Below are 57671 nucleotides of genomic sequence, written 5' to 3'. Positions count from 1 at the left end.
ATTGTTCCACGCATGAGTGACAGCCTTCCCTATAACCAGGAGTTGACGGAAGAGATGCTGGCTTCCTTTCAGCAAAATGGTGTAAAACGCATTTTGTTTGAAGGTGATTCAGTCAAAGGCTTTACTGATAATGAGAAAGAGCATAGCTTAGCGGCATTTGCTAAATTGCTGAACAAATACGATATTGGCCTAGCTGCTATTGAAAACTTAAAAAAACCGCAGGCAGGCTTCAATAAGCTCGCTTACGATATCCATTATAATGTTGTGCGTCTCTACTCATTGAGTGATAAAGATGCAACACTCGATGTGGAAACGTTGGCCGATCGTTTTGCACTGGCCACCAAGGATCGGAATATTCGCATGTTGTATCTGAATACCGCGCCTAGTCGTAGTGTTGCCGAGGCCAAGGTGAAAGACTCGGTTGACAACCTGATTCACAGCTTAGACAAACCGGGCAACGCTGTACAACGAATGGAGAAAAAAGGGTTTGAACTTGGACAAGCTGAACCGTTCCAAGTGGTCGATTCCTCCATTCAGCGCTATCTCAAAATGATCGTCGTACTGGGTGCACTAGCTTTCTTCTCCATAATGGTGTCCTATTTCGTTCCGGCATTGACTCTGCTTGCATTTGCACTGGGGTTGGTAGGCTCTGCTGGGCTTTATGTTTTGAACTCCAGTTTAATGGAACAAGGTTTGGCGCTGCTCGCAGCGATTAGCGGACCTACGGTTGCGATGATCATTGCAGTGCGTACGATCAGAATTAAACGTGAACAGGGGCCTGAACTTTCTGTAGGTCAACGTTTGAGTCAAACGCTTATACTATACGTACAGACAGCGATCTTGTCGCTGGCTGCAGTGCCTTTTGTTATTGCACTGTTGAACAGCATTGCCTACAGTCTGGTGCTAAACCAATTTAGAGGTGTAAGCTTGCTTCACATTCTGCCGATCTTCTTGGCTGCGATTTATATTTTCTTTTATCGTGGCGTTTCTATACGGGAGGAAATCTCCAAACTGTTACGTACGCCGATTACTGTATTGTGGGTTATCGCATTGGCTGTTATCGCAGCGGCAGGCTACTACTATTTGACTCGTACTGGAAACGCAGGTACGGTGTCGAACACAGAACTGGTTTTCCGTAATTTCCTTGAGAATGCGTTTGGTGTACGCCCGCGTAATAAGGAATTTTTAATGGCTCACCCACTGTTTATTGCAGGGATATTCTTGGCTTTGAAATATCGCAAAGCAATCTATTTGCTGATCATAGCTGCTATTGGTCAAGCCTCGATGGTGGATACCTTCGCTCACATTCACTCTCCAGCTGCACTCTCGCTTAGTCGCGGGCTGTTGGGATTGGGATTGGGTCTGGTGCTGGGAATCATCGCAATTGTCGTGTGGCAAGTGCTGGAAGGATGTTGGAAGAAATGGTCACCACAGCTAAAACGATAATAATCTCGGGTTATTACGGGTTTCGCAATAGTGGGGATGAAGCGGTGCTCAAGTCGATTCTGACTGCTTTAGAAGAGGAGAGTCGTCAGGCGGGGCTTACGGTCAAGCCTGTTGTTCTATCTTCTGACCCTGCTTGGACACAGAAAATGTACGGAGTAGAAGCTGTTCCGCGTATGAGCCTAGGAGAAGTGCGGAGAGCGATTAAAAACAGCGATGGGCTAATTAGTGGCGGCGGGAGTCTGCTCCAGGATGCTACAAGCCCTAAAAGCATTCCTTATTATCTAGCGATTCTGAAACTGGCTCAATGGGCTGGAAAGCCTACGTTTGTATACGCTCAGGGCATGGGCCCGGTACAGCGGAAGATATTTTATCCTATGATCCGATCTGTGTTTCAACACTGTGAATATGTTTCCGTCAGAGATGAGCAATCTGCTGCTTTGCTGGGTACCATGAAACTGAAACGCCCGGTTGTTCATGTTGTTCCTGACCCTGTAATGGGGCTTCCTTTGCCCTCTGGTTCCGAGCTACATAATGCAGCAACTGAGACTGATGAGGATAAACTCCCGGTTGTTGGTGTGTCTGTACGCTACTGGGATAAGGAACAACGCGATTTAACGGCTATTGCAGATGGCTTAAAAAGATTAGCCGCGGAACGCCGTGTTCACTTGCGTTTCTTGCCATTCCATTTACCTGACGACGTACAGGCTTCAAGGATGGTAATGGATTTGTTGGGGGATATTAGGGGGACGGGAAGCCTTGTCAGCATGTGTGAACAAGTTACCGATCCGCAACAGATGCTTTTGGAAGTCAGCAGATGTAGTTTGATGATCGGGATGAGGCTGCACAGCTTAATTTATGCAGCGTCCCATCAGGTGCCCCCGTTGGGGATTTCTTACGATCCCAAAATTGATCATTTCCTCAGCCGTGTTGGTAGCCAGCCTGTAGGTACTACAGATGCACTGGATGGGCAAAAGTTGGCTAATGAGTCCATACGACTGCTGGATCAGCGCAGTCAATGGATTGAGAGCCAGGGGGCAGCAATTGCTTTGTTAAAAAGTGAGGCTCGCTTACCAGCACAACATATCGTTAATTACTTGTGTCGCAAAGGATGATGGATACAGTGACAGTTGATAAGGTTACGAGTGTGCCTACCGTCCCGATTTTCGGTGTTCAGGTATCAAGGCTTAATATGAAAGATACATTAAATGTATTAATTCAGGCGGTGAAGTCTCGCCGCCCCCATCAAGTGATCACTGCCAATCCGATTATGGTAATGGCTGCATTGGAAGATCCAGTGTATATGAATGTGATGAAACAGGCAGAGTTGATTGTTCCGGATGGAACTGGTGTGGTCTGGGCTGCAAACTATGTTGGGCATCCTGTACCCGAGAGGGTGGCGGGTTTTGACTTGTTACATGAATTGCTCGCAGCTGGAGAAAACTATCATTGGAAAGTTTACTTACTTGGATCGACGCCTGAAGTGATTCAGGCGACCGCTCAGCGGGTACATGAGCTTTATCCTGGAATTACGGTTTGTGGCAAGCGCGATGGTTTTTTTGGTCCTAACGAGGACGAAGCAGTGATTGCGGCTATTCGTGAAGCGAACCCTGATTTGTTGTTTGTAGCACGTGGAGCGGACACGCAGGAACCTTGGATTGGTAAATACAAGGAGAAACTTGGTGTGCCGGTGATGATGGGGGTCGGCGGTAGTTTTGATGTTATATCAGGCAAAACAAAACGCGCACCTAAATTGTTTCAAAAGCTACGAGCCGAGTGGTTATATAGACTTCTAAAAGAGCCCACTCGTTACAAAAGAATGCTTGCGTTGCCGAAATTCGCAGTGAAAGTGATGCGTGAAAAAGAAAACGTCACAAAAGTGTGATAAATAGCTTGAATCTGCCTTTAAAACCCGCTAATTTGCCAGAATATGAGGCTTGGTATTTATTTTTGATCAGAGTATAATTCAATGCGGTTACATCTGAAAAGGCATTGCTTTAAAATTGGGGTTCGAATGATCAAATGTTATTGATCTATATTATTGGTTTCATCATGGCACTGGGACTTGCGCTGTTACTGACACCGCTCGTCAAGAGATTTGCTGTGAAGGTTGGAGCCGTCGATGTGCCGAATGCCCGAAAAGTACATACCCGAATTATGCCGCGTCTTGGCGGTCTGGGGATTTTCTTGGCATTTCTGTTGTCCTTATTGGCGATGTTACCTTTTGTGCCTGACGGAATGCTGTCCTCGCGGGATATTAACTTTATTGCAGCCTTTCTGATTGGCGGTACGTTGATTACATTGATCGGTGCTCTCGATGATCGTCTTGATCTTAATGCGAAATTGAAATTTTTGGCTCAAATTGCCGTGGCGTGTATGGTCGTGTTTGCTTTTGATATTCGTGTGGATTTTGTAAATGTACCTTTTCAAGATGCATACTCTTCTTTAGAAAGCTGGATTTCCATTCCGCTTACGATTTTTTGGATCGTAGGTGTGACCAATGCAATCAATTTGATTGACGGTCTGGATGGACTGGCTGCAGGTGTCTCAGGAATTGCGATTGGAACGATCGCTGTGATGTCACTACTAATGGGCAATTACATGGTAGCCATGCTTTGCCTTGTGCTGTTGGGCAGTATTATTGGATTTTTGTTTTTCAACTTTCATCCTGCAAAAATATTTATGGGTGATACAGGGTCCTTATTTTTAGGTTTCTCTCTGGCTATGCTTTCAATGCTTGGGTTCAAGCAAATTGCTATCGTATCATTTATTACGCCATTGATTATTATCGGTGTGCCTTTGTCAGATACATTCTTTGCTATTATTCGTCGCAAGTTGCAGAAAAAACCGATATTCTCACCGGATAAAGGTCATTTGCATCACTGCTTACGCGAACTAGGCTTCAGCCACAGACAGACGGTGTTGATTATCTACGGTATTGCTGTATTTTTCGGTATATTAGCCGTGATTCAATCGTCGGCTGCGCTTAATGAAGCCAACTGGGTCACCTTTGTCGTGATATGTATCATGATGTTCTTCCTACAGATCGGGGCAGAAGTTATTGGGCTCGTTGGCAAAACCAAACGTCCTGTTCTTAACACACTAATTCGGTTGTTGGCTAAGCCAGATTCCCAGACGCGATCGAAATTATAATTTTAATTTAAATGTAAGCCTTCAAGCTTAGCGGTATACCGCGGGTTTGAAGGCTTTTTTGATGTTTGCTGTAAAAAAACTCCCTCCTTTTTTGAGAATTTACTAATTTTTTGTATGTTTGCTACCGATAAAAAAAAGTAATGAATGATTACGTACCCCAAGGTGCGACAGAATCAAAGGAGGACAATGATTTGAAACGATTGCTATCCATGTTGCTGACGGTTGGTCTCATCATTGGCTTGGTGCCGGCGGCCCTGGTAGGTACGGCTCATGCTGCGACAGGAACTTATTTCATTTTTCCAAATGAAAAATATGATGCGGATTCGGCTAGAATGGTAAACACCGACCGTGTTACAGTTAACGGTACGATTAACGGAGTGAATGGAAGTACTATATCTTATAGTGTATTCCAACTCTCCAAAAATGGAACAAACCTTACAGTAGTTAATAAAAATGAGAGTCAAAAGGGCGGAATTACGGTCAATGGCTCTGCAATTCAAATTTCAGATATTAAACTGTTCCCTGGTTTGAACCGAATTACATTCCAAAGCAGTCAAAATTCGGCTGAAATGAAGGATTCCATTTACATTGAGTATCAGGATGGACCTAAGCTGTATGATCTGTCTGCTACGCTGAATGGCCAAACCCAGCAGTTGCTAGAGAATCAGACGGCGGTGCTGACAGATGCGAAAAATAGCGGCACAGATGACGTGAAGGTAGTCATTCAAGGTACAGCGCCTAATGCTGACAGTGTAACGCTCACTTCTACAAAAAGTAGTAACACGTATAATGTTTCCTCTTATACTAGCTATAAATTAACAGGTAGTGTTGTGCTCACTCCGGGTAAAAATATAGTGTCGATTAAAGTGAATAACGGAACTCAGGCTCTTACAGTTACGCGTGAAATTACGATATATACCGGTAAACCTGAATTTTCTGATTTGACCTTGAATAAGGACGGCAATGTGTCTGCTGATCTGACGACTTCGCCTGACTTTACCGTATCGTCTACAAGCGGTGTGGTTTTGAAAGGTAATGTTCTGGTTCCTTCCGGAGCAACTGATCCAGTAGTGAGCAAAATTAATGCCAGATTTACGGATGTAAGCAATAACGGTAGCGCCATTGGGGATACCAATGGAATTGATGCTACGATTGATACAGCGAATGTGGTTACATCTAGTGGTTACAAAGTATATCCGTTCCAGGTAACTGTGCCTGATGGTATCGTAACTGACCACTTGATTCGTGCATCCCTGAGTGTAGGGTTTGCAGATGGAACAAGCTCCAATGCATCTGCGGTTCAATTTACATTGCGCAGTAGTACTCAGCCTTATATTGACGACGTGAACTTTCTCCCTGATTTTAATAATCAGCTGTTAAGTAGAATTAATGGTAGCGGGTCTGATCAAGCTGCTGCCATAGATGAAGCTATGAAATTAACAGGAAGTTCTATGAAGAACAAGACTACAGATGCTCCATCTGTACCTGTAGGTATGGAGTTTATCATTGTTAATGGTACACCTAGTTCAATTAGCGAGCTTTCTGGTGTAACCGTCCATACCGTGGGCTCCCAAGATGTGATTCGGACAATCAATGGTAAGTCAACACAAGTGAAGAAAGTTGTTGCTTATGTAGATACTTTGCCTAAAGAAGGACAAAACGTCCTGAATTTCTACCTGAATGGTGACTCAAGCAAATTGATTAAGGCAACTGTAAACTTATTGCAGGGTCCATTCATGAAATACGATACGATTTATGATGGTCAACAAATTCCGTTGAATACATCGAGTGCAAACTTAAATACGTATAAACTGAATCAGTTGGGTTATTTTAAAGGTAAATTGCTGGATGTAAGTAATGCAGCTGATATTCACTACACTGGCAGTAACCGAAACGTATTTTTGTATGTGAACAACGTATTAGTTGACCTTGAAGGCTCAGGAGCGAACTTTAAGCTGGCTGCTTCTTCGTATGATGCGGCTGCCAACGCACTGGCAAACGGAAATAATGAAATCAAGTTTGTGTTCAAGCCAGGTATTGAGTATAGCAATACGGTAAAAGTAAACTTTACACAAACGAATATTCCAGTAATTCCTGTTCCAAACACACAAGGCATTATTCCTTTTACACCTGTTAGCGGCTTGAGCAATACGCCGAAATATAGCGAAATTGCGCCGAAAGCAAAAGATGCAAATTTCACTAAAGTAGATGACACTAACTACAATACATCGCTGAAAAATATCAATATCTTTGGTACTTTCAGTATTGCTGATTTGGGTAAAGCGGACCAGGTGAGTGGTTCTTTAAGTGATATTGCCAATAAAGATCAATACATTTTAGAAATTAAGGGATCAGACGACAGTGAGGTAAACTGGACGCTGAATAACGAGTTCTTCTCAGCAGAAGATGCCAAAACGGCATACAACTCTGGTGCTACTACGGATAAGTTTACAAGCAAAGATTTGAAAGACCTGCTCGTATACTACCATCCGGACAAAAAGTATTTCAGTTTTGTATTGAAAAACCAAACTATTTCGCAAGATGGAACGCCAGTAGCTTATAACATTACCTTGTACAATAGCGGCAAGAGCGGACCGTTTGCTACTTTCCGGCTGCAAGTATCCGGTCAATCCACATCTTTTGATATCTTGCGTCCGCTTCCTGAAAAACGGATCGTGAATCAAAACTTTGTACAAGTTGTTGTAAATGCAGGTAATGCAGATAGTGTTACAGTAGGTAAGGAAACAGCAGTTCAAGAAGGATTCGACTCTGATTATGATGGTACTGTTGATTACCCATCAACTTATAAAGCCATCGTTACAGGTCTAAAAGCCAACAAAGATAATAAAATTGATGTAGTGGTTACAGTGGGTAAGGAAAAATTAAAACAGACCATCACTGTTAAATATGTGCCTACTAATATTCCTGGCGAGCAGTACATGGAAGCGATGAAAACATCGCACAAAGTGTTTGATGGTAATCTTACACTTGCTTTCGCGAAGGGAACGAGCCTGATCCGTCGTGATTACGATCAACCACAGCAATTCAAAAATCAGGTTTTCTCTGGCCATACTTTGTACTTTGCGATTGCGAATAGCGAAGATGGCGTGGTAGATCGTCATGAATTTGAAACTGAAAAAGCATTGTCCGACATGCAGAGTCTGATTGCAGATGGAAGTAGATACTTCAACAGAGATTTCCCAAGTCGCTTTACCAAGTCCAGTCCAGTATTCTGGATTGACCCAGGTACAGCAGATGATATCAAAACAGATGCTTACGACCCAGTAACGTATGGTGCCGATCCATATCAATTGGCAAACAAATCGCAAAATGACAGTAGCAAGATTAAAAACTTCTACTGGCGTGACCCATCCAACGAGCTGGTACCTTCCAAGCGTGCTACATTGACGCTGACGTATGATAGCAGTATTGCTCAGGATGCAGGGAAGCAAATGACAGTGTTCTTTTTTGATCCTGATTTGAAGGATTGGCAGAACATTGGTGGTGTGGTGGATCCGAAGAAACATACCATTAAAGTACCGTTTGATCGTTTTGGCTATTATGTAGTTGCTAAGGTTGGAGAAACATATAGTGATGTCATTAAGCACAAGTACGCCAGAGATTACATCGAAGCGATCTTGGCTAAAGGTGTTATGAACCCAATGGATCCAATTAATAGCTTTGGACCTGACAGCTATATTAAAAGAGGCGAATTCACGTCGATGATTGTGAAAGGTCTGCAAATTCCGCTTAATTTCAGCGGAGCGAAGCATTTCGACGATGTGTCTATTCCAAACACGATATCCGCAGATGCGCTCTACGATTATCGTTATATTGAAACAGCTGCGCGTGCCGGTATTGTCAAAGGTTCGCAACCAAGAATCTTTATGCCGGAAGATGTAATCACACGTCAAGATGCAGCAGTCATTATCGCCAAGGCATTGAATTTGAAGCTGGAAACAGATCATGACAAGATCATGAAAAATCTGTCCAAGACCTTTAAAGATGCGGACAAGATCGATTACTATGCGCAAGCATCTGTATTGGCTATCGCCAAGAAAGGCTTTATCACAGGGTCTCCTGTAGATGCAAGTGATCCGAAAAAAGGTTATATGTTTAACCCTACATCCTTGACCTTGCGCGGAGATGCAGCGATTATTGTAGCCAAAGTTATGGCTGATAAAAAACTGCTTCCTAAAATCTAATCAATCAAAAACCTGTAATTATTAAACATCCCTCCATGCGAAATGGAAATTCCCTTTCATATACATGAGAGGGATGTTTTTTATAAATCAGCTATTTGACTGGAATTACGAGCCTGTGCCATAATATCAGTGAGATGAATACTTTGGATAAGCATTACGGCGTTTTTTTTATTTTTGATTTGCCTTAAACGACTGTAATTAATTGCTTTTTTTTAAGGATTTATCTCAAAATGTGTTTATTATTTTTATATATGTTTTTTTTGCGCATTTATCTGAAACTTTACGCCTATTTCATCGTAGTAGAGGATGTGTGTGCTTAAATATTACATAGAGAAGTGAGTGGGGAGTGATGAGATGTCTCAGTTTTCAATACGCCGTCCTGTAACAGTATTTATGTTAATTGTTGCTTTGTTAATCGGGGGCGGTATTTTTGCGTTAAGGCTTCCTGTCGAGTATATGCCGGATATGAAGCTGCCTTACGCTGCAGTGGTGACTAGTATTCCAAATGCAACGCCTACTGAGGTTGAGGAATTGGTTACTAAACCTATTGAAAAGAGTTTGGCTTCTATCGAGAACGTGGATACAATCACGTCCGAGTCTTCAGAAGGATCATCTATGGTCATGATTCAATTTAACTGGGGAGTAGATATGAACCAGGCAACCCTCGATATGAGGGATAAAGTTGATACGATTAGAGGTTCTCTTCCAGATGCGGCCAATTCGCCGCGTGTCCTTAAAGTGGATCTCAATGCAACGCCAGTTATTACTCTCGCTTTTACAGGAGACCAGGATATTAACAAGCTAAAGCCGATTGCTGAAGATATTATCGAGCCACGGCTTGAAAGAATTGCGGGAGTAGCTGCAGCCAACATGTCAGGTGGACAAGAACGGCTTGTGAAGATTACCGTAGATCAGGCCAAGCTTCAAAGCTATGGTATTACACTGGATCAAATTCGCCAAGCCCTGTCGGCTAATAATGTTGCTGGCTCTGCTGGTTCTGTATATCGTGGTAATACACAAATCCAACTTCGCGTTCAAGGTGAATATAAAGCTGTTTCAGAAATGGGCGAAACACCAATCCCTGTAGGCAAGGGAAGTGTAAAATTAAAGGATATCGCGACGGTTGAAGACTCCGTAGAAGAAGTCACTACTATCTCTACCTTTAATGGAAAGCCGAGTATCAATATATCTGTAACGAAAGCAACAGGAGGAAATACTCTTTCAATCGCCGATTCGGTGAAGGAAAGTTTAGAGGCAATACGGAAGGATCTGCCTCCGGGAACTCAACTGGAGATGGTAACTGATGCGTCCAAACCCATTAGCGATTCCGTACACTCACTAATAGAGCATGCTATATTAGGGCTTATTATCGCAGCCATTGTGTTGCTGTTATTTTTGAATAGTGTACGTTCCACTATTATCGCTACGATCGTTATCCCAATTTCTTTCGTAGCAACGTTTATGATGATGTATTTCACCGGACAAACTATTAATATTATATCACTGAGCGGTTTGCTTCTGGGACTAGGATCCTTTGTCGACTTTGCCGTTGTTATTATTGAAAATATATTTAGGCAACGACATGAAGGGAAAAGTATGCTACAAGGAGCTATTGATGGTTCCAAGCAAGTGGGCAATGCCGTTATGGCATCTGCACTTGCACAGATTGTAGTATTTTTACCAGTTGTTTTTGTTGACGGAATTGCAGGAGTTATGTTTAAGCCATTGGCATTAACTGTTATCTTTTCTCATATAGCAGCCTTGCTTGTATCCCTTATGATTGTGCCAATGCTCGGCTCACGTTGGATGCCTACCGTACCGGATGAGTCCATATATTCTTCAGGTACTTATAAAGGTATTAACCCTATTGTGTGGTTTAATATCGGATTTGAGAAATTTAAGGGTGGCTATCGACGTATACTGAAGTGGGGAATTAATCATAGAAAATCTGTTTTAATCATTACATTATTAATGTTTGTGGCAGCTGGGGCTCTGATTCCTATGGTTAAGGCTGAATTTATTCCAGAATCCGATACTGGGGAATTCTCAGTTACAGTGAAACTTCCTAACGGAACAATTCTGGAGGAAACTGAAAGTGTTGTTCAAGGTATAGAAAAAGAAATTCTGAAAGTACCTGATCTGGACAAAATGACAGTGACTGTTGGTTCTGGTGGTCTTTCTGGTTATTCAGGGGCTGCTCCATCCAATTCGGCACAACTAAGTGTAACGCTGAAGGATGGGCATCAGCCAACAGATACTGTAGTTGAGGGCCTTCGTAAGAAATTCGATAGTATTCCGGATGCAGAGATTACACTGGCGTCTGCAACGGGTCTTTCGAGTGGATCGGCTGTGAACATTAATCTGAAAGGTGACGATATGGACGTCCTGAGGGAACTCTCAGACAATCTCGTTGCTGACGTAAAGAATATACCGGGAACGGTCAATGTAAAAAGTTCTTTGAATGCGGTTCGCGAAGAATATGAGATTACCGTTAATCGAGAACTTGCTAGTCAGTATGGTTTATCTGCAACCCAAATTCTATCTGCTGTGAACACTTCCTTTAATGGATCTGTTGCAACAAGCTATCGCACAGGTGATGACCAAATCGATGTGAAAATATCTTTGCCAGAGCAGGATCGCCATGACTGGTCCTATTTGAATGCATTACGTATCACCACTTCACAAGGGATTGATGTACCTTTATCTTCGGTAGCAAGTATTGATAAACGTGCTGTACCGGATAGTGTCACCCGTGAAGATCAGACGCGTCAAGTACAGATTACAGCTGACATTGATGGATCAGGGGATATTTTAACTGTCAATCAAAAAATTGATGCTCTTTTGAAGAGCACCCACTTCCCAGAAGGCTATAGTGCAGATACGGGGGGCGGGCAAAATGAACAAATGATGGAGTCCTTTATAAACTTGGCCATAGCTATTCTGCTATCTGTAGTTCTGATTTATATGGTTATGGCAGGACAGTTTGAATCGTTGCTCACACCGTTTGTTATTATGTTTTCGATTCCGCCTACGTTAATTGGTGTACTTATCGGTCTAGTTGTAACGGGAGCAAGCCTCAGTGTTTCGGCTTTTACAGGTTATATCATGCTCGTCGGCTTGGTCGTCAACAATGCTATTGTTATGATTGATTTCATTATTCAGCTTCGAAAAGAAGGCGAAGATCGAGATGAAGCTATTATTCATGGAGCATCTGAGCGGTTGCGTCCGATTTTGATGACAACACTCGCTACCGTACTTGCTTTGATTCCTATGGCATTTGCTACAGGTGATGGTAATGAGACACAAGCCCCAATGGCAGTTGTTGTTGTGTTCGGGTTGTCTTTCGCAGCATTGATTACACTGATTCTTATTCCGGTTGTTTACGTAATACTGGATAATATTATCCAGAAACGCAAAGATCGTAAACTGAAAAGACAAGCAAAGAGACAACTGAAAAAAGAAGCGAAACTACAAAAAAGTGTTCATATATAAGGTGAGGTGGAGAAACATAATGAATAAAAAAAAGTGCTCTGGTTGTCACAACTTTGCTTTTATCAGTTGCATTAGCAGGCTGCGGTGGGGGGGAGGCCCCTGCTGCGCCAGCTTCAGTGCAGAAGGCAATCCCAGTCCAAGTGGCAAAAGTGACGAAAGGTAGTATTAAGGATTCAACAGGTATTATTGGAAGCTTTGCTCCCAAAGAGACGGCTCAAGTATCTCCAAAAATTAGTGGTAAGATTCAAAGTATTAACCTTACAGTGGGGCAAAAGGTAAGCAAAGGCGACACATTGTTTACTATAGATCAAAAGGATATACAGGACTCGATTAAGCAATCCCAGGAATCATATCAGGTTGCCTTGGCCAATTTAAAACAGGCTGAGTCAGGCGCAGAGCAATCTGTGCAACAGTCAGAGTCCAGTGTGGATCAAGCCAAAAGTGCGCTTGTACAGCAAGACAATTCCATTACTCAAGCTCAGACCAGTCTGGTTGATGCTCAAAATTCCGTACGTGATGCACAAAATACGCTTAATCGCAACCAACAGTTGTTTAGTGCGGGTGCTCTATCTCAATCCGAGTTAGAGCAGTCCCAAATAACGTATCGAAAGGCTCAAACTGCAGTGGAGAATGCACAGATCGCGCTGCACAATGCACAAACATCCAAGGAAAGTGCACAAACAACATATAATAATGCTCAAAAATCATTACGTCTTGCTCAACAGAAAACGGGCATAGACGTAGCGCGCGCTTCTGTAAATCAAGCCAAAGCGAATTTAGAAACAGCGCGTAGTCAACTGGTGGATGCTGTAGTCAAAGCTCCGATTTCCGGTACTATATCGGTAGTAACAGGAGTCCAAGGGCAAATGGTTAGTGCGCAATCTGCAGTTGTTACAATTGCGAATACCAATCCTATCATTGCTAAGGTCAACGTTTCTGAATCAGAGCTTCTAAAATTACAGGTAGGTTCATCTGTAACTGTAGGCGTGGACTCGCTAAATAAGCGCATTGATGCCAGAGTGTCGGCTGTCAATCCGGTAATGGATAATGATCTCAAGGCGTATCCTGTCGAGATTTCTGTTCCTAATGGCTCTGGCGAATTAAAATCAGGGATGGTTGTAACTGTATATATGAAGACAGAGGCTCCTAAAAACATTTTAGTATCGCAGGACGCCGTTACAGAGCAGGCAGGGAAGAAGTATGCATATGTAGTCGAGGGTACTGTTGCTAAGCGGGTAGAAGTGCAGACAGGCCAGGAAAGTGCCAAACAGGTTGAAATAACCAAGGGGCTTACTGAGGGACAAAATGTTGTCGTTAAGGGTGTAAGTTTGCTTTCTGATGGCGCGAAGATTAATGTAGTAAAATAATTTGTTTCGTTATATTTACGTTATATTCCTATCCTCCGTCATTTCTACTATTTAAAGTGTATGAGAGTATTAGATTTCTAAGGAATCATATTCTTTATGTACTTTATGTATTCTATGGATAATTCGCAACGAATATACTTCTTTAGAGACCTGATTAATGTGCAGGAATTACCCTTGTACATTTAAGGTTGAGAAGGTAAAAGTTGTAGGATGACGGAGGAACAGGTTCAATAGTATAATTATGACTGTGGAAAGCGGAATACATAATCAAAAAAAATAAAATTTTTTTTTTGAAACAGACGCAACTTTTTGAACCCATGCTACGTCTAATTGGGTGAGTATGAAACAAAGGGGTACAAAAGCGTAAAGACAAAATTCGCTAAAAAAAATCTTTACTGCATTGTTATCACATTGTATAATACTGGAGTACGTCATAAATGGACGCTTTCTTTCAACTAGATTCCAAGCTTCTGTGATATTGTCACAGATATCATTTTATAAGGGTTCTCATAAAGCTCGGAAAGGAGGTGTAACGACTGATGAGTGACAAGATCCGACAAAAAGACAAAAATAATATTTTTGGTTATATTCAAGGAGGAGAAAAAAAGGTTATGACAAAGTTTAACAAAAAAATGATCAACGTGCTGGCAACAGCAACATTGGTTGCTGGTGTTGCAGCTCCAATCGCAGCATTGACTGCACCAACTGCAATTCATGCAGCTTCTAGCTACACATCTTTGAACACTCCGTCAATCGGCTCTGGTGCTACTACTGAGCCTATCTCTCTGGGTAGAGCAAGAATTTCTATTAGCCAAGCTTCCCTGGCACAAGGCGCTTCTTTTACAGTAACATTGCCTAAAGGTTTCAACTTTGCTACTGCTCCAAAAGTTACTACATCCGCTTCTGATGCAACTTATGGTTTGGGTGTTAATCTTGATGCTGGTGATAACAAAAGTAAAGCAGAAACCCCATTCCCAGCAGAGCCAATTAAAGTTGAAAAGTTAACTGATAATTCTGCGAAAGTAACTTTCGATAGCGCTTATAACGATTCTAAAGATGGAACTGATATTTACCTGAACTTTGGTAAAATCAATGTAACTGGACCAAGCAACGGTCCTGTAAAAGCAACAATTGATGCTGCTTCTGCAAGTGGTTTGACTAGCGGCGAAATTACAATTGCTAACGTAGTATCTTCTGGTCAAGTATCCTTGTCTGTAGCTGATACGGTTTCCAATACAGACAAATTTACTGCTACATTGAAAGTGAAAGAACAAACAGCAGGTGCTTTGGCTAACAATAACATCAAATTGAAGTTGCCTAGCGGTTTCAAATGGAATGCTACAGGAGCAGCTACAATCCTCTTTGGTGACATCGCATCTGGTGATGTAGTTTCTAAAGTTGATGGTGACACTTTGACTGTGTCTCTGAGCAAAGTAAGTGGCAAAGAAACAACTTTCAACCTGCCATTGAACTTCTACGTTGACGATGAAACAAATGCTAAAGAAGGCGATGTTACAGCTAGCATCTCCGGTAACACAACTACTGATGTTAGTTCCCTTGTAGTAGGTAACTATGGTCAAATCGGTGGTGGAGTTTCCGTAGCTACTCCAACAACTATTCTTGCTGGTCACGACGAGCAAAAAATTGGTGACATCGTAATTAAAGAAAGTGTTGCAGGATCTTTTGTTAAGAACCGTACTGTAACATTGCGTTTGCCTGAAGGCGCTCGTTGGCAGTCTACTTTCGAAAGCAACAACCCAGGAAGCAACTTTACTGGATCTTTCGAAAACACTAACGGTTTGGGTGGAGCTGAAGTATCTTACACAGACTCCGACAAACGTACTTTGAGATTGACTTTCACAAACCCTAACAGCTCTAACGATCCTGGTACTTTGAAACTGAAAAACGTTGAAGTTGCTACGCAACCAGGTTTCTCTGGCGATCTGAACGTTGATGTTGCTGGTAGCCAAGGTCTGAGCGGTACTGTTAAGGTTGCAACTGTGAAACAAGCAGTTACTCTGGCTGCTGCTTCCAAACCAACCCTGACAATCGGTCTGGGCGATCAACAAGTTGGCGATATCACAATCACTGAAGCTGCTAAAGAAGCTTTCGTTAAGAAAGACGGTAGCCGTGAAGTAATCTTGGAATTGCCAACAGGCGTACGTTTTGCTTCTACTCCAGAAGTAAAAGTTACAGCTGGTGACGTTAAAGTGAAGAGCGTATCTACTGATACTTACGGCGAAAGCAACAAAGGCCGTCTGAGCTTCTACATCGACAGCGAATCTGCTACTCCAAGTACAATCACAATCTCCGCTCCTAAGCTGACTGTTGACCGTACTGTAGCACAAGGTGACATCGTTGCTAAGCTGAAAGGTAGCGCAGTTTCTTACACTGCATACAAAGGCGCAACTGACAACACTCAAAACTGGAAAGACAACAACACTGCAGCTGCTGAAGTAGCAATCGCAACTGTTGGAACTCCAGCTCCAGGTGCTACTAAAACTAAAGCTGTCTTCACACTGGGAAGCACTTCCTACACTGTGAACGGCGAAACTAAAACAGCTGATGTAGCTGCTTATGCTGAAAACGGACGCACTTACTTGCCAGTACGTTATGCAGCTGAAGCTTTGGGTGTATCCCCACAAAACATCCTGTTTGACAAAGCAACTTCCACAGTTACCCTGATTAAAGGTGACCGCGTTGCTCAAATCAAACTGAACACTAACCTGTTGACTGTTAACGGTTCTGTGATCCGTATGGACGTTAAAGCTGTAACTAACAAAAACCGTACTGTACTGCCTATCTTCTGGGTGAGCAGAGCTTTGGATGCATCCATCAACTATGATGCAACTGCTAAAACAGTAACTGTTGAAAACAACAACTAATTTAAGAGCAACTCTTTTGAGTTAACTGAATTAGATGAGAAGAGGGTTCCTTTTGGAGCCCTTTTCTTTTATTAGTCTTATTGACAAAGGAGAGAAATTATGAAACGTTTTGGAGTGGCATTACTATCCACATTGGTTCTTACTTCTGCGTTTGCTAATCTTGCAGGAGCTCAGTCAGGTGATATAAAGGTTATTATTAACGGTGTAACTCAGCAATATACACAGTCTCCGATAGTCAGTCAAAATACAACCTTGGTGCCTCTTCGTGGCGTTTTTGAAAGCTTGGGAGCGCAAGTAGAGTGGGACAGCAAAGCCAAAAAAGTAATAGCATCTAAAAATGATGATACATTAACTTTGAATATTGGTTCTAAACTTGCTTATAAAAACAGTAATCCTGTACAGCTCGATGCAGCAACTCAAATTCAAAAGGGTCAGGTGCTCGTTCCTTTACGTTTTGTGAGCCAATCATTAGGCGCCAAAGTAAATTGGGATCAAGCTACACGAACAGTGACCATTTCGAATCAAGCTAATGGTAGCGCCACTGACACTAATAGCTTGTCCAGTAAGCCACTTACAGCTCCTGTGACCAAAGTTACTTATGATACTTACTATAATGACTCCTTAGCCTATGATGATGCAGTAAAACTGGCTATAGCTGATAGTACTTCAGTTAAAACAGGAGAAGTGAGTATCGATCAAGCAGGGAAAATCATGAAAGAAACTGGCAAAAATATTGATTTTGTTCCTGCTGAAGCGGGAGATGAGGCTCAAGATAAAGCTTTTAAAGGCTATGCCCAAACGAACCTTAATTATGAGGCTGCCAAAAAGAATCTGGAAATGACCAAAGAAAGTATTGAATATAATGTGAAGGATCTTTATAACAAGCTCCTTCAAAAGCAAAATGCCGTCAAACTGGCAGCATTAAATATTGAAGATTCTGAGCGCAAGCTTAAAGTTGTACAAATCAAGAGAGATAATCAAATGTCGAGTGATTATGAGGTTACCCAAGCGACTAATCAGTTGACCCAAAATCAAGCAGCTTTGGATAAAGCTAAAAAAGATTTGGATAGTGCATATGTATCTCTGAATCAATTGATTGGCTACAAACCAGAGCAACGTTATGAATTGAAGGATAAGCCTGTCTATTCTGAATTTAAAGATAATGTAGAGACAAAAGTAAGCCAAGTACTCACTAGCAGTACTGCCATTTGGTTGAGTGAGCAAAAAGTTGATTTGGCTGAATTGAGCTTGAAGCTTTATAACTTTAGTACTCCTGGAAATACCCCATATGAAGCTGAACAACTTAATGTTGAAAAAGCTCAGTATGCTACAGAAGGTACAAAGAGACAGTTGGAAGAAGCTGTGAGAACAATTTATAACAATATCAAGGCATTGGAAAGCCAATACTCACAGATCCAAGCTGGTTTGGTGAGTGCAAGAAGTGCGGCTGATATGGCTAAAAAGCAATTTGATGTTGGACTGGCTACTGAGCTTCAGGTTTACGAGGCTAATTTGAAAGTGACTACTGCTGAACAACAAGCGGAAGATATTGTGTCAAGTATTGATACTTTGAAGCTGGCTTTCAATAAGCCATGGGCTATGCAAGGTTCCGCTGGAGCAAGTGCGCAATAATTTAAGCTTACCTATACTTGTTATAACTGCAGTAGGAGGTTTTCATGAAATCACGCTATAAAGTATCGTTGGCTGCTGTTTTACTTGGAGGAGGAATTGTGGCTGGCTCTTTGATGAACAGTTCAGTTAATGGAGCCTCCAGTTCTGGACAACCTGGAACAGCTGATGATCCAGTCGTAACCAAAAGCTATGTTGACCAAAAAATTGCTCAGGCCATCAAAGGTGGGGGAACTGCAAGCAGCACTAGTAGTAAAACAACTAACTCGACTGCTCCAGCAACAAACACCACTGCTTCTAATACAACGTCTTCAGGAACCTCTAATGCTGCTAAAAGTTCAACGGTGGAGCAGACAGAGGCTTTGAAGGTTGTTGATGTAAAGCCTGGTCAGAAACTGATTGCCAAAGCTGGGGCAGAATTTATTTTACGTAATGGAAATGCTGTTGTGTACAGCATGGATGCCAGTGGTGCTATTGATATTACTTCTGGAACTGAAATTGTTCATAACCAGGCTGTCGAAAAAAATCATTTATTATCGTTTCCTAGAGAAGGAAGAGGTATTCAAGTAAAAGAAGGGCAGAAGTTTGGCCTAGTCGTTATGGTACGAGGCGGTTATACTGTTCAATAACTGGTGTCTATCTCTGTTTAAGGTACTCTTTTTCTTAAATACTGCTTGGGATAGCAAATTGTTCTTGGCTAAGTTGACTTTAAACACTGCACACTAACTTCATGAAAAATAATTCATTGAGTGGAGGGTGCATACGATGGCGTCAAGAAGTCAAAGACGATTAATTCCCGAAAGCCGTGCGAGGTTAGATGATTTGAAGTATGAAATTGCTGCCGAGTTTGGGTTACCTGTTTATAATCCTCAATATGCACATATACATCCGAATGCTGACAGTGAATTTGCTGCAGAATTAGGGGATTTTACAAGGAATCAAAATGTAGAGTGGCGCGATTTAACTTCAAGACAAAATGGTTCCGTTGGTGGAGAAATTACTAAACGATTGATACAATCCGCTGAACGTAGCCTGTCTGAATTTGGTACATTATAAATTGTAATTATTGATATGGATTTTAAACAAATAGTAGGTATAAACTGGAGCTATTTACATGTGGATCATAATGGTTCGCATGTAAACTCACTTCATTTTCGAATTTTGTTATTTGGATGACATGAATTGACACCTTGTTTTAAATAGGATATCATGGCATTTGAGGCTTGTACGCAACCTTTTCCTACCGGAAAAGGTTCATTTTTTGTTAATCAGGTGTAAAAGATATCTTCCGTCATTTGTTGAGTTGAAGGTAACTGAATAATGCCATGCCATGTTAGGATTTATTAAAAATCCTCATGTATTTTAATTGTGGGAGGTTGAAATTCATGTCTGTAAAAGGTCGTCATTTGTTCACGTCCGAGTCTGTAACAGAAGGCCATCCGGATAAAATTTGTGATCAGATATCCGATGCTGTATTGGACGCCTTTTTGGCTAATGACCCTAATGCACGGGTAGCATGTGAAGTATCGGTAGCTACCGGTCTCGTTCTCGTCATTGGTGAAATCAGCTCCAAATCGGAATACGTGGATATTCCATCCATTGTTCGTAATACGATTAAGGAAATTGGTTATACACGTGCAAAATACGGTTTTGACTATAATACTTGCGCTGTATTGACTTCTTTGAATGAACAGTCGCCAGACATTGCTCAAGGGGTTAACGCTGCCCTGGAAAGCCGTGATCCTGCTGAAGTAGATAAGGAAACAGAAAACATTGGGGCTGGTGACCAAGGATTAATGTTCGGTTTTGCTACGAACGAAACACCTGAGCTAATGCCTCTTCCTATCGCTATGTCTCACCGTATTGCACGACGCTTGTCTGAAGTGCGTAAGGATGGAACGCTGAATTACCTTCGTCCAGATGGTAAAACTCAAGTAACGGTAGAATATGAAAATGGAAAACCTGTTCGTATTGATGCTATTGTGGTTTCTACGCAGCATGCAGAAGATACAACTTTGGAACAGATTCAAGCAGACATCAAGGAAAAGGTTATTTTGCCAGTTGTTCCTGCAGAATTGCTGGATGAGCAAACCAAGTACTACATTAATCCAACAGGGCGTTTCGTTATCGGTGGTCCTCAAGGAGATGCAGGTCTGACAGGCCGTAAAATTATTGTGGATACGTACGGTGGTTATGCACGTCATGGCGGGGGAGCATTTTCGGGTAAAGATCCAACAAAAGTAGACCGTTCTGCTGCTTATGCTGCTCGTTATGTAGCGAAAAACCTCGTGGCAGCTGGATTGGCTGACAAGGTGGAAATTCAGCTTGCTTATGCCATCGGTGTAGCTACGCCTGTTTCGATTAACGTCGATACATACGGCACAGGAAAAGTTAGTGATGAAAAACTCGTTGAACTGATCCGAAATAACTTCGATCTTCGCCCAGCAGGTATCATTCGCATGTTGGATCTGCGACGTCCAATTTACAAGCAAACAGCTGCTTATGGCCACTTTGGACGTACAGATCTGGATGTACCATGGGAGAGTGTAGATAAAGCGGAAATTCTGAGAGAGCAAGCGGGGTTATAATCCTCGTAAGTTATCAGAATAACGCATTAACCTAAAAAGACTGTTCATGCTATGCATGAGACAGTCTTTTTTTGATATGCTCTGCTATTAATTATGAACTTGCCATAGTGTACTTAATTTCACACCACTATTCGGATATCGGTGCGAGACCCAATAAATTTCTGAGTAAATGACACACCTTTTGTACTTCCTTATATTGCTCCAAATACGCAAAAAGAGCTTTTAAGAGACCTTTTTGAGGGTTCGATTTCAGAGCCTCTTCCTTTAATTGAGCGTAAATTTGCTGACACTCCTGTTTCTCCTCTGTGCTCCACGAAGAAAGCAGTATACTGTCTTCCAGGGAGTGGAGCAGGCCGTTAATTTGACGACCTTGGTCAAAGGGATTACTTAGTGCGCTCTCGGGTAACCAGCCCTTTTTGTTCCAGAACAAATGTGGAGCGGAATCAGCACTGCTCAGGCTGGTTGCCAAGGAACTGGATAAGAAGATGATAAACTGTGTTAGATGCTCAATCGTTTCATCATTCATCCGATCGGCAAAGAAGCGAATATATTCGAACACAATGCTTTTCAGTACAAAGGTTATATCCCATGCATGATCTTCAATGCCTGGTCCAAAAATATCAATTAGGCAGTCGTGAACCCATTTGTACAATTTGTATTCATGCTGTTCAAACGCACCATTGAGTTGTTCATTCTGAAAAATAAGCATGGAAGGCTCAGGAAGATCCATCATGAGATACACTTTGTTTTCAACGAGATTTTTCAAATAAAGTACAATAAAACCGTGCAGTTTATCGTGCTTAGAAAGATCAGGTTTACTGTAGAGAGCCCGGATGTCTTGTTCAATGTTATTCTCCAGAATGATACACATTTCCAAAGGCAGTTCTTCTTTCCCTTGAAAGTATTTATAGAAGGATGCCTTTGCCATCCCACTTTCTTTGGCGATTTCCTCAACAGATGTTGAATAATAGCCTTTTCTGGAGAACAGCCGAATGGCCGCCTGTAAAATATCATTTTTTTTACTTTCCATACATACTTCCCTCCAGGAACCAACTCGACAGCATGCGGATTTACCACTTCATACATTACAAAGGTTGGTGACGTGTAATAACTGTGTGCTGCTGTTTTTTGAGTTGTCGGTGCATCTTGTACTTGGCCATGATCATATACATGGACGGCACCACAAACAAAGTTAACAAGGTCGAAAATAACAAACCGAAAATAACGGTGAACGCTAGTGGCTTAAAGAGCAGGCTTCCCAATAGTGCTAAGGGAATCATGCCTACAATGGCAGCCAGGGAAGTCAATAAAATCGGTCTGAAACGAGCAGCGGCCGCTTGTATTACGGCTTCCTTTAATTCCATTCCTTCATGTCTTGCATCCTCGATAAATTCAATTAAGACAATCCCATTCCGCACAACAATACCCGCAAGTGCAATAATTCCCATGATGCTCATAAAACCGATGGGCATACCAGTCAGAAAAATACCAATTATCCCGCCGGCTGCTGCTAGGTACACGGTTGTCATAATAATAATAGGAATGGAGAGTGAATAAAACTGCATCGTGATCAAGAGTAGAATGAGTAAGACTACAACGATCGCCAGCTTCCCTAAATCCGCGAATACGGTAGACTGATCGGATGTTTCACCGCCTACCTCCCATTTATAGCCTTCAGGGAACTTCATTTGTGCCAGTTTGCCTTCCACATCTACCATGGCTTCGCTTGCAGTTCGTCCGTTCAAGTCGGCTTCGACTGTAATCGTCCGCTCCATATTGTAATGCTTGATTTGCTGAATAGCAAATGACGGCTTAATCTGTACTAGCTGGTTTAATGGAATTTGCTTTCCGGCTGCATTCACTACACTTAGTTGTTGGAAAAGCTTACTTGGCTCCTCGTTACTGTGATTCAAATACATTTTGATATCTACCAGACTGCTTCCAGTATCGAATTGACTGACTTGAGCTCCTTCTTTTAACAGAAGAAGGGTACGAGTCAAATCTGTGTAGCTTACTAAATATTGATCCATGGCTTGTTTGTTGACCTCAAGCACGAGGCATATCGTTCAATTCCTATGTCATCTACGATGCCCGTTGTGCCCTCTACTGTCGCGATCTGCTCCTTTGCTTTTTGGGCAAGGGTTTGCAGTTCATTCAAATCCTGACCTGAGATACGAATAGAAACGGGTTTACCTACTGGAATCCCAAGACGGGGAACATACATGGTAACCGTGACGCCAGGGTAGGATTTCTTAACATGTTGTTCCCAGGCATCAACTGTCGAATTGAGATCGAATACGTTCTCTTTTCCGACGACAGCAATCTGACCTACGGTTTCGTTATAAGTAATATTTCCACCCATGCTATTAATGTCACTAAACAGTTGGGGAGCAGTCCCTCCTGCACTGTAAACGACCTTGGAAGTTTCAGGTTGCTTCTTGATCCAGCCTGCAAGATCTTTAACGACCTGATCGGTTTCCGCAATGGAAGTGCCTACAGGCATTTTTACATTTAGTGCAACATGAGGGTCTTCCGATTCAGGGAAAAGCTCAACGGATGTAAAGGGAACTAATCCATAAGCAGCTGTTCCAAGCATGAGTCCAACCATAGCCGTCAGCAAGGGACGCTGAATGACTTTAGGCATCAGCTTTTGTGAATAAAGCTTGTTTAAAGAGTGAATCTGCTGACCGAGCAAGCCTACTGGTTTTGATTTCCCCTGGGGATGACGAGTCTGTCTGCGCTTTTCATACCATTCTCGAAAAATAGGGATGATCGTGAGGGACATGATCATAGAGGCTAACATGGTCAGAGAAACAATGGCGGGAATGGGTCTAATAAAGGCACCTACATTTCCGGGAAGAAACAACAGTGGAGCGAAAGCTGAGATGGTGGCCAATGTTGCAACCAAAATAGACAGCATGACCTCTTTGGTACCTTTTATAGCTGCAACGGAGGGTGATTCTCCTAATTCCGTAAGTCTGCGCTCAATATTATCGTTTACCACTACAGCATCATCCACGAGTATGCCGAGTACAATGATCAGACCGACAACGGAAATCTGATTTAAAGTAATGCCGAACATAGGTAGAAAGATAATGGCAATCGAAACCGAAATAGGGATTGCCAGCGCGACAAAAGCAGAGGTGAGCAAATTCAAGCCCAACATACAAACGAGAATAACAGCCGCAATTGCCAGAATCGTTTCACGCTTTAAGTCGTCAAAGATATGGTTTACCTGATCCTTTTGTGCAAAGAGAGTCTGTAAGTGAACACCTACGGGGAGTGTTTTCTCCAGCTCTTTGAGCTTGGTATTGACCTTTTCGCTCATAGAGGGGATGTCTGTGCCTGTTTCCGCTCCAATACTTAGCGTAATGGCCGGTTTACCCTCTACATAAGCGAAATATTCTGCCTCAGGATGTGCCAGCTCAGTTGTTCCAATATCTCTTAAATAAACAGGATTACCTTCCTTTGTACGTGTCAAAATGACCTGATTTAATTCGTCAGCTTTTTCGGTCTCACGAACAATGAGTTGATAGGTACGTCCGTTGTATTCAATATTACCGGTAGGAACTCGATCGATCTGAGATTGGATCGCTTGTGCCACTTGTCCCCACGACAACTGATATTGCTGGAGCTTCTGATTGTCGATATGGACACGCACTTCTTGGTCAGGCAGACCATTGAATTTGACACTGGATACGCCGGAAATCGTATTAAGTTGATCTTTCCAGGTGGTGGTCAAATCATTTAGTTTATACAGTGGTGCAGATGAGTCGGCGGTCAGAGCATAAGAGCCGATAAACGAGCTGGTCAGCTTGTCATTTACAACAGGCACCTCAGCACCTTGAGGAAGATCGGCTTGTGCATCTTGCACCTTTTTACGCATATTATCCCAAACTGTCTGAGGATCCACTCCATTTTTGGATTCGATTAGAATAGAGGAGAATCCGTTGCCAGAAGTCGAATTAATCGTTTTAACACCTTCAACCTCCTTGATGCGTTTCTCCAGCTCTTTAGTTACGGTTTGTTCTACCTTTTGTGGCGAAGCACCGGGGTAAACGGTTGTGACCATAGCATTCTGTATGGTCACGTCTGGCATTTCCTGCTGTGGTAACTGGAAAAAACCGAAAGCTCCAACTACAATCAGCATGACAAAAAACAGCAATGTTATTTTTCGCTTTTTTACGATGTACTCAATCATGGACGTCCGCCTTCCTCCGACTGAATCGCATTTCCATCAAACAGGGATTCTGCCCCTTTAATGACAATACGTTCTCCTTCACGAAGCCCGGATACAATTTGCAATTGATTATCTACAACCTGATTGCCAAGCTCCACAGGGGTTCTAACCGCTTTTCCTTGAATATCTTTGAAAATAAAAGGCTTGCTTCCCGTATTGATGACTGCTTCAGCAGGCACAAGAATACCATTCTTGTCTGTCACCTGATGCGCAGCTTTAATGACCTGGCCGGGTAACCAGTCTCGCTGTGGATTGGCAATGATAATCTCTACGTTAACCCGCCCCGTATCGGTGCTGGTTGAAGGATAGATGTTGGACACCATACCATGACGAGTCTCATCATAGAGTGCCACCTTCACCTGTTGTCCCTTTTTCCAATCCTTAATTTCACTGTCTGGTACGGGAAGGAGTACTTTAAGACGGTCGGTGGAGCCTATGCGATAGACGGCTTGGCCCGACGCGACCAAATCACCTGTATTCACGATTTTGTCTAAGATTACGCCGTTCACGGGAGAAGTTAAACGGGTGCGTGACAATGCCAGCTCCGCCTGGTCCTTGGCGACAAGGGCCTTTTCGTAGTTGGCACGTGCTTGTTTCTGGGAAGCCTCTGCTTGTTCGCTGGCTGCAAGAGCTTTAGTTTTACCTGCAATCGCATCCTGAAAGGAAGCTTGGACAGATTGATGCTCTTCGGCTGTGGCCCCTTCCAGCAAAAGAGATAAGGAAGCTTTTGCTTGCTCCAGATTTTGAAGAGCAGCAGTTGCATTCAGGCGGGCGTTCTCGTTATCCGACGCGGTAGCTGCACCTGCCTCAAACAGCTTTTGTGTCCGCTCGCTATCCGTCCTGGCCTTGTTATAGGCGCTTTGTGCCTTATCGACAGTGATTTGTGCTTGCTGTTTTTCCTGAGCGCGCGCACCCTTGTTGGCCTTGCTGACATTTGCACGAGCACTCGTAATACCTGCATCGGCGGATTGAATGGCAGAGGCAGCTGCCTGTAGGTTAGCCTGTGCGTTATCTATACCGGCTAAAGCTTCTTGGATAGAGGCCGTTGCCTGTGCAACCTGTAGCCTGTAGTCAGCATCATCTAGACGGGCAATGATTGCCCCTTTTTGGACTAGAGTGCCAGTAGTGACCTCTGCGCCGGCGACGATACCTCCATTTTGAAAGGCCAGTGTACGTTCTTCATAAGCCTGAAGGGTGCCTGACAAGTCATAGGCGGTATGGAGTGGTGTATTTTTGACGATTGTAGTGCGCACAACGGTCGGCTGTGCGGATGAACCTGAAGCAGCATCTTTTTTTTCGGTAGAACATCCGGCAATTGCGAGGCTCATTGATAAGGTGAGCATGATGATGGCCCGTTGTTTATTCATGATTATCCTTCCTTCCGATAGGGTCATAAAATCGAGTTTAAACTAATTGGTTTAAAATGAACTCATTAGTTCATGTGTATTATAGTGCGCCTATATTGCATTCGTCAATTCACTGTTTTGGATTTTATGAATTAGTTGGCGGAATTTCGGAACTTTTGCCTTTATAATAAGTCTATTAACATAAGAGGATTTTTTTGTTTATTGGTAGAGTACATGCGCGGATTAATCCGTTTGAATACAAAGAAGATGGGAGCTATTATCCAAATGTTTTTAAGTAATAGAAAACAGAGCAAAGTGAAAGTAGATGGCAAAGGAATTGCTAAAAGATGGGCTGTTTTAACGCTGGCAGGAGTATTATGGGTCGGTCCGGTTGCCGGAACTGGGGTTCTAGTCCCGTTAAATAATTGGATATCTGCGCCAATCGCGAGTGCTGCCTCCGGTTCAACGGTAAAATTGGGTGAGGAGATCATTACTTCGGGCGCAACATTATTGAAATATCGTTTTAAAGGGTCCAAGGGAACAGCGCTGGCTGATATCGTTCGAGTAGACCTGCAAAATCCGTACGTAAAGCTGGATGTCATGACTGGGAAGAACGGACAGTTTACGACCCGTCAGAGTACAGGCGGTATGGCAAAAGAGACCGGTGCGGTTGCTGGTGTGAACGGGGATTATTTTAATACCTCTAGCGAGGGAGCACCGATCGGTGGACAGGTGTCCAAAGGGGTGTTGATGTCTACTCCCTCTGATTTAACAGGGATGTATGCCTTTGCTGTAACGAAGGATGGCTCACCGATGGTTGAGCAATTTACTTTTGAAGGTACAGTAAAAGCTGGTGATGGGTCTTCCTTCTCTTTGGCAGGGATGAATAAGGCTTCATACTCGCCTGAGACGAGTGGGAGCAGCTATAGTCACTCCAATGCTATGTATATTTATACATCTGCTTGGAAAGCAATTGAGCGACCTAAAAACAGTTCGACAACGCCTACTGAAATATTGGTACAAAATGGCGTGGTTACGCAAGTCTCCGAAAATGCTACATTGAATATGACTGTTCCGCAGGATGGCTATATTTTGCGTACACACGGTAAAGCAGCGGATTATGCCAAAGCGCATCTGACTGTGGGACAGACTGTAGAAACGAACTATCACCTTCGCGTCAAATCGACAGGGAGTGAAGTAGATCCTTCCAACCTACAAATGATGATCGGTGGACATACCATATTAGTAAATGACGGACAGAAGACTTCGTTCTCCCGAAGTACGACAAGTATAGGCGGGACGCGTGCGCGTACGGCTTTGGGATATTCCCGTGACAAGCGATATGCCTATGTCATCGCCGTTGAGAAGAATGGGAACAGCGTTGGTGTATCCTTGAGCGAGCTGCAAACACTGATGAAAGATATTGGTGTCTGGAAGGGGATGAACCTCGATGGTGGCGGCTCTACCACCATGGTAACTCGTGATTTGGGAGATACGACAGCGGGGCTTACATTCAATACAGAATATGGTACAGAGCAACGTAGCATCGTAAATGGAGTGGGAGTATATACCACTGCTCCTAAAGGAACGCTCAAAGGCTTTACCATCAAGGGCAATAAAACGCTGCTGATTGGTCAGAGCGGAAGCTACTCCTTCAAAGGCTACGACAACTACTACAATCCATTTGATACCTCGAAAGTACAAGTGACGTGGAAGTCCAGTAACCCGGCTGTTGTGTCCGTGAGCGGCGGTGTTGTGAAGGGGGCCAAACCGGGAACAGCTACTTTAACCGCATCCAGTGGCTCAGCCAGTGCGACAACCAAGGTCACCGTGCTTGGAGCAGATGAAATTTCATCGCTTACTGCAGGAAGTGGGACAGGCTCGCTTACTGCAGGAGCTAAAATCGCAGTACCGATAACGGCCAAGACGAAAGATGGACAGAGTGTCAGCATTACATCAGATGCGCTCAAATGGGAGTTCGTCGGCTTTAAGGGAAACGTTAAGGACAATCAGCTTACGGTAAATACAGTGGATGCGGGTGTGAAAACAGGCTATGCCATTGGTCGCTACGATGGTTTCAGTGCGGTTGTCTTCCTGTCCGCTGGCGGGGCAAGTACAAATAACTGGGAAAACTTCGAAAATGTTTCGTATCCGGTTGATTTCACTTCAAATGTGGAAGGTGTTACCGGTACAGCGGCTGTTGTACAAGGGGATGGAGACCATGCCAATTCCAAAGTGCTGGAGCTAAGCTACGACATGACGAACGGCAGTGGTAAAATGTATGCTTACGCTCAATTGAACGGCACATCCGGGAAGACGCTGGAGCAGGCAGCTACATCCATCTCGATTGATGTCAAAGGGGATAAGAGTCTGAACTGGCTGCGTGCGGAACTGGAGGATGCTCAAGGCAAAACGGCATATATTGATCTTGCCAAAGTGATCGACTGGAACGGCTGGAAAACGATTAACGCAGATATGAGCGGTTTGAATATTTCTTATCCGGCGAAGCTGAAACGTCTCTATGTGGTCAATGTAGCCGAGGGTCAGGATGAGCGCGCTAAGACAGGTAAGGTTGCTTTTGATAATATCTCTTTTAATACACCGGGGACGGTCGGCACAGAAGGACTTAAAAAGGGAACAGCTCAGATGACGATCGGTCAAAAATCAATGACGGTAAATGGAACGCCAACAACGATTGATGCAGCTCCGATGACTCGCAATGGTTCGACGTATGTTCCAATCAAGTATGTGCTGGACGCATTTGGCGGGCAAGCCAAATGGAATGCGGGCGATCAGCGGATCACCATTATGCGCGGTGGTGTGCTGATGGATTTAACTGTAGGAAAAAAAGAAGTGATTCTAAACGGAAAGCGTCAGAGCACTGAAGTTGCACCTATTGTACTAGGAGGAAGGACTTTAGTCCCGTTAAGACTTGTGTCTGAACAGTTAGGAATGACTGTAAAATGGGAACAAGAAACGAAGACCATCACCCTCCAGTCATGATATGGTATGATATATACTTGAAATGCTAGGATTGGAGTAGAACATTTGTGGACTTTCAAGCCGATATCATAGACCGAGTCATTAAAAATGCCATCCAGGTGATGGAGAACAGCAAATATCAGATGTTCGAAATATTGGACACGGCCCGAACCGAGCTGGTCACGTTAAATCAAGAGCTTCAGAGCGTATTGAAGGAAACGGCAGAAACGATCGAAAAAGTGGACCAGCTGGAAATGAACTATCGGCGGTCCCGAATTCGGTTGACTGAGGTCAGTCGTGATTTCGTCCGTTACTCGGAAGAGGATATCAAGCAGGCATATGAGAAGGCGACACAGCTTCAACTCGATGTGATGATTTTTCGCGAGAAGGAAATGTATCTCAAAGCCAGAAGAGATGATCTTCAAAAGCGGGCCAAAAGTGTCGAGGCTTCTGTCGAGCGGGCCGAAACTATCGGTTCGCAGATGGGGGTCGTGCTGGAATATTTATCGGGTGAATTGGGACAAGTGACGCGGATCATTGAATCGGCCAAGAATCGGCAGTTTATTGGTCTGAAAATTATTTTGGCTCAGGAAGAGGAGCGTAAGCGCATATCCCGTGAAATTCACGATGGACCTGCGCAACTCCTTGCGCATCTAGTGCTTAGGACGGAAATTGTGGAAAGAATGATCGCCAAGCAGGAATTTAAGATGGTTCAGGACGAAATAGTAGACTTGAAGAAACAAGTTCGCTCCAGTCTTGAAGAAATGCGAAAGGTCATTTTTAACTTGCGTCCCATGGCCCTGGATGACCTGGGGCTTATTCCGACGCTCCGGAAATATGTGCAGGATTTTGAAGAAAAAACGAAGATTAGAGCGCTTTTTGAAACAAGGGGCAAGGAACACCGTCTCTCTTCCGCGATGGAAGCAGCCATTTACCGTCTGATCCAGGAAGCTTTGACTAACGCTGCCAAGCATGCTTACCCTACCTATGTGCTTGTGGAGATTACCTACCAGGCACAGCTTGTAAAAATTGTTGTGCAGGATAATGGTCTGGGCTTTAAGCCAGAGCTTTTTCAGCAAAAAAGCAAAGACCATGGGCATTTTGGTCTGATTGGTATGCGGGAAAGGGTTGAACTGCTCGAGGGGAGAATGGAGATCGAATCAGCTGAGAATCAAGGCACCAAGATAGTGATTCATATCCCAACCAACGTGGAAAAGGGAAAGGAGTAACAACATGGAAAATCAGGAAATGAGTAATGCACCCATTAAAGTTCTGTTAGCGGACGACCATCAGTTGTTCCGTGAAGGACTTAAACGTATTTTGAATATGGAGGACGACATTGAGGTCATCGGAGAATGTGGCGATGGCATTCAAGTGTTGGAATTCTGCAACGTAGAGAAACCGGATATTGTTCTGATGGACATTAATATGCCAATTGAAAATGGTGTAGAAGCAACTGAAAAACTACGTGAGATGTTCCCGGATGTCAAAGTGATCATTTTATCCATTCATGATGATGAAAGCTATGTATTCGAGACGTTGCGCAAGGGAGCCAATGGATATCTGTTAAAAGATATGGAAGCCGAGTCCCTCATTAATGCTATTCGTTCAGTACATGAAGGATATGCATTTATTCATCCGAAGGTAACGGGCAAGCTTATTCAGCAGCTTCGTCGGATGACTTACCTGAATGAAACAGGGGCTATGGCGGAAGGCCATACTAAGGAAGCAGGCGTGAAGTTTGTCGCAGGTGAAAATAATCCGCTGACTCGTCGTGAAGCAGAAGTGTTACGTCTGATGGCCGAAGGCAAGAGCAATAAGATGATTGGTGAATATTTATTCATTAGCGAGAAAACGGTCAAAAACCATGTCAGCAGTATTCTGCAAAAAATGGAAGTGGATGACCGTACACAAGCAGTTATTAACTCCATCAAATATGGATGGGTTACGCTGTAAAGTGTAGTCTTTTCATGTATTAGACGATGCAGCTGCCTAGATATGAATGCTGTACCGCCTCTCTTTTAGAGCGAGATATCCGCTCGTATGGAAGTCCAGTACATAACCGTGACACCTCTTCCTGTTATACGGCATATATTGTCGCTATAGGAGGAGGTGGAACCCTCGTGACGGCTCACTTGGTTTGGATATTGCTTATATACGGTGTGGGAGCTGCAGTCGTGCATCTCATGTATATACGACAGGCGGTTCAGGCTTATCACAATGGCGAAGATGCACACACGACATCGCTGAATCGTCGTGCGACTCGCTACATTGTGATTACATCCAATGATGGAGATCGTGTGGAATGGGTGATGCGTTCATTGAGTATCCTTGCCTGGCTACACCGGAGGCCGCTACATGTAACGGTACTGGATGATGAATCTATAGACGATACGCTACCGATTCTGACCCGGCTGGTGCGCTATAGTCATATGGATGTTTCAGTCATCTCATGTCGTTTTTCACCGGGGAACCCGGTTTTGCCGAAGTCAGGCGGTGAAAAACAGGTTGTTATTGATCTTAGAACAGCAAACCCGTTGGCGGGCGTCCCACTTGTTCCTTAGTGACAGGGATCTGTGGACATCGTGGTTAAAATCAGATATAAATATTTATAGACAGTTGCATATGCAAGACAATAGGGATTTCGTTGAAATCTGTTTGATGTGAAGCACACTTCAGGCTAATAGCCATGGAAGTGTGCTTTTTTGCTGTTCTCTAGGGTGATAAGAACTAGGAACAATGATGAATGAGAGGAGAGAACAAAGATGAAAATTGCAGTATATGCAGTCAGATATAAAGGGAATTGGAATCTTCGATTATCTGTGGATATTCGAGTAGATATGACATGGTGGTGGTGTCAAGATAAGCACCAGGAGAATGCTGTCGAAAGGTGGGTGTTATTAGAAGACGAGCTTCCCTTGTCTTGGGGAGTAAGCCTGTGTGGAGGATTTAGGGAGTTAGCAGAGATGGAGCGGTGGGGGGATCGACAATGGTGGGCCTATACTCTTGCACAGCTAAAGAATGAGTTGGTTCTTGAATCTTCTAATGGAGAACGGATCTTATCTGGAGGAGTAGACAATATATACATTTGGGACCGGCACCAAGGATGGGTTTCACGCACTCAACATGGGAATGAGGGACAAGAAACAATAGGAACTGTACGTTCTATTCAAAACCGGAAGCTCGCCACGGGAGTAAATGGATTGGATATGGAATGTTTAACACGACAAGCGAACGAGCTGACTCATTTGTTGGCAGGACGCCAGTTGCTTGTTCCTGAAGCTGAAGCATTGCTAGCAGAGGCAGCCCCGGATTTGGAGCATACTTGGCGTTCAGCTGCGCAACTTGCATATCTGCAAGGCCGACTCAGCTTTGCTGCTGGTCTCGCTCCAGCACCACGTGCGCGCTGGTCTGCCGCGCGTAGACAGGAACTCCGCTGCAACCGTTGTGGCAGCGGAAAGGTGCACCGCACAAGCTGCGCATCGTGCGGTCGTAAGGCGTGCGCCTACTGCGAGACATGTCTCACGCTTGGGCGTAGCCGTGAGTGCTCGCTGCTGCTGCGCGGTACAGCGAAACCTACCATACCGCGCACGGCAGAGGCAACCCCGGCGACGAATCTCGACCGCTGGGGGCTGAGCCCTGCGCAACGTGCCGCCGCCGAAGCAGCGCTGTGCTTTTTGGCCGCACCACCCGGAGGGGTGCGAAAATGCTCTCGCCCGGTAGGCCAATGGCAACGAGCGCGCGAATTATTCCGGCGTAGCATGCGTGCGCGCCAGGAATTAGGTGCTGCCGCTGCGCATGGCAGCACTCTTGCCCTCAACGAGCAGTCATCGCCCAAATCTGGCGAGCGTGCTTGGGAGATTGCTGGCCGGCAAGTACCCGATTCTGCGGCCGAACGATTTTTGCTCTGGGCCGTGACTGGCGCGGGCAAGACGGAAATGATGTTTCCGCTTTTACAGCATGTGTTGGAGCGCGGAGGGACAGCGCTCGTAGCAACACCGCGCCGTGATGTGGTATTGGAATTGGCACCTCGCTTGGCAGTTGCGTTTCCCCAGGTTAGCATGGTGACGCTTTATGGAGGGAGTGCAGAACGGTGGCAAAGGGGACAACTGACACTGGCAACAACACATCAGCTGTTGCGTTATCGCCAGGCTTTTGATTTGGTTGTAATTGACGAGATTGATGCATTTCCTTATCACAATGATCCAATGCTTGCCTTTGCTGCCCAAGCAGTATGTAAGCGGGAAGGAAAGTTTATTTATTTGTCTGCTACGCCACCGCGCCCCTTGCAGAAAGAGGCTGCACGTGGTCAACTGCCACATGCCAAGGTTCCCGTTCGTTTTCATCGTCATCCCCTACCTGTCCCAATTCGTTTGGGGACTCCTCCAGTGCATCAGTGGCTGCAAAAAGGTCAGCTTCCTGCTTCATTTGTTCAGCGGCTAAACGTATCCATTCAACGAGGGGCGCAGGTCTTTCTATTTGTGACACGAATCTCACATATTCAAGGCCTTGTGGAACTGTTGATTAGACAATTTCCTGATATACCTATCGCCGGCACCTCATCGCAGGATGAAGAACGAACCACTAAAGTGCGTTTATTTCGGGCTACTGAAATACGTGTGCTGGTTACAACCACTATTTTGGAGCGGGGAGTGACTGTTCCGCGGAGTGATGTGTATGTACTAGACGCGGACAGCAGTCTTTTTGATGAAGCATCCCTTGTCCAAATGGCTGGCCGCGCGGGAAGATCTAAGGATGACCCATGTGGTAGTGTTATTTTTATATCTCCTCAATGGACTAGTGGTCAAAAGAGAGCGATTAAACAGATTAAACGTATGAATGCACTGGCTCGGAAAAAAGGATATCTGAAATTGGTGAAGCACTAAATGCATTAAATAAAAAAAAGTTTTTTTGGAAATGTGAAACCTGAAACAATGTCGGTACGTAAACTACCAAGAAAGGTGCATTTTGGTATGGGGATGATTCCAAGAACCCGTTTGTTTTTGAATTGGTTATTCCATCGTCAGTCGCAAACATGTGTTGCTTGCGGTACTCTCACAGGTCATTTTTCCGAATTTACTGGGCTTTGTACTCATTGTTCGACCCAAATTCCTTGGGTTTACAACATTCGTTGTGCACATTGTGGACGTCCGACGTCTTGTCCAGATTGCGTCAGGCCCGACCGATTAGTACGTTATTATGTATGTAATCGGAGTGCAACCAGTTATACGCCGATGATGAAAGAATGGATAGGACAGTTTAAATACCGCGGCAATGAAAAGTTTGGCCCCCTGCTGGGCGAAATCATGAACCGTGCCTATCAGGCGATGAGACATGAGTTTGCAGGTCATAAATGTAATCGTTTCAAGCAATCTTTGTGGGATGTAGATATAGTGACCTGTGTCCCGGTAAGTGAAAAGAGGCTGACAGAGCGTGGCTTTAATCAGGCTGAAATTTTGGCAGAAGAGATTGCAAAGCGAAATAAGCTCCCCTTTCTACCTTTACTTGTTCGCCCGCAAGATACAGGCAAGCAAAGCTTTAAATCAAAAAATGAACGCATGAATACAATGAATAATGCATTTTCTGTTCACCCCAATATGATGAATTCGATGAAATCCTTTAGTTTAAAAGCTGAATCTCGACGTGCTACGGAGGAGTGCACGCACTCCGTTACAATTTTGCTTGTAGATGATATTTATACAACGGGGAGTACATTGCAGGCGTGTGCACGTGTTTTGAGAGAAAAGGCATTAGAACGAGGAGTACATTTGGCTATCTTTTGCCTGACTCTAGCAAGATCATGAGTCTAAATTTCTATTATATTCCATAATTTTATGCTTGAAACTATGAAAAAAAGGTTATAATTCTTTTGAAAGAAGGATTAAATGATAGAGTATAAGCCTTTTAATCCGTACAATCAGCAGAATTTGACAACAAGCTAGAGAGAGGTATATAATAAAAATATAGAGACGAACAAAAAAGTTAGGAAGTGAGGGATGAAATCAGAATATTTCAATTTAGAGGTTGATTTTTTTGGAAAAGAGGAGTACAATTTCTATCTGTTGATAGCTAACATGATTGGTAATAAGTGATCAGCTAACGACAAAAGAGCGGACATTGGGAGTGTCTCGCTCAGTAGTAAAGCAGTTAATTAAAATTTAAAGCTAAAAAGAGGAGAGAACAAAATCATGAAAAACGTAATGAAAAAAGTAGCAGTTTCTAGCATGTTGGCAGTTAGCTTAGGTGCAGTATCTTTGTTGAGTCCACTTGCTACAGGTCAAGTATTGGCGAGATCCAACTCAGACCAAAATAAAGATCAATTTGAAGAACAACTGATCATTCAACAGCAAGAAGCAGCACAAAAAGCATTCGAAGCAAAAGTTTACGGAACTGAAGCTACTGAAAATACAACTACAGCACCGACTCAAACAACAAGTGAGAACAACAACCAAACAACAACTACAAAACCAGCAACAACTACAACTGAAACACCAGCAACAACTGTAAAAACAATTACTGTTAATGTTCAAGACGGCGACACACTGGCTTCTATTGCTGAAAAATACGGTGTAACTGTTGAAGAACTGGTTAAAATCAACAATCTGGTAAAAGTTGGTCAAGAACTGCAAGTACCACAAACAAACACAAGTAAATAATAAACATTATAAACTGTTGTATAAAATGTATTTATTAAACCAAGCTTTTGACTATAGTATACGGGAAGGCCTCTATTAAAACAATGCTTTTTTGAATAATTATTTGTAAAATCATTTGTTTTTTTGGGCTGCAAATTTCCAATGGTACATCTAGCTTAATTTCAGATAGCTTATAAGTTGAAATGATGTTAGGTGTATGAGATTTATGAATACCCACACTCCATGTGCGGAGCATTCGTATGGACGCCGATCCCCCGGATTTATAGCATTTTCTTGATTGTGTTCGGGGCACAGGTGAACATGAATTCTTCTGAGGATTGTTTCGCCCGGTTTTTCCCTCATTTTATTTCTACATTTTAACCATATTCATATATAGCTGTTTAATGATAATGAAGCGCTATTCCCGAGAATAACTGGAATGGCGCTTATTTTATTTTTTCCTCTAAAGTACGGAGTAATGTTTGACGATAAATACTCATATGTAATAGGCTGGATTATAAGGACTTATTTGCCTCTGCATTTTATGTTGTTGCATATTAATGTACATAGAAATGGGAGGATTTTTGTCCGTTGAATCTTCCCCTATTATAACTTTTACTATGATAACGTACGAAATGTGGAGTTGTGTTAAATCTAAAAAACTTTTTTTTGAAATATTTGATAGACGGGGCTCTTCGCTATAAGGTAATGTAAGGATAAAAGCAATTAAAAGACCGGAAATTGGAAAGGGGCGCTACAGAGGATGAACTTGGATAACTGTCCTCGCTGTGGGAAACTGTTTATTATGAATGTTAGGGGAATCTGTCAAAACTGTATTAAAGAAATTGAGGTTGAATACGAGCATTGTGTCAAACATATACGTGAAAATAAAGGTATTCATATGCACGAGCTTTCGGAAGCTACAGGTGTCTCTGTTAAACAAATTACGACATTTATACGTGAGGGACGTATTTCCATTGCTAATGCGCCCAATATGACGTATCCTTGCGAGGTATGCGGGATACCGATTCGTGATGGGCATATGTGCGATTCTTGTCGAACACGTCTGACTAAAGACCTGAATCAGGCCATACGCGAAAGTAGTAATCAGGATCAAAGTAATAATATGGGCTCAGGTACCTACAGCGCGATGGATAAACTTCGCGGAAACTAGTACAGGGGAATTAAATACGCATTCAGCTATTCAAAAAGTTTCAAATACCGCCGATAATCTTTATAGAGCTTATCGGTTTTTTTATTTTAGCAACCATGCCCAAAATAAAGAAGTAAGGCATAATACGAACCATGTTCGACGCTATGTCGTCTGATACATTCTGACCATATCAAATAACTAAGGAAGGTGGAAGTTATGAAAATTAACGAGACCAACCGCATCGGAGCTATTAATCCATATCAGCGAAATATTGAAACAGGACGCCAGGAGGAGCTTAAGAAGTCCCGCCGTAAGGACGAGGTTTCCATTTCTCCAGAAGCAATGGAAATGCTGAACCGCAGCAGTGATGCAGACCGCGTTAAGAAAATTCAGGAGCTTAAGCAGCAAGTAGCTTCTGGAACCTATCGTGTGGATGCCGATAAAATTGCAGAGAAGCTATTACCTTTCTTTAAGCAGTCTTCCGAAAGTTAGGTGAAGGAATATGCCTTTAGAGCGTTTGATGGATGTGCTGGAGCAGCTTAGAGAGGCGCACGAGCAGTTGATTGCATTAGGAACTCAGAAAAAAGAAGCACTGATATCAAATAAGGTTGAGCAACTCATACAAGTCATGAATCAGGAATCGAAGATGTCCAGACACATTGAACAGCTGGATGAACAACGCCTGCAGGCAGCGTATGAATTTTTGCAGGAACGTGGTATTAAATCCAAGTTGAATCTTAATATTACGGAGTTGTCTCGTCTTGTGTTCGATATAGAAGATAAGCAGCGCCTCCTTCAAATTCAAAAAAATCTTGCAGATACGCTTGGAGAATTGAAAAAATTAAATGAGTTGAATCAACAGCTCATAAAACAGGCGCTTTCCTATATTGATTTTTCCATTGAGAGTATGTCATATTATGCGGAATCTGAAGCGGTTTATCAGCGTCCAGCTGACAAAAGCACATCAGCTGTACGGGCGGGACTATTTGATACACGCGCCTAATTGAAGGAGGAAAATATGGTCTCAACATTTCATGGTATAGAAACAGCAAAAAGAAGCTTGAATACACAAACGGCGGCATTAAATACAACTGGACACAATATCTCAAATGCCAACACAGCGGGTTACTCCAGACAAGTGGTTAGTATGAAGGCCTCGGAATCCATGGAAGCCTATGGTTTAAACCGTTCCGTTGTACGAGGTCAAATGGGTACAGGGGTTGAATTTACTGCTATTGAACGTGTTCGTCAGACGTTTCTGGACGATCAGTATCGTAGTGAAAGTTCCTCTCAAGGTGGATGGGACATTCGTTATGACACGTTGAACAAGCTCGAGACCATTATGAATGAGCCCTCAGATACAGGTATCCGTAAGGTCATGGATAACTTTTGGGATGCATGGTCCGATCTGAGCCAAGATCCTCAGGATGTCACAAATCGCAAAATTGTAAAAGAGACTACACTTGCTCTGACAGATGCAATGAACCAGGCCAGCAAGCAACTAGATGCACTCAGTTCTGATTTGACTAATAACGTTACATTAAAAACATCCGAGATGAATTCGTTACTGCAGTCTGTAGCGGACTTGAATGGTAATATTTATAAATTAGAACAGCTTGGGGATAATCCAAATGACTTGCGTGATCAGCGGGATTATGCAGTTGATAAGCTGTCCAAGCTTGCGAATGTGCAGGTGACTCAACTGGATAACGGTTATCAGGTAACTGTGGCAGGACAGATAGCTGTAGCGGGTACAGAGGTAACTGCTATTACGGCGGCTGGTCTTGAGGCTGCATATCAAGGTGGAGCTTTAACTGGTGGCGAAGTGTACGGTATGATTTTATCCAGAGATAAATATGTAGCAGATTACAAAACCCAGATGGACCAGTTAGCTAATACATTGGCAAATGGTAACATTGAAATTACTTTACCCGCAGGTACAGTTCTACCTGAGGGAACGGTACTAAATTCAGGTGTCAACAACGCAGCAGTGACCTACTCAAATGCGAATAACAACAGAACCTTGACCACGGATTTGAAAGTAACTGTTCAAGGAATTAATGGACTTCATCAATTAGGTTACACACTCAGTGGTACGACACCACAAAAAGGTGGGGCGTTCTTTACTTCCAAAGATGGAGCTGCTATAACAGCAGGTAACATTACGCTGAATAAGGATATTCAAGATGATCCCAATAAAATTGCCAGCTCTTTGCGTGTAGATGGAACGGGGACGGCCAATGAGAAGGTAACCGTGGGTAACAATGCTTTGGCATTGTCTATGGCGAGCCTGAAAAATGTAAAGTTTGGCTTTAATACGACTCAAGCGCAAACTACCACTGTAGATGACTTTTTCAGTGCAATTGTTGGGCAATTAGGTGTCCAAACTCAGGAAGCAGAGCGTCAATCACAAAATGCACAGCTGTTAACTGAGCAAGTGGACTTAAACCGCCAATCCGTCAGCGGAGTGTCACTGGATGAAGAAATGTCAAACATGATTAAGTTCCAACATGCTTACAGTGCGGCTTCCCGGTTCATGACAACTTTTGATCAACTATTGGAAAAGCTGATTAATGGTACAGGCCGCGTAGGTCTCTAGTATAATGAGAAGGTGGAGTAAGCCATGCCAATTCGAGTGACTTCAGGGATGACTAATATGCAACTGCTCAGTAACCTGAATCGAAACAATAATAATATGGGTAAAATGGAGAATCAGATTTCGACTGGTCGAAAGTTGAATAAGCCTTCAGATGATCCAGTAGGGGTAACTTATGCGCTACGTTACAGAGCCGAGTTAGCTTCTAATGAACAATACAAGACAAACTCAGATGCAGCTGTTAGCTGGTTAGATTTCACTGATACAACCATGCAACAAGCCAGTGATGTGATGAAGCGTCTTAAAGAGCTGACAGTTCAGGCTTCAAGTGAAACACTTCCTCAATCCGGCTTGGATTCGATTAAACTGGAAGTTGATCAGTTAAAAGAACAAATGATGAATATTGGTAATAGCCAGCTTCGTGGGAAGTATGTTTTCAATGGACAAAATTATGATCAGATGCCGTATCAGCTATCTGCTACGGTAACAAGTTATGATCAGATTAATCCGGATCAAGGCGCGGTCAGCTATGCAGTTGGAGACCAAGATGCATTTCGGGTAAATACGTCCGGTAGCGATTTTTTTGGGAAATCGACAGATCCTGATAATGTTTTTAAGGTTATGGATGCTATATCTTCTGCACTAAGTAGCGGAAATAGTACGGCAATATCGAGCCAACTTTCAGGTATTGAGTCCCGCTTTACTAAAATGCAGACAAGTTTGTCTGAAGTGGGTGCACGTACGAATCGGGTTGAACTGATACAATCCCGTTTGGAAGAGCGGAATTTGAATTTGACGACACTTCAAGCTAAAACGGAAGATGCGGATGTTGCTAGTCTGATGATTCAAGCTACATCTGCCCAAACCATTTATGAAGCCGCCCTGAAATCATCAGCTAAAATCATGCAGCCATCCCTGATGGACTTTATGAGCTGATTTTTATCTTTGACCTTTATAATTTGAAGCTATGGACGAGTGGTCCGTAGCTTTTTTGTTACTATATATAGGAGGAGTTACTTATGACCCCAGAACAGAAATTAGATGAAGAGAACCAAGAGAAAAATACTAGTCTTTATGTGTTTCCAAAAGGAATACCAGGATTTGAACAACTTCGGGAATTTCAGCTACAGGAGCATAATGAATTATTTAGTCTTTTCAGTGCAGTAGAGCAGCCTGCAACTATTTTTATCACCGTAAATCCATTTGATTTCTTTAAAGATTATGAGTTTGAGCTATCTGATGATACTCTGGATGACATAGGAATTACCAGTCAAGAACAGATAGCAGTACGATGTATCTGTACATGGAGTAGTGACCAGTCCAAAACAACGGTTAACTTGCTTGCGCCTTTAATCTTTAACATTGAACAGCGTATGGGGAAGCAAATTGTTTTGCAGAATACTGACTATAAAATTAAGCATCCATTATGGAATGGAACAGAGTCCAGCAAAGGTGGTGAGTCCTGATGCTGGTATTAACGCGTAAAAAGGGCGAGTCCATTGTAATTCAGAATGATATTGTCATTACAGTTCTTTCTGTTGAAGGAGATACTGTGAAAATTGGTATTTCTGCCCCTAAGGATATTGATATTTACCGAAAAGAAGTCTTTGATGCTATTCAGCAAAATAATCAAATTGCTGTTATGGATTCGAATGCTATTCAAAATGCAATGTTGGAAATGGATAAGAGAAAGTCCTGATTAAACAATAATAGTAGTGCGCATTCATTGATAAAGGCCGACGTGAGTAAAGTGTCGGCCTTTGTTTAGCTCATAATAAGCTGTCAGGTTTGCCTTGGATAAGTCGCCATTATGTGAAAGTGTAAACCGATATAACCGAGTACGTAAACTTCTAAGAAAATATTCAAAAAAAATCTGGAATGCTATAAACAATTCTAACTTAAGGGTCGATATATAGTTTAGAGCGGTAATTCTTCAGGGCGGCCGACCTGTGAAGACGCTTATACCACAAGGACGTGGGAATCAAACCATTTCAGGGAGGAAATTTAAAATGATTATTAATCACAACTTACCTGCAGTAAATACACACCGTAACATGCAATTGAACAACACGGCAGCAAGCAAAAACATGGAAAAATTGTCTTCAGGTCTGCGCATCAACCGTGCAGCTGACGATGCTGCTGGTCTCTCCATTTCCGAAAAAATGCGCGGTCAAATCCGTGGTTTGGAACAAGCACAACGTAACGTTCAAGATGGTATCTCTTTCGCACAAACAGCTGAAGGTGCAATGAACGAAGTTTCCTCCATGCTGACTCGTATGAAAGAACTGAGTGTTCAACAATCCAATGATACTTACAGTGCTGGCGATAAATCCAACATCAAAGCAGAACTTGGTCAATTGGGTCAACAAATTGATGCAATTCTTTCCAACACTAAATTCAATGGTATCGCTATTTCTGGCGGAACAGGTGTGAAAATTCAAGCTGATGATAGCCTGTTTACCATTACTATTAAAGGTATCAGTTCCGCTGGTTTCCGTGGCCTCAAATCTGATGTAAAACTTTCTGCTACAACAGCTGCAATTGAAGCGGTTGCTAAGCAACGTGCGAACCTTGGTGCTATGCAAAACCGTCTGGAATACACTTCCAACAACTTGGGCACAACTGTAGAAAACCTGACAGCTTCCGAGTCCCGTATTCGTGATACTGACATGGCAAAAGAAATGGTTGCTCTGTCCAAAAACAACATCTTGCTGCAAGCTTCGCAATCCATGTTGTCACAAGCAAACTCCGCTCCACAAGGCGTATTGTCGTTGCTGCGTTAATTTTAAACGACAGCCGTTACAAAAGAAGATCCTGCTTTTGCAGGATCTTTTTTTTGTTTTATTTTAGTTTTTTCGTAAATAATTGCACCTATTTACCGATATATAATGTATTGGCTTTCAAATATAGAGCGGTTTTATTGTGTGAAAAACTACTAATGGAGGTTATTCTATGGACTCGATGATCCCCCCTAGCACCGGGAACCTGTTGCCGGTTCAGTCATCAGCAGGAATAAAACGTGAAGCCCCTTCAGATATCAAAACAAATTACGCTGCTACACAAGATGCTGTCCTCAATAAAGGTGGTGCTGGTCAGAAACAACCGACACATGAAGAAGCAGTGTTGGAGTTACAGAAAGTAATTGATGCTATACAAGGTCCACAGAAGATGTTTGAGATCTCTGTGCATGAAAAGACACATGCAATCATGATAAAAGTGATGAATAAGGAAACCGGCGATCTGATTCGTGAGGTACCTCCCGAAAAAATTCTGGATATAGCAGCTAGAATGATGGAGATTGCAGGAATTATTATAGATAAAAAAGTATAGGGGGATATAAAATATGGTAACCAGAATAAGTGGTCTTGCCTCAGGCATGGACATTGATGCAGTAGTCAAAAAGCTGATGACTGCTGAGCGTGTACCACTCGATAAGATGAATCAACAAAAGCAGCTGATGGAATGGAAACGAGAAAATTATCGTGAGACTAGTACTAAAGTTGTTTCATTTCTACAAGATAAACTGACGATATTAAGCCGTACTGCTTCAATGAATCCGCAGAAAGTAACCGTAACGGGAAATAGTGACGCGTTGACTGCATCGGCTTCATCGTCTGCCAGTGGAGTATTGGATATCTCGGTAACCAATCTCGCTACTGCCGCAAGATCTGTCTCAGACAGCTCATGGTCTGAAAAGGCAAGTACTGAGCTTGCCTTTGCCGATGGGGTAGCTCGTACGGTTCAGGTTGGTGGGGCCACTATTGATGTAGATGCAAACGAAACGATTGAGTCGTTTGTCAAAAAAATTAATGATAACAGCAAGACAGGAGTAACTGCCCTATACGATCCCAAATCTGGTTTGTCATTAACTAGTAAGACTACGGGTTCCCAAGCATTCAATATTGATTCTCAAATTAGTAGTGAGTTTAAACTGTCTTCAACGAACGGTACCGATGCTTTGCTAAAAGTAAATGGACTTGAAGTCAAAAAGTCATCAAATAATTTTACCATTAATGGCATTGATATTACGCTGAAGGCAGCCGGTGGTGCTGCGACAAGGATCGAAGCTACCAAAGATACGGATAAGATCGTCGAAAATATTCAAAGCTTTGTCGATGCATATAATGATGTTCTCGCTACACTCAATGGCAAGGTTGGTGAGGAGAGATATAAAAAATACGCTCCGCTTACGACAGAACAAAGAGCCGCTATGAGTGATGATGAAGCCAAGCTCTGGACAACCAAGGCCAAGAGTGGCATGCTTAGAAATGATCCTATCCTGCAGGATACATTATCCGAGATGCGTAATGCCATGATCCAAGGTGTAGATATCGGCAGAGTTGATGAAAATGGTAAGAATAAGCCCTTAATGATGTCTGAGCTTGGGATCACTACGGGTACGTATGATACCAAAGGTAAGCTTATTTTGGATGCAGACAAATTGCGTGCAGCGGTTGAAAAAGATCCAGATGTTGTCTCGAATTTTTTTGGGAAACAGGACCCAGGCACCTTATTAACTAATAAATATACACAACAAGATGGTGTTCTTGCTAAACTTAAAAAGATTTCGAATGCCTCACTTCAAAGAATGGCCGATACAGCTGGTACTTCAAAAGTGAGTAAGGATCTAACATCCTCATTTCTTACTACGAGCACAATGGGAGAGCAATTATCGAGTCTGGATCGTCGAATTAGTGACATGACTAGCCGTCTAACAATGATTGAAACTAACTATTACAAAAAATTCACCGCGATGGAAACGGCAATCAGCAAGTATAATAGTACATCTTCGAATCTTACAGGCATGTCGTCATAAAGGAGGTTTAATAATTGATCAATACACCCTATCAGAAATACCGGCAGACTCAAGCGCAAACTGCTTCCAAGCCTAAACTGCTAATTATGTTGTACGATGGGGCTATTCGTTTCCTTCGTGCGGGAATTGAGGGGATAGAGAATAAGGATAATGAGAAGGCAAATAATAATTTGTGTAAGGCGCAAGCTATTGTACACGAGTTGATATCTGCGTTGAATTTTGAGTATCCAATATCCCATGATTTATTGCGATTGTATGAATATATGCTGCATGAACTGATCGAGGCGAATGTCCACAAAATAGCCGCTCCGGCACAAGAGGTGCTGGAACATTTGACTGACCTACGGGAAGCTTGGTTGGAAGCCATGAAAATGCCTGGTGTAGTTGGTAGTGTGTGATGGCAGATTCTAATATGCAAGCACTCCTTGAAGAACTGCAACATAGGACAGAAGCAGTATTGTCTAACCTTCTGAATTTAAGTGAAGAAGAATTCGAACAGTTTGCTGATCAAAGACAACGTATTGTAGAGCAGATGCAGCCCTATCAACTATCGTTAACGGAACATGATAAACAGAAAATTCGTAACATACTAAGCCACGATTCTGTAATTCTGCAGCGTATGCGAGCACTTAAGGATGAAGCAGGCCACTGGATGGAGAAACGTGGAGCCATTCGTATACAGCAGCATGCATACCAGCAAGCTTATTCCGTAGATAGTTTGTTTATCGATCATCGAAAATAAAAGGTACTTGATGGAACGTCAGTCCTGCCCCCCATTGATTTAGAATGGGGGGATTTTTTGTGAAAAGGTTCATTCCATTAAGAGTAAATCCGATATACTAATTAACAAATCTTAATGCGAAACGGTGGTATTACCTTGTCTCAACTACAAATAAACCATACAATTCTAGAGCAAAGGTTTCCTCATGTTGCAACCCATTTAAATAGTTTGCCGAATAATGATTTATCTATACCTCTGTTTACTGAGTCTTTTGAAAGGGATATCGCTTGGCTCAATGCTGTTGATGGATCTATTGGGAATGGAAAGATCATTTTTGTATATGGGTTTGAAAGGGGGCTTAGTATAGCTGATCTCCTCGAATTGTACCCCAACCACTGGTTGTTTGTATACGAGCCGGATGAGCAGCTGTTTAGGAAGGCTGTAACGGACTATGACCTCAGTCTTTTATTGGGACATCCCAATTTGTACTGGCTAGCCGTTGGTGATTCTCAGCTCGATATGATGTTTCATATGCTGAGCAGTTACATGATGGAAGATTTAGTGTTTATTGCACTGCGTAAGTATCTAACCGATGATATGAGTATGCTACGTGAAGTAAAGGGAAAATTTCAGGAGTACCGTCAGAACTTTATGATAGATAAACATACAGAGCATCGTTTTCGAGAAGAATGGACGAGGAATTTTCTATATCATCTATCTGATGTATTATACACCCCCTCCATTGAACGGCTTTTTCATGCTTTTGAGGGTGCAACGGTGATTGTTGTATCATCAGGCCCATCATTACAGGAGGATATCGAATGCCTGAAAAAATTACGTCCGCATGTACTGATTATTTCAGCAGGCTCCAGCATTCAGGCATTGATAAAGCATGGAATACAGCCTCACCTGGCTGTCATTATGGATGGACATCCAGTCAATAAAAAGATATTTGCTTCTTCTGCAACGAGGGAACAGCCCTTGCTGTTTACCTCCTCATCTTATTATGAGATTTCGGATCAGAATTCCACAGAAAAAATTCATAGTATTATGAAAAGCGATGCTGTATCCCAGTATTTCCTAGAACTCAGTAAAGAGGAGCTTTTTATATCGCCTACAGAAACAGTCGCAGGAACAACTATTCAAGTAGCAGCCTGTCTAGGGGCTAAACGGATTATACTTGCAGGCCAGGATTTGTCTTACCCTGATAACAAATTCTACGCAGATGGAATTGAACATTTTGCAGCCGAAACTACAAATAAGAAAGTGCAGGAAGCACTTAAAAAAAGTGCTAAATGTAAAGGGGACATATAATACTACAGACGAAAGCTTCTCCCTGATGAAGGATGGACTCGAAAACCTCATTAAGGCCCTTCCGAAAATCGAATTCGTCAATTCAAGCTGTAATGGTGCAGTGATTGAGGGTGCTCCTTTCAAGCCTATGGAAGAGATGCATAAATTGTTAGCATCAGAATCTGTTGATCCTGATGCAATAGCCGATTTGATAAATGAGAAAAATATTGCTGCTGATATGAATAAGGTGCAGGATGTCAGAGATAAGTTGTTAGCGACACGTGAGGACCTTTCCAATGTACGTTCTGAGATTGCAGCCATTCACAAGCTTATGAATAAATTACGCGAGTTTAGCCGGACTAAACCAGCAAAGGCTCAAAACATGATGGAATCCATAGAGCAAATGTGGGGATTGATTGCCAACAGGGAATGGTTCTCACCTATATTTGAGTCCATTATGCCTATCGAAATTGCGCGTTTTGATCAGGTGCTCCCTGTGATTGTGACAGAACATCAGTTGACTCGTAAGTCTGATCTAATCTATGAGCATCTAGGTAAGCTATTACAGGATATCACAATCCAAATCCCAATACTTGAAGAAATGTTTTCCGAATCTATTCGCCGTTTAGATAAGAAAATAAATAGCGATGCAGTGATCCATAAAGATATATAAATTAATTCGTTTTACACTCCGGAGGTCATTATGTTTACCAACAAGATTGTACTGGTTACGGGCGGCACAGGTTCGATTGGAAGCGAAATTGTACGTAATATTTTATCGTATAACCCTAAAGCCCTACGGATTTTTAGCAGGGATGAGAGCAAGCAATTTGATCTGCAGCAGGAGTTAAAAGAATATACGAATATCCGTTATCTAATCGGTGATATCAGGGACAAGCAAAGACTGAGTTATGCTATGGAGGATGTGGATTATATTTTTCATGCTGCTGCTCTCAAACATGTGCCTGCATGCGAATATAACCCTATGGAGGCAGTGAAAACCAATGTTATTGGTGTACAGAATTTAATTGAGACGGCTATTGAGCATAATGTAGAAAAAGTAGTAGCCATCAGCACAGATAAAGTGGTAAACCCAACGAATACGATGGGAGCTACGAAGCTGCTATCCGAACGTTTGATTTCTGCCGCCAACTTGTACAAAGGGAGCAAACGTACCATCTTCTCCTGTGTCCGCTTTGGAAATGTTATGGGGTCCAGAGGCTCTGTAATTCCTTTATTCCGGGATCAGATTGCTAAAGGGATACCCGTGACGGTCACACATGCAGAGATGACTCGGTTTATGATGTCTATTCCTCAGGCCGCTCAATTGGTCATAGATGCAGCGCATTATTCGCAAGGTGGAGAGGTATTTGTACTGAAAATGCCGATTCTTAAAATTACGGATTTGGCCCAATGCTTGATCGATTCGTATGAAGAGGCGGTTAATAAACCCTATGGTGGAGAAATCATTGAGACCGGAATCCGGCCGGGAGAAAAGCTATATGAGGAACTCATGACGCTTGAGGAATCGGAAAGAGCGTTGGAGAATGGACAAATGTATATCATTCCTTCGTTATTTCATACCGCAGAGCAAGATTATGAAGGATTTCAAAGGGCAATTCGTCAAGAATATTCTTCGATGACTGCACCACAGATTTTCCCGAAAGCCATTCGGGAGCTTATTGAACAGAACGGATTGGGCTTCACAAAAGGTATTGTATGATGAGCAATCACAAATGTCTGGCGATTATTCCTGCGCGGGGGGGATCAAAAGGTTTACCTGATAAAAACATAAGATTGTTACATGATAAACCGCTCATTCAATATAGCATTGAAGCCGCGCTGAACAGTGGTTGTGTAGACGAAGTTATAGTTTCAACGGATAGTAAAAAGATTGCTCATGTGTCAGGTCAAGCCGGAGCGGCTGTTCCGTTTATAAGGCCCGATGAACTGGCTACCGATGAGGCTAAAAGCATTGATGTATTGAAGCATGCAGTTGAATTTTATGAGCAGACGCAAAATCAATTTTTTGATGTTATTATGCTGCTGCAGCCCACATCTCCACTGCGAAATGCTATGGACATTAAAGAAGCATATAAAATATTTTTAGATCATCAGGCTGATTCACTTCAAAGTGTCACTTTGTCTGAAGTGCAACCCTATCTACTAAGGGAAATGGATAACGGTCGGCTTACGCCCTACCTGAAAGGTGAACGGGAGCATTTGAGGAGACAAGATCTCAAAGAACTATATGCTCTAAACGGAGCCATCTATATCGTAAAAAGAGATCTGTTGATGAATAGTGACACTCTGGTTGGTCCCAATAATTGTGGTTACATTATGCCTAAAGAACGATCTGTTGACATAGATGACGAGTTTGATTTAAAAATGGCAGAGTTTTTTTGGAAAGAATCCAATCACAAAGAATCCTTGCAGTAGGAGGGAGGAATATAACATGAAAAACCTCTTATCAAATCATGAAAACTACCCCATCTATATTATCGCGGAGGTAGGAGTCAATCATAACGGATCATTGGAGCTTGCATTCGAATGTATTGATCAAGCGATTTTATGCGGTGCCGATGCAGTAAAATTCCAAACCTTTAAAAGCGAAAAGCTGGTAACCAAGTACGCCCAGAAGGCTAATTATCAGACAGAAAATACCAATTCGGCTGAAAGTCAACTAGATATGTTAAAACAGCTGGAATTGAGCTTTGAGGATTTTGTCCTTTTGAAAAAGTACTGTGAGGATAAAGGGATAGATTTCCTTTCCACACCCTTTGACGAAGAAAGTGCTGAGTTTCTGGATTCAATTCAGATTGACGCATTCAAGGTTGGATCAGGCGATATGAACAATATCCCCTTTCTCCGGAAGCTTGATAGCTATGGGCGTCCAATTATTCTATCCACCGGGATGTCCAATCTGGATGAAATTAGAGAATCGTTAGAAGTAATCAAAAAAAGTGATGTTCTATTGCTGCATTGTACTTCCGACTATCCCGCACCATTGGAAGATGTGAACCTACTGGCCATGAAGACTATTTCTACAACTTTTGAAAAGGTCACAGGATATTCGGATCATACGGCGGGTATCGAGATCGCTGTCGCGGCTTCAGCACTGGGAGCGAGAATTATTGAAAAGCATTTTACATTGGATCGAAATCTTCCAGGTCCTGACCATAAGGCTTCACTGGAGCCTGCTGACTTTTCAAAGATGGTTCTTGCGATTCGAAATGTGGAGCAGGCTTTAGGGGATGGTGTTAAAAGGTGTATGCCTTCCGAGGAAAGTACCAGAGCGGTTGCAAGAAAAAGTATTGTGATGGCAACATCCAAAAAGGCAGGCCAGCAATTAACTCAAGAAGATCTGGTCATCAAGCGCCCAGGCAGTGGAATAGAGCCTAAATATTTTGGTGACTTGGTTGGTAAGCAGCTTTTAAAGGATGTACATGAAGATAGTTTGTTATCATGGGATGATGTGCAATGAAAAAAGTATTGGTGATTACCGGAACACGAGCTGACTATGGGATATATTACCCGGTTCTGCGGGCTATTGAGGAAGAACATACTCTGGAGCTCCACCTGTTGGTCACAGGAATGCATTTATCTCCACAGCATGGTTATACATTAGACGCTATCCAAAAGGACGGTTTTCGTGTTTCTGCTAAAGTAGATTGCCTGTTACAAGGAACCACTCATGCCAATATGTCTCGTTCTATTGGAATAGCAATCATGGGCATGACGCAAGCGATAGAAGCTTTGGAGCCAGATTTCGTCGTTGTGCTAGGAGATCGGGGAGAAATGCTTGCTGCTGCGATTGTATCCTCTCATATGAACATTCCGCTTGTTCATTTGCATGGTGGCGAGGTATCCGGCACGATAGATGAGTCTGTTCGACATGCAATTAGTAAGCTGGCTCATATTCACTTTGTGGCTACACATGGAAGTGGAGAGCGCCTGATCAGGCTTGGCGAACAACCGTGGAGAATTCATGTAGTCGGTGCTCCAAGAATTGAAACGATGATGAATACACCCCTGCCTGAGCTAGAAAAGACGAAACGTAAATACGATCTGAATATAGATAACGACTATGTGTTGTTTGCCTATCATCCTGTCACCACGGAAGAAGCGGATATGCACATCCTTGGTAAGATGATGGAAGTTCTCTTGGCTGGGGAGAATGAGGTAATTTGTGTGATGCCTAATTCGGATGCTGGAGCTGATGCGATTGTTGATGTATATCATCGGTTTGCTGCAAGAAAAGGGATGCACCTTGTAACTAGTTTTGAACAACTTGATTATCTGACGATGTTGAAAAATGCAAAAATTTTAATTGGAAATTCTTCATCGGGGATTATTGAGGCAGCCTCCTTTCATGTTCCAGTCATTAATATCGGAACTCGTCAGACAGGCAGAGAGCGTTCTGCGAATACCATAGACATCGCGGCTGACGAGGCTGAACTGATATCTGCCTTGGAATATGCAAAGTCTGAACCTTTCCAACAAATCGTTAAAGCAGCTGACAATATTTATGGCAGAGATAACACAAGTTCTCGCATCGTGGATATATTGAAACGAACCTCCAAGTCAGAGCAGCTTATCCAAAAGACTATTACCTATTAAGGGGGAGCGGCCTTGAGCTATATTGTTTTTGGAGCAGGAGGACATGCCAAGGTCATCGTGGATATTTTACGGACTAGTGGTGAAGAAATTATTGGAGTTCTGGATGATCACTGCAAAGAAGAAACATGGAACGGATTGCCGCTCTTGGGGGGATGTAATCAGATTGATCAACTAGCATCTCTGCATCCAGAGGCGCGGTTCCTTGTAGCGATCGGAGATAATACAACCAGATGGAAAATGGTAAGCCAATTTAAAGCCGCAGGAGTCAAATTTGGAACTGCTATTCACCCAAGCGCCGTAGTCTCACCTAGCTCTTTTATTGGCGAGGGTTCGGTAATTATGCCAAATTCAGTGATTAACGCTGACGCGTATGTCGGCGAGCATGTCATTGTGAATACGGCAGCTACTGTAGATCATGATTGCAGAATAGAAGACTTTGCACATATTTCCCCAGGTGTACATATGGCTGGTGGCGTCCAGATTGAGCGCGGTGCTCATATCGGAATAGGTGCAAATCTTATCCCAGGTATCCGTGTAGGGTGTAATACTCTTGTCGGTGCCGGCTCATGTGTCATCCGTCATTTGCCAGACAACGTCACAGCTGTAGGTTGTCCGGCCAAAGTAATCAAATCTGATAACGATAAGGGATGAAACGAAATGTCCAACCGAGACAGAATTTATTTATCTTCCCCACATATGGGCGGATTAGAACAACAATATATCGCAGAGGCTTTTGAGACCAACTGGATTGCTCCACTGGGCAAAAATGTAGACGCATTTGAATCAGAGATGGCAAGTTATTTGGGATGTGGAGGCGCAGTTGCCCTAAGTTCTGGGACAGCAGCTATTCACTTATCTTTGATACTGCTTGGTGTGGAGAAGGATGATATTGTTTTTTGTTCTTCGCTTACCTTTGTTGCCAGTGCTAATCCGATCTTGTATCAAGGTGCAGTTCCTGTCTTTATTGATTCAGAACCAGACAGCTGGAACATGTCCCCTGAAGCGCTTGAAAGAGCATTCAAGACTTATGCAGAAAAGGGAAAGAAGCCTAAAGCGGTAGTGATAGTCAATTTGTACGGACAGAGTGCAGATTACGATCGGTTGAGAAAAATATGTGATTATTACGAGGTGCCGATTGTAGAAGATGCTGCAGAGTCGCTGGGAGCGACTTACGGTAAGCATATGAGTGGAACACTTGGGAAATTCGGTGTCCTTTCTTTTAATGGAAATAAGATTATTACTACTTCAGGCGGGGGCATGCTGGTTTCAGATGATTTAGAGGCTTTAAGCAGAGCGAGACATTACGCAACTCAGGCGAGGGAAAAGGCGATACATTACCAGCATGAGGATGTAGGCTTCAATTATCGTCTCAGCAATGTCCTGGCTGGTATAGGAAGAGGGCAGCTTCGTGTGTTGGATGAGCGCATTCAACAGAAACGAGAAATTTTTGAAAAGTACAGCTATGAGCTATCAGGAATTAATGGAATACAATTTATGCCGGAAAAGAGTTTGGGTAAGTCTACTCGATGGTTGACAACAATGATAATAGACTCTGAGGTTATTGGTAAAAGCGTTAGTGATTTAATAGGGTATTTAGGAAAAGATAATATTGAATCTCGACCAGTATGGAAGCCGCTTCATCTTCAACCACTCTTTAAAGATGCCGTGTATTTTGCTCATGAAAGTGGCATGGATATTAGCAAAATATTATTTGAAAGAGGAGTTTGTTTACCCTCTGGAACAAATATGTCGGTGGATGAGCAGAGCTTTGTTATTAATCAAATAAAGGCTTTTTTTCGATGAATTATAATATTGAACTCAATTAACACAGCTATGTTTTGCATAAAAAGAGTACTTACTCAGACATTATCTTTATGATGCTTATTTCGGAAGAGGTGTAGAATTTGATTGGTAAAGCAAAGGTAGTTATTTTTGGTGCAGGTGACGGAGGACTTCGTGTTCATTATCTATTAAGTGATGAATTCGAGGTTATTGCATTTGCAGACAATGATGTATCTAAACAAGGCTCCAAATTTTTGTCCAAACTGGTTGTTTCTCCTAATGAAATCTGTAAGCTTGTATTCGATTATGTAATTATAGCGAATATTCATGGAGAATCAGTTTACAAGCAGCTCACTGAAGAGTTGTCGATTGAGAAGGGGAAAATTATTGACTATTTTATGAGTTTGAAATTTGATACTAGGCTGGCCCTATTACGGCAAATTGCTGATGAAATAAATGAGTGCGGAGTAAAGGGAAGTGTAGCAGAGCTAGGTGTGTTTAAGGGGGAATTTTCTAAGTATATTAACCGGGTTTTTCCTGATCGTCAATTATATTTATTTGATACCTTTAGCGGTTTTGACCAGAAGGATATTGATAACGAGAATAAAGGGGATTTTTCGAACTCGATTGCAGGAGAATTTTGCAATTCTGATGTGGACTTAGTTCTGAATAAAATGATGTATAAAGAAAATTGTATTGTGAAAAAAGGTTATTTTCCAGAGTCAGCAAGTGATGTGAATGAAACTTTTGCATTTGTGAGTCTTGATGTGGATTTATATCAGCCAATTCTGGAAGGATTGAAATTTTTCTATCCTAAGATGTCAGATGGAGGATATATTATAGTCCATGACTACAATAGCACTCGATTTCATGGTGTAAAACAAGCGGTTAGAGAGTATTGTAGAGAACATGGTGTTAAGTACACACCTATAAGTGACTTATGTGGTAGTGTCGCCATTATGAAGTAATTTGAGTATTGATTTATGGGGGATGACAATAAAATGAAAAAAAACAAACTATTAATCCTCTCTGATTTAAATCTAAATCCAATGGTTCGTTTTCTAGAGGGATCTTTTGCAGATTTCACGCTAGAGGTAACTGAGGCCCCTTACAATCAAGTAAACCAGGTTCTTATGGATTCTGATCACTCTGTATGGTCGGAAAAAAAGGATATGTTGCTTTTATGGACAAGCCCTGAGAAAGTAATTCCTTCTTTTAATAAACTAGTGGATTATAAGGAAGTTAATATCGGTGATGTCCTTAATGAAGTCGACCAATTTTGCGAGCTTATTATCGGGGCTGAGGGAAAAGCCAAACATATTTTTGTTGTGTCTTGGTCCCTCCCACCTCATTACCGTTGGATACAATCGATGACACTAAAGCACAATGTAGGATTAAGTAATGTGCTTATGCAAATGAATCTACGTCTTTCAGAGCGACTACAAAAACATGATCATGTTATTATTCTTGATTCTTCTTATTGGTATGCAGCAATTCAGCAAAAGAGCTATGATGCTAAAATGTATGCACTTGGAAAAATTCCGTTCTCACGCGACTTTTTCCTCTTTGTATCCAATGAACTAAAATCAGTCATTAGCGGACTATATGGACAAAGTAAAAAGCTGATTATCTGTGATCTTGATAATACGCTCTGGGGTGGGGTGATAGGTGACGATGGCATTGACAACATCAAACTAGGAGGGATAGATCCAGTTGGTGAGAGCTTTAAACTTTTTCAGCAAGAATTGTACAGATTAAGTAGTCGAGGTATTATTTTGGCTATTTGCAGTAAAAACAGTGAATCGGTAGCATTAGAAATGATAGAACAGCACCCAGATATGATACTGAGAAAAAAGGATTTTTCTTCAATTCGAATCAATTGGAACGACAAAGCTGCCAATGTGGTTGAAATTGTAAAGGAGCTCAACCTAGGTCTGCAATCTGTTGTATTTCTAGACGATAATCCATCTGAAAGAGATCGTATCAAGCAGGCACTTCCAGAAGTATATGTACCTGACCTACCTATTGATGTTACTCAATACCCTGTTTTTATTAGCAGGCTGGATTGTTTTGAGACTCCTGCTATAACTTTGGAGGATCGTAAACGAACAGACTGGTTCAAACAGGAGCAAAAGCGAGAGTCGATAAAGTTAAACGTAGATTCATTGGAAGAATGGCTGCATTCACTTGAAATCAAGCTGACTCCACATAAATTAGATAAATTCTTACTAACACGTGCTGTGCAGTTAATGAATAAAACGAATCAGTTTAATATGGCAACCCGCAGGTTTACGATCGAAGAGTTTTGGTCTTGGAGTGAACAGCCGAATAATCATGCATTCTTATTTGAAGTGGAAGACAAATTTGGAAATGCAGGTTATACAGGTCTGATTTCTGTTTCATGTGATGATGTAGGTCAAGCTGAAATCCATGATTTTGTTATGAGTTGTCGTGTCATGGGCAAAGGGATTGAGGAAGCAATGCTATATTTAGTTATCAAGCATGTATCTCCCCATAATATTAAGGCTACGTATATAAAAACAGAAAAGAATAAACCTTTTTATGACTTTATTTCAAAGAAGTATAAAGATGTATCCAAAAACAATGAATTAAATCTAGGAGAGATATTTCAACCACATCATATCTTACTTAAGGAGTGCTCTTTTTGAATAAATTTGAGTTGGTTCAAGTGATAATTTCTAAAATTATGAATGTGTCTGTCGAAAAAGTGACGTTGGAATCGGTAAAAAGCGACTTTGAAAGTTGGGATTCACTCAATCAATTGAATTTAGTGATGGAACTTGAAGCTAATTTTAATGTGTCTATTCCCATTGATGAAATAGCTAATATAGATTCCGTACACAATATTTTAAACATTTTGAATAATATTCATAATTAATAATTTGTTTGAAAAGTCATGTAGAGAATATAACGCATGAAAAGGAGGGAAGAAGCTATTGGAAATTGTAAAATATAAAGATTCTGATTATGAGTCGCTGGTTGCGTTTATGAGAATAAATTGGTCCCAAGAGCACGCTATCTATAATAAAGAATTGTTTGATTGGCAGTATCGGATTGACGAAAACGGTCTATCGGAAAGTTTACTACTGATCGACAAGGGTTGTATTGAGGGATTCCTTGGGGTCATTCCTGGTAAGTATAGTTCTAACGGAGAACAATATAAAGGTATCAGTTTCGCTATGTGGATTGTATCAGAAAAGTATAGAAACAGTGGCTTGGGTATTATGCTTATGAAAGAAGCTGAAAAGTACAATTCGGTGTGCTTGACCTTGGGTTGTAATTTTCAAGTGGTGCCTATGTATGAGCGTATGGGATATTCTTATTCAGATCACTTGAACCGTTATGTCATTCCACTTGATGTGAATGGTTATGTAAAATTACTAAAGGACCCGGCTGATCAAGCAAGTATTAGTCAATGGTTATCGGATGTCGAGGGAAAATTAATACATTCATACAGCCCAATACTCAATATTACGGGTGAGGAGTTAGAGCGATTATACGTTAAAAGTATTCAACATCGCTTCTCACTTTCGCAGTACCGTAGCGCCTCCTTTTGGGAATGGAGATATATAAATAGCGCGGGCTATAAGTATTTATTTTTCGGGGATTCCACTGCCGAAGGGATTGTAGTTGCACGCCTAGATAGAGTATATGCTCCAGAAGAGAGTATCCACGGCACAAAAGTGTTAAGGATTATAGAAATCATCCCAGCTAATGCTGATGTTTGGGAAGGAATAGCAGATCATCGCTTGATTGAGATGGTATCCGGGGTTTTGTCATGGGCTCGAAACCAAGGGTGTGTAGCCGCGGATTTTCAGTTAAGTTCAAATCGTTTAGAGCATGTTCTGGAATCTATCGGTTTTAGAAAACAAAATATAGACTACACACCAAAGGAATGTGGATTGGCAGGCCTGTTCCAGCCTTTTCGTTATCGTGTTAATCCTATTAATTTTGTATGGAAAATTAAGAATAATGAAGGTTATTTTCAAAATACGGAAGTGAATAACATGTACCTTGTTAAAACTGATGGAGATATGGATCGTCCTAACATCTGGCCACTTCCTAAAGGGTGGAATAATAATGGGTAATATTGCTGCGATGTATCACTATGTACGTGAGAAAAAGGGGTGGGATGGGATTGTTCCCTTGCATCCCCATGATTTTGAAGAACAAATAGATTTAATTAGCAAGACACACCGAATTATCTCGTTAGACGAGATTGATAGATTTAATTCGGAACCATGGTGTGTACTAACGTTTGATGATGGTACAAAAGACCAATATACGTTTGCCTTTGACATCTTGAAAAGAAAAGGAATTCCTGCATATTTCACAGTCATGTCTGGTCCACACCTCACGGGTAACGTTCCATTAGTTCATTTGGTACATACGGTACTCTCTTTCAAATCCGATGAAGAGTTATGGGAATTATTGAGTGGGACATATGATACCAGCGGTGTGGAAGAGGAGAGCCAAATCTATAAGTACGAAAAGAAGAAACTCCGCAGATACAATAAATTTATGCTTAATTTTAAATTATCTGTTACGGAAGCAACTATCTTTCTTGAGTCTATTTTTCAGTCCTTATTTCCCGATAAGCAAAAATTTATAAATGATTTTTATATAAGTACAGAAGAAATAGTCGAAATGAGCCAGGCAGGAATGACTATAGGTGTGCATGCTCATAATCATATTCCTTACAAT

At 42.3% G+C, this 57671-nt stretch carries 46 protein-coding genes and 1 pseudogene (2 of these 47 cut by a window edge); 44 read left to right on the top strand and 3 right to left on the bottom strand.

The annotated features are described in order from the left end of the window. The 12 genes from C400_RS0111970 to metK all read left to right on the top strand — a co-directional run. A protein-coding gene (locus C400_RS0111970) for a DUF5693 family protein (protein ID WP_017427129.1) crosses the window boundary here: on the top strand, nucleotides 1–1446 show its 3' portion. 570 nt of this gene lie to the left of the window's left edge; 1446 of the gene's 2016 nt are visible here — the last part of the coding sequence; its start codon lies beyond the left edge, outside the window; its stop codon occupies nucleotides 1444–1446. Then, the gene (gene csaB / locus C400_RS0111965; RefSeq protein ID WP_017427128.1) at nucleotides 1422–2558 is read left to right on the top strand and encodes a polysaccharide pyruvyl transferase CsaB; all 1137 of its coding nucleotides are present in this window, start codon (nucleotides 1422–1424) and stop codon (nucleotides 2556–2558) included. The genes C400_RS0111970 and csaB overlap by 25 nt, the downstream gene beginning before the upstream one ends. 8 nt (nucleotides 2559–2566) lie before the next feature. Then, nucleotides 2567–3328, top strand: a complete 762-nt coding sequence (locus C400_RS0111960; protein ID WP_025366004.1) for a WecB/TagA/CpsF family glycosyltransferase — start codon at nucleotides 2567–2569, stop codon at nucleotides 3326–3328. Between the two features lie 137 nt (nucleotides 3329–3465). Further along, nucleotides 3466–4596 carry a glycosyltransferase family 4 protein gene (locus tag C400_RS0111955; protein ID WP_016822900.1) on the top strand — a complete coding sequence of 377 codons (1131 nt, stop codon included), beginning with the start codon at nucleotides 3466–3468 and terminating at the stop codon, nucleotides 4594–4596. Between the two features lie 191 nt (nucleotides 4597–4787). Then, nucleotides 4788–8801 carry an S-layer homology domain-containing protein gene (locus C400_RS0111950; RefSeq protein ID WP_017427126.1) on the top strand — a complete coding sequence of 1338 codons (4014 nt, stop codon included), beginning with the start codon at nucleotides 4788–4790 and terminating at the stop codon, nucleotides 8799–8801. A gap of 354 nt (nucleotides 8802–9155) precedes the next feature. Further along, on the top strand, nucleotides 9156–12293 hold the full coding sequence (locus C400_RS0111945) for an efflux RND transporter permease subunit (RefSeq protein WP_017427125.1): 3138 nt from the start codon (nucleotides 9156–9158) through the stop codon (nucleotides 12291–12293). A gap of 23 nt (nucleotides 12294–12316) precedes the next feature. After that, complete coding sequence (locus tag C400_RS0111940; RefSeq protein WP_026065434.1) at nucleotides 12317–13660, top strand: efflux RND transporter periplasmic adaptor subunit; 1344 nt, start codon at nucleotides 12317–12319, stop codon at nucleotides 13658–13660. 539 nt (nucleotides 13661–14199) lie between these two features. Continuing rightward, nucleotides 14200–16545: a copper amine oxidase N-terminal domain-containing protein gene (locus C400_RS0111935; protein ID WP_017427123.1), complete on the top strand. Its 2346-nt coding sequence runs from the start codon at nucleotides 14200–14202 to the stop codon at nucleotides 16543–16545. 99 nt (nucleotides 16546–16644) lie between these two features. Further along, on the top strand, nucleotides 16645–18177 hold the full coding sequence (locus C400_RS0111930; protein ID WP_017427122.1) for a stalk domain-containing protein: 1533 nt from the start codon (nucleotides 16645–16647) through the stop codon (nucleotides 18175–18177). Nucleotides 18178–18221: 44 nt separating this feature from the next. Then, a complete protein-coding gene (locus C400_RS0111925; RefSeq protein WP_016822906.1) occupies nucleotides 18222–18803 on the top strand; it encodes a hypothetical protein in 582 nt (193 codons plus the stop codon). A gap of 136 nt (nucleotides 18804–18939) precedes the next feature. Next, nucleotides 18940–19230, top strand: a complete 291-nt coding sequence (locus C400_RS0111920; RefSeq protein ID WP_016822907.1) for an alpha/beta-type small acid-soluble spore protein — start codon at nucleotides 18940–18942, stop codon at nucleotides 19228–19230. Between the two features lie 329 nt (nucleotides 19231–19559). After that, nucleotides 19560–20762: a methionine adenosyltransferase gene (metK, locus tag C400_RS0111915; protein ID WP_013373407.1), complete on the top strand. Its 1203-nt coding sequence runs from the start codon at nucleotides 19560–19562 to the stop codon at nucleotides 20760–20762. A 127-nt stretch (nucleotides 20763–20889) separates the two neighbouring features. On the opposite strand, the gene C400_RS0111910 is transcribed toward metK, so the two are convergent. The 3 genes and pseudogenes from C400_RS0111910 to C400_RS0111900 all read right to left on the bottom strand — a co-directional run bounded on the left by C400_RS0111910 (nucleotide 20890) and on the right by C400_RS0111900 (nucleotide 26369). Continuing rightward, a complete protein-coding gene (locus tag C400_RS0111910; RefSeq protein WP_017427121.1) occupies nucleotides 20890–21792 on the bottom strand; it encodes a TetR/AcrR family transcriptional regulator in 903 nt (300 codons plus the stop codon). Nucleotides 21793–21847: 55 nt separating this feature from the next. Continuing rightward, nucleotides 21848–24963: pseudogene (locus C400_RS0111905) on the bottom strand (efflux RND transporter permease subunit). Beyond that, nucleotides 24960–26369 carry an efflux RND transporter periplasmic adaptor subunit gene (locus C400_RS0111900; RefSeq protein ID WP_017427120.1) on the bottom strand — a complete coding sequence of 470 codons (1410 nt, stop codon included), beginning with the start codon at nucleotides 26367–26369 and terminating at the stop codon, nucleotides 24960–24962. Before C400_RS0111900 ends, C400_RS0111905 begins: the two are co-directional and overlap by 4 nt. Nucleotides 26370–26633: 264 nt before the next feature. On the opposite strand from C400_RS0111900, the gene C400_RS0111895 reads away from it, so the two are divergent. The 32 genes from C400_RS0111895 to C400_RS0111740 all read left to right on the top strand — a co-directional run. After that, complete coding sequence (locus C400_RS0111895) at nucleotides 26634–29351, top strand: stalk domain-containing protein (RefSeq protein ID WP_026065433.1); 2718 nt, start codon at nucleotides 26634–26636, stop codon at nucleotides 29349–29351. Nucleotides 29352–29398: 47 nt separating this feature from the next. After that, nucleotides 29399–30559 carry a sensor histidine kinase gene (locus tag C400_RS0111890; RefSeq protein WP_013373402.1) on the top strand — a complete coding sequence of 387 codons (1161 nt, stop codon included), beginning with the start codon at nucleotides 29399–29401 and terminating at the stop codon, nucleotides 30557–30559. A 4-nt stretch (nucleotides 30560–30563) separates the two neighbouring features. Further along, nucleotides 30564–31286 (top strand): response regulator, encoded by a 723-nt coding sequence (locus C400_RS0111885; protein WP_013373401.1) that lies wholly within the window; start codon nucleotides 30564–30566, stop codon nucleotides 31284–31286. Nucleotides 31287–31453: 167 nt separating this feature from the next. Further along, nucleotides 31454–31894: a hypothetical protein gene (locus C400_RS0111880; protein WP_017427118.1), complete on the top strand. Its 441-nt coding sequence runs from the start codon at nucleotides 31454–31456 to the stop codon at nucleotides 31892–31894. A 201-nt stretch (nucleotides 31895–32095) separates the two neighbouring features. Continuing rightward, a complete protein-coding gene (locus C400_RS0111875; RefSeq protein ID WP_017427117.1) occupies nucleotides 32096–34216 on the top strand; it encodes a DEAD/DEAH box helicase in 2121 nt (706 codons plus the stop codon). 348 nt (nucleotides 34217–34564) lie between these two features. Continuing rightward, entirely contained in the window at nucleotides 34565–35134 is a 570-nt protein-coding gene (locus C400_RS0111870; protein ID WP_017427116.1) for a ComF family protein, read from the top strand. Between the two features lie 384 nt (nucleotides 35135–35518). Further along, complete coding sequence (locus C400_RS0111860; protein ID WP_017427115.1) at nucleotides 35519–35986, top strand: LysM peptidoglycan-binding domain-containing protein; 468 nt, start codon at nucleotides 35519–35521, stop codon at nucleotides 35984–35986. A gap of 742 nt (nucleotides 35987–36728) precedes the next feature. Next, entirely contained in the window at nucleotides 36729–37139 is a 411-nt protein-coding gene (locus tag C400_RS0111855) for a TIGR03826 family flagellar region protein (protein WP_017427114.1), read from the top strand. 195 nt (nucleotides 37140–37334) lie between these two features. Further along, complete coding sequence (gene flgM, locus C400_RS0111850; protein ID WP_016822917.1) at nucleotides 37335–37610, top strand: flagellar biosynthesis anti-sigma factor FlgM; 276 nt, start codon at nucleotides 37335–37337, stop codon at nucleotides 37608–37610. A 10-nt stretch (nucleotides 37611–37620) separates the two neighbouring features. Next, nucleotides 37621–38121, top strand: coding sequence for a flagellar protein FlgN (locus tag C400_RS0111845; protein ID WP_017427113.1), 501 nt, complete (start codon nucleotides 37621–37623; stop codon nucleotides 38119–38121). A gap of 15 nt (nucleotides 38122–38136) precedes the next feature. Continuing rightward, a complete protein-coding gene (flgK, locus tag C400_RS0111840; protein ID WP_017427112.1) occupies nucleotides 38137–39717 on the top strand; it encodes a flagellar hook-associated protein FlgK in 1581 nt (526 codons plus the stop codon). A gap of 24 nt (nucleotides 39718–39741) precedes the next feature. Beyond that, nucleotides 39742–40650, top strand: a complete 909-nt coding sequence (gene flgL, locus C400_RS0111835; RefSeq protein ID WP_017427111.1) for a flagellar hook-associated protein FlgL — start codon at nucleotides 39742–39744, stop codon at nucleotides 40648–40650. Between the two features lie 83 nt (nucleotides 40651–40733). Then, nucleotides 40734–41180: a flagellar assembly protein FliW gene (locus tag C400_RS0111830; RefSeq protein WP_017427110.1), complete on the top strand. Its 447-nt coding sequence runs from the start codon at nucleotides 40734–40736 to the stop codon at nucleotides 41178–41180. Next, the gene (gene csrA, locus C400_RS0111825) at nucleotides 41180–41413 is read left to right on the top strand and encodes a carbon storage regulator CsrA (protein WP_017427109.1); all 234 of its coding nucleotides are present in this window, start codon (nucleotides 41180–41182) and stop codon (nucleotides 41411–41413) included. The genes C400_RS0111830 and csrA overlap by 1 nt, the downstream gene beginning before the upstream one ends. A gap of 310 nt (nucleotides 41414–41723) precedes the next feature. After that, nucleotides 41724–42497, top strand: a complete 774-nt coding sequence (locus tag C400_RS0111820; RefSeq protein WP_017427108.1) for a flagellin N-terminal helical domain-containing protein — start codon at nucleotides 41724–41726, stop codon at nucleotides 42495–42497. A gap of 169 nt (nucleotides 42498–42666) precedes the next feature. Then, nucleotides 42667–43044: a flagellar protein FlaG gene (locus tag C400_RS0111815; RefSeq protein ID WP_017427107.1), complete on the top strand. Its 378-nt coding sequence runs from the start codon at nucleotides 42667–42669 to the stop codon at nucleotides 43042–43044. 13 nt (nucleotides 43045–43057) lie between these two features. Continuing rightward, nucleotides 43058–44530, top strand: coding sequence for a flagellar filament capping protein FliD (gene fliD / locus C400_RS0111810; RefSeq protein WP_017427106.1), 1473 nt, complete (start codon nucleotides 43058–43060; stop codon nucleotides 44528–44530). A gap of 14 nt (nucleotides 44531–44544) precedes the next feature. Continuing rightward, nucleotides 44545–44928 (top strand): flagellar export chaperone FliS, encoded by a 384-nt coding sequence (fliS, locus tag C400_RS0111805; RefSeq protein ID WP_017427105.1) that lies wholly within the window; start codon nucleotides 44545–44547, stop codon nucleotides 44926–44928. After that, nucleotides 44928–45272, top strand: a complete 345-nt coding sequence (locus tag C400_RS0111800) for a hypothetical protein (RefSeq protein ID WP_017427104.1) — start codon at nucleotides 44928–44930, stop codon at nucleotides 45270–45272. Before fliS ends, C400_RS0111800 begins: the two co-directional genes overlap by 1 nt. A 207-nt stretch (nucleotides 45273–45479) precedes the next feature. Further along, the gene (locus C400_RS27790) at nucleotides 45480–46565 is read left to right on the top strand and encodes a motility associated factor glycosyltransferase family protein (protein WP_232795359.1); all 1086 of its coding nucleotides are present in this window, start codon (nucleotides 45480–45482) and stop codon (nucleotides 46563–46565) included. Between the two features lie 25 nt (nucleotides 46566–46590). Further along, nucleotides 46591–47217 carry a hypothetical protein gene (locus C400_RS27785; protein ID WP_232795358.1) on the top strand — a complete coding sequence of 209 codons (627 nt, stop codon included), beginning with the start codon at nucleotides 46591–46593 and terminating at the stop codon, nucleotides 47215–47217. Nucleotides 47218–47247: 30 nt separating this feature from the next. Further along, complete coding sequence (locus tag C400_RS0111790; RefSeq protein ID WP_017427103.1) at nucleotides 47248–48267, top strand: UDP-N-acetylglucosamine 4,6-dehydratase family protein; 1020 nt, start codon at nucleotides 47248–47250, stop codon at nucleotides 48265–48267. Next, complete coding sequence (locus C400_RS0111785) at nucleotides 48267–48983, top strand: acylneuraminate cytidylyltransferase family protein (RefSeq protein ID WP_017427102.1); 717 nt, start codon at nucleotides 48267–48269, stop codon at nucleotides 48981–48983. The genes C400_RS0111790 and C400_RS0111785 overlap by 1 nt, the downstream gene beginning before the upstream one ends. Nucleotides 48984–48999: 16 nt before the next feature. Continuing rightward, the gene (neuB, locus tag C400_RS0111780) at nucleotides 49000–50028 is read left to right on the top strand and encodes an N-acetylneuraminate synthase (RefSeq protein ID WP_017427101.1); all 1029 of its coding nucleotides are present in this window, start codon (nucleotides 49000–49002) and stop codon (nucleotides 50026–50028) included. Then, nucleotides 50025–51164: a UDP-N-acetylglucosamine 2-epimerase gene (gene neuC / locus C400_RS0111775; protein ID WP_017427100.1), complete on the top strand. Its 1140-nt coding sequence runs from the start codon at nucleotides 50025–50027 to the stop codon at nucleotides 51162–51164. The genes neuB and neuC overlap by 4 nt, the downstream gene beginning before the upstream one ends. Before the next feature lie 12 nt (nucleotides 51165–51176). Continuing rightward, the gene (locus C400_RS0111770) at nucleotides 51177–51815 is read left to right on the top strand and encodes an acetyltransferase (RefSeq protein ID WP_017427099.1); all 639 of its coding nucleotides are present in this window, start codon (nucleotides 51177–51179) and stop codon (nucleotides 51813–51815) included. Between the two features lie 6 nt (nucleotides 51816–51821). Further along, a complete protein-coding gene (locus C400_RS0111765) occupies nucleotides 51822–52967 on the top strand; it encodes an aminotransferase class I/II-fold pyridoxal phosphate-dependent enzyme (RefSeq protein WP_017427098.1) in 1146 nt (381 codons plus the stop codon). A gap of 101 nt (nucleotides 52968–53068) precedes the next feature. Then, nucleotides 53069–53914: a TylF/MycF/NovP-related O-methyltransferase gene (locus C400_RS0111760; protein WP_017427097.1), complete on the top strand. Its 846-nt coding sequence runs from the start codon at nucleotides 53069–53071 to the stop codon at nucleotides 53912–53914. 33 nt (nucleotides 53915–53947) lie between these two features. Next, complete coding sequence (locus C400_RS0111755; protein ID WP_017427096.1) at nucleotides 53948–55615, top strand: HAD-IIIC family phosphatase; 1668 nt, start codon at nucleotides 53948–53950, stop codon at nucleotides 55613–55615. Beyond that, on the top strand, nucleotides 55612–55845 hold the full coding sequence (locus C400_RS0111750) for an acyl carrier protein (protein ID WP_017427095.1): 234 nt from the start codon (nucleotides 55612–55614) through the stop codon (nucleotides 55843–55845). Before C400_RS0111755 ends, C400_RS0111750 begins: the two co-directional genes overlap by 4 nt. Nucleotides 55846–55903: 58 nt before the next feature. Continuing rightward, a complete protein-coding gene (locus C400_RS0111745; protein ID WP_017427094.1) occupies nucleotides 55904–57055 on the top strand; it encodes a GNAT family N-acetyltransferase in 1152 nt (383 codons plus the stop codon). Further along, nucleotides 57048–57671, top strand: the 5' portion of a protein-coding gene (locus tag C400_RS0111740; protein ID WP_017427093.1) for a polysaccharide deacetylase family protein. Its footprint extends 276 nt past the window's final position; the window shows 624 of its 900 coding nt (coding positions 1–624); its start codon is at nucleotides 57048–57050; its stop codon lies off the right edge, out of view. Before C400_RS0111745 ends, C400_RS0111740 begins: the two co-directional genes overlap by 8 nt.

Source organism: Paenibacillus sp. ICGEB2008, from assembly GCF_000307675.1.
GTDB lineage: Bacteria > Bacillota > Bacilli > Paenibacillales > Paenibacillaceae > Paenibacillus > Paenibacillus polymyxa.
This window is presented reverse-complemented; position numbering and strand designations above follow the sequence as displayed.

What these genes read in the sequence shown, in the direction of transcription:
- csaB (WP_017427128.1), top strand. Translation starts at nt 1,422, where the DNA reads ATGGTCACCACAGCTAAAACGATAATAATCTCGGGTTATTACGGGTTT.
- C400_RS0111955 (WP_016822900.1), top strand. Translation starts at nt 3,466, where the DNA reads ATGTTATTGATCTATATTATTGGTTTCATCATGGCACTGGGACTTGCG.
- C400_RS0111945 (WP_017427125.1), top strand. Translation starts at nt 9,156, where the DNA reads ATGTCTCAGTTTTCAATACGCCGTCCTGTAACAGTATTTATGTTAATT.
- C400_RS0111935 (WP_017427123.1), top strand. Translation starts at nt 14,200, where the DNA reads ATGAGTGACAAGATCCGACAAAAAGACAAAAATAATATTTTTGGTTAT.
- C400_RS0111930 (WP_017427122.1), top strand. Translation starts at nt 16,645, where the DNA reads ATGAAACGTTTTGGAGTGGCATTACTATCCACATTGGTTCTTACTTCT.
- C400_RS0111925 (WP_016822906.1), top strand. Translation starts at nt 18,222, where the DNA reads ATGAAATCACGCTATAAAGTATCGTTGGCTGCTGTTTTACTTGGAGGA.
- C400_RS0111920 (WP_016822907.1), top strand. Translation starts at nt 18,940, where the DNA reads ATGGCGTCAAGAAGTCAAAGACGATTAATTCCCGAAAGCCGTGCGAGG.
- metK (WP_013373407.1), top strand. Translation starts at nt 19,560, where the DNA reads ATGTCTGTAAAAGGTCGTCATTTGTTCACGTCCGAGTCTGTAACAGAA.
- C400_RS0111910 (WP_017427121.1), bottom strand. Translation starts at nt 21,792, where the DNA reads ATGGAAAGTAAAAAAAATGATATTTTACAGGCGGCCATTCGGCTGTTC.
- C400_RS0111900 (WP_017427120.1), bottom strand. Translation starts at nt 26,369, where the DNA reads ATGAATAAACAACGGGCCATCATCATGCTCACCTTATCAATGAGCCTC.
- C400_RS0111895 (WP_026065433.1), top strand. Translation starts at nt 26,634, where the DNA reads ATGTTTTTAAGTAATAGAAAACAGAGCAAAGTGAAAGTAGATGGCAAA.
- C400_RS0111885 (WP_013373401.1), top strand. Translation starts at nt 30,564, where the DNA reads ATGGAAAATCAGGAAATGAGTAATGCACCCATTAAAGTTCTGTTAGCG.
- C400_RS0111875 (WP_017427117.1), top strand. Translation starts at nt 32,096, where the DNA reads ATGAAAATTGCAGTATATGCAGTCAGATATAAAGGGAATTGGAATCTT.
- C400_RS0111870 (WP_017427116.1), top strand. Translation starts at nt 34,565, where the DNA reads ATGATGAAAGAATGGATAGGACAGTTTAAATACCGCGGCAATGAAAAG.
- C400_RS0111860 (WP_017427115.1), top strand. Translation starts at nt 35,519, where the DNA reads ATGAAAAACGTAATGAAAAAAGTAGCAGTTTCTAGCATGTTGGCAGTT.
- C400_RS0111855 (WP_017427114.1), top strand. Translation starts at nt 36,729, where the DNA reads ATGAACTTGGATAACTGTCCTCGCTGTGGGAAACTGTTTATTATGAAT.
- flgM (WP_016822917.1), top strand. Translation starts at nt 37,335, where the DNA reads ATGAAAATTAACGAGACCAACCGCATCGGAGCTATTAATCCATATCAG.
- C400_RS0111845 (WP_017427113.1), top strand. Translation starts at nt 37,621, where the DNA reads ATGCCTTTAGAGCGTTTGATGGATGTGCTGGAGCAGCTTAGAGAGGCG.
- flgK (WP_017427112.1), top strand. Translation starts at nt 38,137, where the DNA reads ATGGTCTCAACATTTCATGGTATAGAAACAGCAAAAAGAAGCTTGAAT.
- flgL (WP_017427111.1), top strand. Translation starts at nt 39,742, where the DNA reads ATGCCAATTCGAGTGACTTCAGGGATGACTAATATGCAACTGCTCAGT.
- C400_RS0111830 (WP_017427110.1), top strand. Translation starts at nt 40,734, where the DNA reads ATGACCCCAGAACAGAAATTAGATGAAGAGAACCAAGAGAAAAATACT.
- csrA (WP_017427109.1), top strand. Translation starts at nt 41,180, where the DNA reads ATGCTGGTATTAACGCGTAAAAAGGGCGAGTCCATTGTAATTCAGAAT.
- C400_RS0111820 (WP_017427108.1), top strand. Translation starts at nt 41,724, where the DNA reads ATGATTATTAATCACAACTTACCTGCAGTAAATACACACCGTAACATG.
- C400_RS0111815 (WP_017427107.1), top strand. Translation starts at nt 42,667, where the DNA reads ATGGACTCGATGATCCCCCCTAGCACCGGGAACCTGTTGCCGGTTCAG.
- fliD (WP_017427106.1), top strand. Translation starts at nt 43,058, where the DNA reads ATGGTAACCAGAATAAGTGGTCTTGCCTCAGGCATGGACATTGATGCA.
- C400_RS0111800 (WP_017427104.1), top strand. Translation starts at nt 44,928, where the DNA reads ATGGCAGATTCTAATATGCAAGCACTCCTTGAAGAACTGCAACATAGG.
- C400_RS27785 (WP_232795358.1), top strand. Translation starts at nt 46,591, where the DNA reads ATGAAGGATGGACTCGAAAACCTCATTAAGGCCCTTCCGAAAATCGAA.
- C400_RS0111790 (WP_017427103.1), top strand. Translation starts at nt 47,248, where the DNA reads ATGTTTACCAACAAGATTGTACTGGTTACGGGCGGCACAGGTTCGATT.
- C400_RS0111785 (WP_017427102.1), top strand. Translation starts at nt 48,267, where the DNA reads ATGAGCAATCACAAATGTCTGGCGATTATTCCTGCGCGGGGGGGATCA.
- neuB (WP_017427101.1), top strand. Translation starts at nt 49,000, where the DNA reads ATGAAAAACCTCTTATCAAATCATGAAAACTACCCCATCTATATTATC.
- neuC (WP_017427100.1), top strand. Translation starts at nt 50,025, where the DNA reads ATGAAAAAAGTATTGGTGATTACCGGAACACGAGCTGACTATGGGATA.
- C400_RS0111765 (WP_017427098.1), top strand. Translation starts at nt 51,822, where the DNA reads ATGTCCAACCGAGACAGAATTTATTTATCTTCCCCACATATGGGCGGA.
- C400_RS0111755 (WP_017427096.1), top strand. Translation starts at nt 53,948, where the DNA reads ATGAAAAAAAACAAACTATTAATCCTCTCTGATTTAAATCTAAATCCA.